The organism is Pseudomonas sp. 21LCFQ02 (assembly GCF_024129895.2).
Classification (GTDB): Bacteria; Pseudomonadota; Gammaproteobacteria; order Pseudomonadales; family Pseudomonadaceae; genus Aquipseudomonas.
Map to the genome: position 1 here is coordinate 6,115,669 of NZ_CM178749.1, position 57,671 is coordinate 6,173,339.

At 60.7% G+C, this 57,671-nt stretch carries 50 protein-coding genes and 1 pseudogene (2 of these 51 only partly in view); 24 read left to right on the forward strand and 27 right to left on the reverse strand.

Translation table 11 applies throughout. The annotated features are described in order from the left end of the window. The 4 genes from purM to NJC40_RS27735 all read left to right on the forward strand — a co-directional run. Positions 1-768: the 3' portion of a phosphoribosylformylglycinamidine cyclo-ligase gene (gene purM, locus NJC40_RS27720; protein WP_045482131.1), read on the forward strand. The gene continues 291 nt to the left of window position 1, outside the view; 768 of the gene's 1,059 nt are visible here — the last part of the coding sequence; the start codon falls outside the window, past its left edge; it ends in the stop codon at positions 766-768. Beyond that, entirely contained in the window at positions 768-1,430 is a 663-nt protein-coding gene (gene purN / locus NJC40_RS27725; RefSeq protein WP_045482134.1) for a phosphoribosylglycinamide formyltransferase, read from the forward strand. Before purM ends, purN begins: the two co-directional genes overlap by 1 nt. Before the next feature lie 8 nt (positions 1,431-1,438). Next, entirely contained in the window at positions 1,439-2,152 is a 714-nt protein-coding gene (locus NJC40_RS27730; protein ID WP_045482137.1) for a DUF3108 domain-containing protein, read from the forward strand. 238 nt (positions 2,153-2,390) lie between these two features. Then, the gene (locus NJC40_RS27735) at positions 2,391-2,585 is read left to right on the forward strand and encodes a hypothetical protein (RefSeq protein WP_253140780.1); all 195 of its coding nucleotides are present in this window, start codon (positions 2,391-2,393) and stop codon (positions 2,583-2,585) included. Between the two features lie 250 nt (positions 2,586-2,835). On the opposite strand, the gene NJC40_RS27740 is transcribed toward NJC40_RS27735, so the two are convergent. The 5 genes from NJC40_RS27740 to cysM all read right to left on the reverse strand — a co-directional run bounded on the left by NJC40_RS27740 (position 2,836) and on the right by cysM (position 8,982). Continuing rightward, positions 2,836-3,375 carry a DUF2058 domain-containing protein gene (locus NJC40_RS27740; RefSeq protein WP_253115058.1) on the reverse strand — a complete coding sequence of 180 codons (540 nt, stop codon included), beginning with the start codon at positions 3,373-3,375 and terminating at the stop codon, positions 2,836-2,838. A gap of 21 nt (positions 3,376-3,396) precedes the next feature. Continuing rightward, positions 3,397-4,230 carry a nucleoside triphosphate pyrophosphohydrolase gene (gene mazG, locus NJC40_RS27745; protein ID WP_045482141.1) on the reverse strand — a complete coding sequence of 278 codons (834 nt, stop codon included), beginning with the start codon at positions 4,228-4,230 and terminating at the stop codon, positions 3,397-3,399. An 85-nt stretch (positions 4,231-4,315) separates the two neighbouring features. Next, on the reverse strand, positions 4,316-6,559 hold the full coding sequence (gene relA / locus NJC40_RS27750; RefSeq protein WP_045482143.1) for a GTP diphosphokinase: 2,244 nt from the start codon (positions 6,557-6,559) through the stop codon (positions 4,316-4,318). Between the two features lie 165 nt (positions 6,560-6,724). Further along, positions 6,725-8,080, reverse strand: coding sequence for a 23S rRNA (uracil(1939)-C(5))-methyltransferase RlmD (gene rlmD, locus NJC40_RS27755; protein WP_045482146.1), 1,356 nt, complete (start codon positions 8,078-8,080; stop codon positions 6,725-6,727). Next, positions 8,080-8,982: a cysteine synthase CysM gene (gene cysM / locus NJC40_RS27760; protein ID WP_045482149.1), complete on the reverse strand. Its 903-nt coding sequence runs from the start codon at positions 8,980-8,982 to the stop codon at positions 8,080-8,082. The genes rlmD and cysM overlap by 1 nt, the downstream gene beginning before the upstream one ends. A 380-nt stretch (positions 8,983-9,362) precedes the next feature. Here cysM and NJC40_RS27765 point away from each other — a divergent pair, with 380 nt between their 5' ends. From NJC40_RS27765 to NJC40_RS27775, 3 genes are read left to right on the forward strand one after another with little or no spacing between them, the layout of a single operon-like run. Further along, the gene (locus NJC40_RS27765; protein ID WP_045482152.1) at positions 9,363-12,116 is read left to right on the forward strand and encodes a response regulator; all 2,754 of its coding nucleotides are present in this window, start codon (positions 9,363-9,365) and stop codon (positions 12,114-12,116) included. Between the two features lie 46 nt (positions 12,117-12,162). Continuing rightward, positions 12,163-12,600 carry a hypothetical protein gene (locus tag NJC40_RS27770; protein WP_045482155.1) on the forward strand — a complete coding sequence of 146 codons (438 nt, stop codon included), beginning with the start codon at positions 12,163-12,165 and terminating at the stop codon, positions 12,598-12,600. After that, complete coding sequence (locus NJC40_RS27775) at positions 12,597-12,998, forward strand: META domain-containing protein (RefSeq protein ID WP_045493696.1); 402 nt, start codon at positions 12,597-12,599, stop codon at positions 12,996-12,998. The genes NJC40_RS27770 and NJC40_RS27775 overlap by 4 nt, the downstream gene beginning before the upstream one ends. A 13-nt stretch (positions 12,999-13,011) precedes the next feature. On the opposite strand, the gene NJC40_RS27780 is transcribed toward NJC40_RS27775, so the two are convergent. Beyond that, positions 13,012-13,479, reverse strand: a complete 468-nt coding sequence (locus NJC40_RS27780) for a TlpA family protein disulfide reductase (protein WP_253140688.1) — start codon at positions 13,477-13,479, stop codon at positions 13,012-13,014. Positions 13,480-13,608: 129 nt separating this feature from the next. Between NJC40_RS27780 and arsC the strand changes: the two genes are divergently transcribed. Genes arsC through NJC40_RS27795 form a run of 3 tightly spaced genes read left to right on the forward strand, consistent with a single transcriptional unit; the run spans position 13,609 to position 15,267 of the window. Next, positions 13,609-13,962 (forward strand): arsenate reductase (glutaredoxin), encoded by a 354-nt coding sequence (gene arsC, locus NJC40_RS27785; protein ID WP_045482160.1) that lies wholly within the window; start codon positions 13,609-13,611, stop codon positions 13,960-13,962. After that, complete coding sequence (gene wrbA / locus NJC40_RS27790) at positions 13,959-14,558, forward strand: NAD(P)H:quinone oxidoreductase (RefSeq protein WP_253140687.1); 600 nt, start codon at positions 13,959-13,961, stop codon at positions 14,556-14,558. The genes arsC and wrbA overlap by 4 nt, the downstream gene beginning before the upstream one ends. A gap of 37 nt (positions 14,559-14,595) precedes the next feature. Further along, the gene (locus NJC40_RS27795; RefSeq protein WP_253140686.1) at positions 14,596-15,267 is read left to right on the forward strand and encodes a DNA-3-methyladenine glycosylase I; all 672 of its coding nucleotides are present in this window, start codon (positions 14,596-14,598) and stop codon (positions 15,265-15,267) included. 6 nt (positions 15,268-15,273) lie between these two features. On the opposite strand, the gene ttcA is transcribed toward NJC40_RS27795, so the two are convergent. Continuing rightward, positions 15,274-16,098 carry a tRNA 2-thiocytidine(32) synthetase TtcA gene (ttcA, locus tag NJC40_RS27800; RefSeq protein WP_045482168.1) on the reverse strand — a complete coding sequence of 275 codons (825 nt, stop codon included), beginning with the start codon at positions 16,096-16,098 and terminating at the stop codon, positions 15,274-15,276. Positions 16,099-16,367: 269 nt separating this feature from the next. Here ttcA and NJC40_RS27805 point away from each other — a divergent pair, with 269 nt between their 5' ends. Both NJC40_RS27805 and NJC40_RS27810 read left to right on the forward strand, forming a co-directional pair. Next, entirely contained in the window at positions 16,368-16,967 is a 600-nt protein-coding gene (locus NJC40_RS27805; protein WP_253140685.1) for a Yip1 family protein, read from the forward strand. 96 nt (positions 16,968-17,063) lie between these two features. Next, a complete protein-coding gene (locus tag NJC40_RS27810) occupies positions 17,064-17,558 on the forward strand; it encodes a SprT family zinc-dependent metalloprotease (RefSeq protein WP_253140684.1) in 495 nt (164 codons plus the stop codon). 58 nt (positions 17,559-17,616) lie between these two features. On the opposite strand, the gene NJC40_RS27815 is transcribed toward NJC40_RS27810, so the two are convergent. The 3 genes from NJC40_RS27815 to NJC40_RS27825 form a co-directional block, all read right to left on the reverse strand. Then, positions 17,617-18,963, reverse strand: a complete 1,347-nt coding sequence (locus tag NJC40_RS27815; protein ID WP_045482177.1) for a dicarboxylate/amino acid:cation symporter — start codon at positions 18,961-18,963, stop codon at positions 17,617-17,619. A gap of 415 nt (positions 18,964-19,378) precedes the next feature. Continuing rightward, positions 19,379-20,725, reverse strand: coding sequence for an ATP-binding protein (locus tag NJC40_RS27820; RefSeq protein WP_253140683.1), 1,347 nt, complete (start codon positions 20,723-20,725; stop codon positions 19,379-19,381). Further along, positions 20,722-21,399: a response regulator gene (locus NJC40_RS27825; RefSeq protein ID WP_045482183.1), complete on the reverse strand. Its 678-nt coding sequence runs from the start codon at positions 21,397-21,399 to the stop codon at positions 20,722-20,724. The genes NJC40_RS27820 and NJC40_RS27825 overlap by 4 nt, the downstream gene beginning before the upstream one ends. A gap of 227 nt (positions 21,400-21,626) precedes the next feature. Between NJC40_RS27825 and NJC40_RS27830 the strand changes: the two genes are divergently transcribed. Continuing rightward, positions 21,627-22,415 (forward strand): dienelactone hydrolase family protein, encoded by a 789-nt coding sequence (locus NJC40_RS27830; protein WP_253140682.1) that lies wholly within the window; start codon positions 21,627-21,629, stop codon positions 22,413-22,415. A 96-nt stretch (positions 22,416-22,511) separates the two neighbouring features. After that, positions 22,512-23,237, forward strand: a complete 726-nt coding sequence (locus NJC40_RS27835; RefSeq protein ID WP_253140681.1) for a 4'-phosphopantetheinyl transferase family protein — start codon at positions 22,512-22,514, stop codon at positions 23,235-23,237. An 11-nt stretch (positions 23,238-23,248) separates the two neighbouring features. Here the strand turns inward: NJC40_RS27835 and fhuF are convergent, their stop codons facing one another. The 3 genes from fhuF to NJC40_RS27850 are packed head-to-tail and all read right to left on the reverse strand — an operon-like array spanning position 23,249 to position 26,282. Then, the gene (fhuF, locus tag NJC40_RS27840; RefSeq protein ID WP_492180593.1) at positions 23,249-23,989 is read right to left on the reverse strand and encodes a siderophore-iron reductase FhuF; all 741 of its coding nucleotides are present in this window, start codon (positions 23,987-23,989) and stop codon (positions 23,249-23,251) included. Continuing rightward, positions 23,935-25,557 (reverse strand): ATP-binding protein, encoded by a 1,623-nt coding sequence (locus NJC40_RS27845; RefSeq protein ID WP_045482196.1) that lies wholly within the window; start codon positions 25,555-25,557, stop codon positions 23,935-23,937. The genes fhuF and NJC40_RS27845 overlap by 55 nt, the downstream gene beginning before the upstream one ends. Continuing rightward, on the reverse strand, positions 25,554-26,282 hold the full coding sequence (locus NJC40_RS27850; protein ID WP_253140679.1) for a response regulator: 729 nt from the start codon (positions 26,280-26,282) through the stop codon (positions 25,554-25,556). The genes NJC40_RS27845 and NJC40_RS27850 overlap by 4 nt, the downstream gene beginning before the upstream one ends. A 648-nt stretch (positions 26,283-26,930) precedes the next feature. Between NJC40_RS27850 and NJC40_RS27855 the strand changes: the two genes are divergently transcribed. The 3 genes and pseudogenes from NJC40_RS27855 to NJC40_RS27865 form a co-directional block, all read left to right on the forward strand. Next, positions 26,931-29,846, forward strand: a complete 2,916-nt coding sequence (locus NJC40_RS27855; RefSeq protein ID WP_253140678.1) for a ribonucleoside-diphosphate reductase subunit alpha — start codon at positions 26,931-26,933, stop codon at positions 29,844-29,846. Between the two features lie 187 nt (positions 29,847-30,033). Continuing rightward, positions 30,034-30,204 (forward strand): YhfG family protein, encoded by a 171-nt coding sequence (locus tag NJC40_RS27860; RefSeq protein WP_253115134.1) that lies wholly within the window; start codon positions 30,034-30,036, stop codon positions 30,202-30,204. Continuing rightward, positions 30,204-30,560: pseudogene (locus NJC40_RS27865) on the forward strand (Fic/DOC family protein); the annotation flags it as partial. The gene NJC40_RS27860 and the pseudogene NJC40_RS27865, both read left to right, overlap by 1 nt. A gap of 78 nt (positions 30,561-30,638) precedes the next feature. Here NJC40_RS27865 and NJC40_RS27870 read toward each other — a convergent pair. After that, positions 30,639-31,700: an RNA-guided endonuclease InsQ/TnpB family protein gene (locus tag NJC40_RS27870; RefSeq protein ID WP_492180432.1), complete on the reverse strand. Its 1,062-nt coding sequence runs from the start codon at positions 31,698-31,700 to the stop codon at positions 30,639-30,641. A gap of 49 nt (positions 31,701-31,749) precedes the next feature. On the opposite strand from NJC40_RS27870, the gene NJC40_RS27875 reads away from it, so the two are divergent. Beyond that, on the forward strand, positions 31,750-31,992 hold the full coding sequence (locus tag NJC40_RS27875) for a hypothetical protein (protein ID WP_363321701.1): 243 nt from the start codon (positions 31,750-31,752) through the stop codon (positions 31,990-31,992). A gap of 629 nt (positions 31,993-32,621) precedes the next feature. Further along, positions 32,622-33,875: a ribonucleotide-diphosphate reductase subunit beta gene (locus NJC40_RS27880; protein WP_045482210.1), complete on the forward strand. Its 1,254-nt coding sequence runs from the start codon at positions 32,622-32,624 to the stop codon at positions 33,873-33,875. Positions 33,876-34,163: 288 nt separating this feature from the next. Here NJC40_RS27880 and NJC40_RS27885 read toward each other — a convergent pair whose 3' ends face one another. The 10 genes from NJC40_RS27885 to NJC40_RS27930 form a co-directional block, all read right to left on the reverse strand. Continuing rightward, the gene (locus NJC40_RS27885) at positions 34,164-35,285 is read right to left on the reverse strand and encodes a Gfo/Idh/MocA family protein (RefSeq protein WP_253142955.1); all 1,122 of its coding nucleotides are present in this window, start codon (positions 35,283-35,285) and stop codon (positions 34,164-34,166) included. 64 nt (positions 35,286-35,349) lie between these two features. Continuing rightward, on the reverse strand, positions 35,350-36,375 hold the full coding sequence (locus tag NJC40_RS27890; protein ID WP_253142956.1) for an ABC transporter permease: 1,026 nt from the start codon (positions 36,373-36,375) through the stop codon (positions 35,350-35,352). 70 nt (positions 36,376-36,445) lie between these two features. Next, positions 36,446-38,002 (reverse strand): sugar ABC transporter ATP-binding protein, encoded by a 1,557-nt coding sequence (locus NJC40_RS27895; protein WP_253142957.1) that lies wholly within the window; start codon positions 38,000-38,002, stop codon positions 36,446-36,448. 375 nt (positions 38,003-38,377) lie between these two features. After that, positions 38,378-39,607, reverse strand: a complete 1,230-nt coding sequence (locus NJC40_RS27900) for a maltoporin (protein ID WP_253142958.1) — start codon at positions 39,605-39,607, stop codon at positions 38,378-38,380. Positions 39,608-39,813: 206 nt separating this feature from the next. Beyond that, a complete protein-coding gene (locus NJC40_RS27905; RefSeq protein ID WP_253142959.1) occupies positions 39,814-40,743 on the reverse strand; it encodes a sugar ABC transporter substrate-binding protein in 930 nt (309 codons plus the stop codon). Between the two features lie 347 nt (positions 40,744-41,090). Further along, the gene (gene iolG, locus NJC40_RS27910) at positions 41,091-42,101 is read right to left on the reverse strand and encodes a bifunctional inositol 2-dehydrogenase/D-chiro-inositol 1-dehydrogenase (RefSeq protein WP_253142960.1); all 1,011 of its coding nucleotides are present in this window, start codon (positions 42,099-42,101) and stop codon (positions 41,091-41,093) included. Between the two features lie 218 nt (positions 42,102-42,319). Beyond that, positions 42,320-44,257, reverse strand: coding sequence for a 3D-(3,5/4)-trihydroxycyclohexane-1,2-dione acylhydrolase (decyclizing) (gene iolD / locus NJC40_RS27915; RefSeq protein WP_253142961.1), 1,938 nt, complete (start codon positions 44,255-44,257; stop codon positions 42,320-42,322). Positions 44,258-44,563: 306 nt separating this feature from the next. After that, positions 44,564-45,373, reverse strand: a complete 810-nt coding sequence (gene iolB, locus NJC40_RS27920; protein WP_253142962.1) for a 5-deoxy-glucuronate isomerase — start codon at positions 45,371-45,373, stop codon at positions 44,564-44,566. A gap of 11 nt (positions 45,374-45,384) precedes the next feature. After that, positions 45,385-46,281, reverse strand: a complete 897-nt coding sequence (gene iolE, locus NJC40_RS27925; protein ID WP_045482258.1) for a myo-inosose-2 dehydratase — start codon at positions 46,279-46,281, stop codon at positions 45,385-45,387. A gap of 50 nt (positions 46,282-46,331) precedes the next feature. Continuing rightward, a complete protein-coding gene (locus tag NJC40_RS27930) occupies positions 46,332-48,269 on the reverse strand; it encodes a bifunctional 5-dehydro-2-deoxygluconokinase/5-dehydro-2-deoxyphosphogluconate aldolase (protein ID WP_253142963.1) in 1,938 nt (645 codons plus the stop codon). Positions 48,270-48,506: 237 nt separating this feature from the next. Between NJC40_RS27930 and NJC40_RS27935 the strand changes: the two genes are divergently transcribed. Next, on the forward strand, positions 48,507-49,415 hold the full coding sequence (locus tag NJC40_RS27935; protein WP_253115039.1) for a MurR/RpiR family transcriptional regulator: 909 nt from the start codon (positions 48,507-48,509) through the stop codon (positions 49,413-49,415). 12 nt (positions 49,416-49,427) lie between these two features. Here NJC40_RS27935 and NJC40_RS27940 read toward each other — a convergent pair whose 3' ends face one another. Further along, a complete protein-coding gene (locus NJC40_RS27940; protein WP_045482266.1) occupies positions 49,428-50,558 on the reverse strand; it encodes a cysteine desulfurase family protein in 1,131 nt (376 codons plus the stop codon). Between the two features lie 196 nt (positions 50,559-50,754). Here NJC40_RS27940 and NJC40_RS27945 point away from each other — a divergent pair, with 196 nt between their 5' ends. Together NJC40_RS27945 and NJC40_RS27950 are read left to right on the forward strand one after the other, a co-directional pair. Next, on the forward strand, positions 50,755-51,204 hold the full coding sequence (locus NJC40_RS27945; protein ID WP_045482269.1) for an Lrp/AsnC family transcriptional regulator: 450 nt from the start codon (positions 50,755-50,757) through the stop codon (positions 51,202-51,204). Between the two features lie 263 nt (positions 51,205-51,467). Beyond that, a complete protein-coding gene (locus tag NJC40_RS27950; RefSeq protein ID WP_253143073.1) occupies positions 51,468-52,415 on the forward strand; it encodes an IS110 family RNA-guided transposase in 948 nt (315 codons plus the stop codon). Positions 52,416-52,487: 72 nt separating this feature from the next. On the opposite strand, the gene NJC40_RS27955 is transcribed toward NJC40_RS27950, so the two are convergent. Beyond that, positions 52,488-53,300, reverse strand: coding sequence for a helix-turn-helix domain-containing protein (locus tag NJC40_RS27955; protein WP_253115036.1), 813 nt, complete (start codon positions 53,298-53,300; stop codon positions 52,488-52,490). 168 nt (positions 53,301-53,468) lie between these two features. Here NJC40_RS27955 and NJC40_RS27960 point away from each other — a divergent pair, with 168 nt between their 5' ends. Both NJC40_RS27960 and NJC40_RS27965 read left to right on the forward strand, forming a co-directional pair. Next, positions 53,469-54,917 (forward strand): alanine/glycine:cation symporter family protein, encoded by a 1,449-nt coding sequence (locus NJC40_RS27960; protein WP_253142952.1) that lies wholly within the window; start codon positions 53,469-53,471, stop codon positions 54,915-54,917. A gap of 182 nt (positions 54,918-55,099) precedes the next feature. Further along, the gene (locus NJC40_RS27965; RefSeq protein ID WP_253115034.1) at positions 55,100-56,086 is read left to right on the forward strand and encodes an asparaginase; all 987 of its coding nucleotides are present in this window, start codon (positions 55,100-55,102) and stop codon (positions 56,084-56,086) included. A gap of 179 nt (positions 56,087-56,265) precedes the next feature. Here the strand turns inward: NJC40_RS27965 and NJC40_RS27970 are convergent, their stop codons facing one another. After that, a protein-coding gene (locus tag NJC40_RS27970; protein WP_253142951.1) for an aldehyde dehydrogenase family protein crosses the window boundary here: on the reverse strand, positions 56,266-57,671 show its 3' portion. Its footprint extends 19 nt past the window's final position; only the last 1,406 of its 1,425 coding nucleotides appear in the window; the start codon falls outside the window, past its right edge; the stop codon is at positions 56,266-56,268.

The following is a 57,671-nucleotide window of genomic DNA, read 5'->3' on the forward strand; positions in this document are numbered from 1 at the left end:
TGCGGTGCCGAGCCGCTGTTTTTCCTCGACTACTACGCCACCGGCAAACTGAACGTTGACGTCGCGGCGACCGTGGTCACCGGCATCGGCGCCGGTTGCGAACTGGCAGGCTGCTCGCTGGTCGGTGGCGAAACCGCTGAAATGCCTGGCATGTACGAAGGCGAAGACTACGACCTGGCCGGCTTCTGCGTCGGTGTGGTCGAAAAAGCCGAGATCATCGACGGCTCCAAAGTGGTGACCGGTGACGCACTGATCGCCCTGCCGTCTTCCGGCCCGCACTCCAACGGCTACTCGCTGATCCGCAAGATCATCGAAGTCAGCGGTGCCGACATCGAAACCACCCAGTTGGGCGGCAAGCCGCTGACCGAACTGCTGATGGCGCCAACGCGCATCTACGTCAAACCGCTGCTCAAGCTGATCAAGGACACCGGTGCGGTCAAGGCCATGGCCCACATCACCGGCGGTGGTCTGCTCGACAACATCCCGCGGGTCCTGCCAAAAGGCGCCCAGGCGATCATCGACGTCGCCAGCTGGCAACGCCCGGCCGTCTTCGACTGGCTGCAAGAGCAGGGCAACGTTGACGAGCACGAAATGCACCGCGTCCTGAACTGCGGCGTGGGCATGGTCATCTGTGTTGCGCAAGATCAGGTCGAGAAGACCTTGAGCGTGCTGCGTGATGCCGGTGAACAGCCATGGGTGATCGGTCAGATCGCGGCGGCTGCCGAAGGTGCTGCCCAGGTCGAGCTGAACAACCTCAAGGCGCATTGATGCCAGCATCGACACAAGCTCCCTGCAATGTCGTGGTGTTGCTGTCGGGTACCGGCAGCAACCTGCAGGCGATGATCGACAGTTTCAGCGCCCCGGACAGCCCGGCGCGCATCCGCGCCGTGATTTCCAACCGCGCCGATGCATTCGGCCTGCAACGTGCCAAAGACGCGGGCATTGACGCCTGTGTCCTGGACCACAAGCAGTTCGACGGACGCGAGGCGTTCGACGCGGCGCTGGTCGAGCTGATTGACGGCTTCAATCCTGACCTGGTGGTGCTGGCCGGCTTCATGCGCATTCTCAGCGCAGGTTTCGTCAATCACTACCACGGCCGCCTGCTGAACATTCATCCTTCGCTGCTGCCGCGCTACAAGGGTTTGCATACCCATCAGCGGGCGCTGGATGCCGGTGATCGCGAGCATGGTTGCAGCGTGCACTTCGTCACCGAGGAACTCGATGGCGGACCACTGGTCGTACAGTCAGTGATTTCGGTAGAGTCGCACGATTCATCCACGACTCTGGCGCAACGCGTTCATATCCAGGAACACCGGATTTACCCGCTGGCCATTCGCTGGTTCGCTGAGCGGCGTCTGCATCTTGACCAACAAGGCGCCAGCCTCGATGGTCAACTGCTCCCGGCCAGCGGCCACCTGATTCGAAACTAGGAGACATCATGCGTCGCGCACTGCTCTTCGCTTTCGCCCTGCTCGCCCTGCCTGCCACCCAGGCGGCCGATCTGCAGCCATTCTCCGCCAGCTACACGGCCGACTGGAAACAGTTGCCCATGAGCGGCACAGCCGAACGCAGTCTGGAAGCCGGCCAGAACGGCACCTGGAACCTCAACTTCAAGGCGTCGATGGTCATTGCCAGCCTGACCGAGTCCAGCACGCTGAAGGTCGACAAGGATGTGTTGATGCCACAGACCTACACGTTCGAGCGTAGCGGTCTGGGCAAGTCCAAGAAGGTTGACCTGGCTTTCGACTGGTCGAGCAAGTTCGTCACCGGCAGCGACCGTGGCGACGCTATCAAGCTACCGATCAATCGTGGTGTGCTGGACAAGTCCACGTACCAGTTGGCCCTGCAACATGACGTGGCGGCCGGCAAGAAGAGCATGAGCTATCAGGTGGTCGATGGTGACGAGCTCGACACCTACGACTTCCGCGTGCTGGGTTCGGAGACCGTATCGACCAAGGCTGGCCAGATCGATGCGATCAAGGTCGAGCGGGTACGCGACCCGACGCAGAGCAAGCGCATCACGGTGCTGTGGTTCGCCAAGGACTGGGATTATCTGCTGGTACGCTTGCAGCAGGTCGAGACCGATGGCAAGGAGTACAACATCATGCTTCAGGACGGCACGGTGAACGGCAAGTCGGTTAAAGGCCGCTAAGACGTACGTTACAAAGAGCCTCTGGTACGCAGGTATCAGGGGCTTTTTTGTGGGCGGCCACTTTACCTCTTGAAACATGAAGAAACATTCATACTGGCGCGAGGGCTTGTATTTCAAGGGCTTCGGCTATTTCGCGGGTTTCATGGTCGGTAAAGGGTATTTACTTAGCAGGCTAACAAAAACTATAAAAAAGACCTGCGACATCTCGCCGCAGTTATCAGATCCGGGAGATCACACCATGACCGTAACAGTGACTGAACGCGACGAAGCCCACCTCTCTCATGAGGCGATTGGCCACGGAATTCATATCTGGGATGTGCGCCAGCAGGATCAGCTGGTGGGGATGTTCCACGATGAGGCTGATGCGCAGCGTTACAAGCAGGAACTTGAGGCGCTGGAAGAGCAGGCACAGCACAATTGCGCCGTCGTGTAGCAGACACAGACCTTTGTAGGAGCAGCTTTAGCTGCGAAGCTTTGAGCTTTCGCGGCTAAAGCCGCTCTCTCATCAAACAAGACCACAACCCGTTGATTTGCAAGGAATACACCGTAGGAGCGGCCGGGCGGCGATCCGCTTAAGCCGCGAAGGCTTCCCGGCTGAAGCCAGTCCTACGAGGTTCCGTGTTTGCTGCGCGACAGCGCGGTGCCGTGGCGACGGGCGATCTCCTACCGGGGCGTGGCGGTACTTACCACATCAAATCATCAGGGATCTGGTACGCGGCGTACGGATCATCGGCATCCGGCTCTTCGGTCGGGGCGTTGAGCAGTACGATGCGGCGTGGGTCGCGCTCCTGGATTTTCAGGGCTGCTTCACGGGGGATGATTTCGTAACCGCCGCCGTGATGGACAATACCCAGCGAGCCGCTGCTGAGTTTGTTGCGCACCAGGGTGTTGACCGAGATGCGCTTGACCTTTTTGTCGTCGACGAAGTTGTAGTAGTCCTCGGTGGTGAGCTTGGGCAAGCGGGACACTTCGATCAGTTGCTTGATCTGCGCCGTACGGGCCTTGGCCTCGGCTTTTTCCTGTTGCTGACGATTCAGTTCCTGGTCGCGCCTGGCTTTTTCGGCCTGGGCCTCCTGGGCGGCGCGCTTTTGTGAGTCGTCAGCTTCGATCTGGCCCTTATGAACCAGACGCTGTTCTTTCTGCTTGGCTTTGCTGACCTGCTTGGCCTGTTTTTCGTTGACCAGGCCGGCCTTGAGCAATTGGTCGCGTAGGGAGAGGCTCATTGTTTACTCGCTTTATCCGGTTCAACCGCAATGGGTTGTGTTCTTTTCCTGACGTTTGGCTTCGCCCCACAAGGCATCGAGTTCTTCCAGGCTGCAGCCCTCAAGGGCGCGCCCCTGATCGTGCAAGACCGCTTCGATGAAGCGAAAACGCCTGTCAAACTTGCCATTGGCCGAGCGTAGCGCAGTTTCCGGGTCGACTTTAAGATGCCGGGCCAGATTGACCACCGAAAACAGCAGGTCCCCGATTTCATCGGCCACTTCTGCGGCATCACCATCGGCCATGGCTTCCAGCACTTCGTCGAGCTCTTCACGCACTTTATCGACCACCGGCAAGGCGGCCGGCCAGTCGAAGCCCACCTGGGCCGCACGCTTTTGCAACTTGCTGGCTCTGGACAGCGCCGGCAAGGCTTGCGGCACGTCGTCGAGCAACGACAACTGCTCGGGCGCGGCAGCCTGCTCGGCACGCTCCTGAGCCTTGATTTCGTCCCAGCGCCGATTGACTTCGCTTTCACTCAGACGCGGCGTCTCCAGCGGCGCATACAGCTCGCCGGTGGGAAATACATGCGGGTGACGGCGCAGCAGTTTACGGGTGATGCCATCGACCACCGCAGCAAACTCGAAGCGCTGCTCTTCTTTGGCCAGTTGAGCGTAGAACACCACCTGGAACAGCAAGTCACCCAATTCGCCTTGCATCTGCCTGTAGTCACCCCGCTCGATGGCGTCGGCGACCTCATAGGCCTCCTCCAGCGTGTGCGGCACGATACTGGCGTAAGTCTGCTTCAGATCCCAGGGGCAACCGTACTGCGGATCACGCAGCCGGGCCATGAGATTGAGCAGATCGTCGAGCGTGTACATAGAAGGCTCCCAAGGTCGCCCGTAGGAGCGGCTTCAGCCGCGAAGATGCGCTTTCGCGGCTGAAGCCGCTCCTACGGGCTGTCCATCACGACGTCTTGTTACGCCGGGTCTCGATGATGTTCGGCAACTGGGAAATACGCCCCAGCAACCGGCCCAGTGCATCGAGCCCCGGAATTTCGATGGTCAGCGACATCGTTGCAGTGTTGTCTTCCTTGTTCGAGCGGGTGTTGACCGCCAGCACGTTGATGCGCTCGTTGAGCAGCACCTGGGTGACGTCACGCAACAGCCCGGAACGGTCGTAGGCACGAATCAGGATGTCCACCGGGTAGGTGAGCACCGGCGCCGGCCCCCAACTGACCTGGATGATCCGCTCCGGCTCCTTGCCGCCCAGTTGCAACACCGAGGCGCAATCCTGCCGGTGAATGGTCACGCCACGCCCCTGAGTGATATAGCCGACAATCGCATCGCCCGGCACTGGCTGGCAGCAACCGGCAATCTGGGTCAACAGGTTACCGACGCCCTGGATCTGGATATCGCCACGCTTGCCCGGCTTGTAACCGGTCGCCTTGCGCGGAATCAGCTCGACCTCGTCGACCCGCTCCGGCTCGACTTGCTGCTGCGCCAGGTTGACCAGCTGGGTCAGACGCAGGTCACCGGCACCCAGTGCCGCGAACATGTCTTCGCCGGTCTTGTAATTGGCCTTGTCGGCCAGCTTCTCGAAATCGACCTGCTGCAACGCCATGCGCGCCAGTTCGCGCTCCAGCAAGGTGCGGCCAGCGGCGACGTTCTGGTCGCGAGCCTGCAGCTTGAACCAGTGGACGATCTTGGCCCGTGCCCGTGAGGTGGTGATGTAACCGAGGTTGGCATTGAGCCAGTCTCGGCTGGGGATGCCATTCTTGCTGGTGATGATCTCGACCTGCTCACCGGTCTGCAGGCTGTAGTTGAGCGGTACGATCCGCCCGTTGATCTTCGCACCGCGGCAGTTGTGGCCAATCTCGGTGTGCACCCGATAAGCGAAATCCAGCGGTGTCGCGCCCTTGGGCAGGTCGATGGCATGACCGTCCGGGGTGAACACATAGACCCGGTCCGGCTCGATATCGACCCGCAGCTGTTCGGCCAGCCCACCGATGTCACCCAGTTCTTCGTGCCACTCCAGCACCTGACGCAGCCAGGAGATCTTCTCTTCGTAGTGGTTGGAGCTGGATTTGACGTCGGTGCCCTTGTAGCGCCAGTGGGCACACACGCCCAGCTCGGCCTCTTCGTGCATGGCGTGGGTGCGGATCTGCACTTCCAGGACCTTGCCTTCCGGGCCGATCACGGCAGTGTGCAGCGAGCGGTAGCCGTTCTCCTTGGGGTTGGCGATATAGTCGTCAAACTCCTTGGGAATATGCCGCCACAGAGTGTGGACGATACCCAGCGCGGTGTAGCAGTCGCGCATTTCCGGAACCAGCACCCGCACGGCGCGCACGTCGTAGATCTGGCTGAACGCCAGGCCTTTGCGCTGCATCTTGCGCCAGATCGAGTAGATGTGTTTCGCCCGGCCGCTGATATCGGCCTTGACCCCGGTGGCCTGCAGCTCGTTGTCGAGCTGGGTCATCACATCGCTGATGAAGCGCTCACGGTCCAGCCGCCGCTCATGCAGCAGCTTGGCGATCTGTTTGTACTGATCAGGCTCCAGATAGCGGAACGAGAGATCTTCGAGCTCCCACTTGATATGCCCGATACCCAGCCGATGGGCCAACGGGGCATAGATGTCGAAGACTTCCCGGGCAACGCGGTTGCGCTTTTCTTCGTCGGCATTTTTTACCGCACGAATCGCGCAGGTACGCTCGGCCAGCTTGATCAGCGCCACGCGCACGTCATCGACCATTGCCACCAGCATGCGGCGCAGGTTCTCGACCTGCGTCTGGCTGCCCAGCACCAGCGACTGGCGCGGGCTGAAGCTGGCACTGATCGCAGCCATGCGCTGAACGCCTTCGATCAGTTTGGCCACGGTGGCGCCGAAGCGTTCTTCGACCTGCGCGAGGGGAATCAGCCCCTCGCGTACGCCACGATAAATGACCGCCGCAATCAGCGAGTCCTGATCGAGCTTGAGGTCGGCGAGGATCTCGGCAATTTCAAGACCGGTCTGAAAACTGGAGGTGCCGTCGGCCCAGTCGTCTTTATGGGTGGGGTTGTTCTGCTCTTCTGCCAGCCTTGCGAATTCGCAGGCTTCTTTCATGGCCTGGCGATCCAGAATCAGATCGACACTGACAATATGGTCGAGCCATGCGTCGAGATTGATACTGCCGTCGGTGTTGACCGGCTGGTGTGCTCTCACCTGTACCATGCTGCTTACCTTCCCTACGGCGCGATGAATGGCGCCGAAAGTCGCCGGCCTTTTAAAGCGAATGCCACTTGCCGGGCCAGCAAGCAACAGCATTCACGGGCCAGTCTGAATTAAACGAGATTCCCTGTGGCACCGGTTCGATCCAATGAACCGGCGTCCACTCACTCATTCTTTCATTTCAAATAACGCCATCGCTTCGACATGCGCCGTTTGAGGAAACATGTCGAGAATTCCGGCTCGTTTCAAGCGGTAACCCTGTTTGATCAATTCTTGCGCGTCACGGGCCAGGGTGGCGGGGTTGCAGGACACATACAGCAACCGCCGGGCCCCCGACTTGCCGATCTGGCGCACCACTTCAAAGGCACCGTCGCGTGGTGGGTCCAAGAGTACCGCAGAAAATCCTTTTACAGACCAGCTTGCCTGCGTCAAAGGCTGAGAAAGATCAGCCTGGAAAAATTTCACGTTCTGCAGCCCGTTGTCGCGGGCATTGAGTGCGGCGCGATCGACCATCACCTGGACACCTTCGACCGCCACCACCTCGCGGGCTTGTGCAGCCAGCGGCAAGGCGAAATTGCCCAGGCCACAGAACAGGTCCATGACCCGCTCGCCCGGCTCGGGCGCCAGCCATTGCAGGGCCTGGTCGATCATCGCGGTGTTGACCGCCGCGTTGACCTGAATGAAATCTCCAGGCCGCCAGGCCAGTTGCATATCCCAGGGTTCGAGGCGATAGCCCAGGGTCTGCTGCGGGTCGAGCGGATACGGCTCGCCATCGCCGTGCAGCCAGAGCTGCACGCCCTGTTGATCACAGAATTCACCCAGTATGGCCAGATCGGTAGCAGCCAGCGGCGCGACATGCCGGACCAGCAGTGCCAGGGCCGTACCACTGAACAGCTCGACATGCCCCAATGCCTGGGGCTTGGCTAGCCGCCCCAGCAACTCAGGCAGGCTGGCCATCAGCGGCTGGAGTTCTTCGACCAGCACCGGGCAATGGCGCACATTGACGATGTCCTGGCTCGCCGCAGCGCGGAAGCCGACCTCCAGCTGGCGCGCCTTGTTGTCCCAGCGCACCGCGACCCGGGCCCGGCGCCGGTAGGCCAGCTCGCTGCCGACCAGCGGCGGCGCCCACTGCTCCGGCGCAACCTGGGCCACCCGCTGCAGTTGCTCTGCGAGCATTTCCTGCTTGAATGCCAATTGCTGATCGTGGGGCATGTGCTGCACGCTGCAGCCGCCACAGCGACCGAAATACTCGCAAGCGGCAGCACGTCGTGTCTCGCTGGCCCGCACCACCCGCTCGGTACGGGCCTCGACCACCTTACCGCGGGCGTTGAGGACCCGCGTGTCGACTTCTTCACCGGCCAGACTGCCGGCCACAAACCAGGTCTTGCCGTCAGCGAAAGCAATGCCACGACCGTCGCTGGACAGTCGCTCAATGACCAGGCGCTGCTTCTTGCCGACCGGAATCTGCGCGCTTTTAACGCCACCGGCGGGCTGGAAACGCAGCCCTCGTTGCTGTTTGGCCATCAGTTGGGTGCGTCGTAAACGCCGGTCGACAGGTAACGGTCGCCACGGTCACAGATAATGGCGACGATCACGGCGTTTTCCAGCTCGCGGGACAGGCGCAACATCCCGGCCACTGCACCACCGGACGACACGCCGCAGAAGATGCCTTCTTCACGGGCCAGGCGACGCATGACGTCTTCGGCCTCAGCCTGCCCCATGTCGATGATCTGATCGACCCGGGAAGCCTGATAGATGCTGGGCAGGTACTCTTCGGGCCAGCGACGGATCCCCGGAATGGCTGCGCCTTCCATCGGCTGCAGGCCGACGATCTGCACGTTGGGGTTCTGCTCCTTGAGGTAGCGCGAGTTACCCATGATGGTGCCGGTGGTGCCCATCGAGCTGACAAAGTGGGTGATGGTGCCGCCGGTCTGCCGCCAGATTTCCGGGCCGGTGCCGGTGTAGTGCGCCTCGGGGTTGTCACCGTTGGCGAACTGGTCCAGCACCTTGCCACGACCTTCGGCCTGCATGCGCTCGGCCAGGTCGCGGGCACCTTCCATGCCCTCTTCCTTGCTGACCAGAATCAGCTCGGCGCCATAGGCCGTCATCGCGACCTTGCGCTCGGCACTGGAGTTGTCGGGCATGATCAGGATCATGCGGTACCCCTTGATGGCCGCCGCCATGGCCAGAGCAATGCCGGTGTTGCCGGAGGTGGCTTCGATCAGGGTATCGCCGGGCTGGATCTGCCCGCGCAACTCGGCGCGGGTGATCATCGACAGCGCCGGACGGTCTTTGACCGAACCTGCGGGGTTGTTACCTTCAAGTTTCAACAGGAGGGTATTGCTGGTGTCACCGCCGAGGCGCTGCAGGCGCACCAGCGGTGTGTTGCCGACGCAATCGGCAATGGTTTGATACTGCAGGGTCATGGCGTATTCGCAATCCAGTCTGCGGGGGCGCCTATCATACCGGCAAACGCCCAAAGCCCATATCACGCAAAGTGAGGCATTTATCACCAAAAAGAATAAGAGACTTGCCGGCACCCCTTGCCTGGCGGGCTGCGCTGCTGGCGTGCGGCTGCCCAGCCCGTTGCGCTCGCGCCGAGCCTGTCAATAATGCCAAGGCCGCTCCACAATGACCAACGGGCGGCTGATTGCCCCTGCCACCGGGGATGGTGACGCCGTGCGCCGCCGCAGGCAGTTAAGGATGTAATATGTCTGGCAGCCAATGGCTACACTGGTGTGTCACTGTTCAGGGGTGACAAATAAAGGACCTTCCGGGACACCTTCCGGGTTGCAGGAGAGCGTGTGTGCTGACCAAGCTGGGTATCAAGAGCCGGGTTCTGCTGTTGACCATTTTGCCCACCAGCCTGATGGCTGTGGTGCTGGGCGGCTATTTCACATGGATGCAGTTGTACGAGCTGCAAAGCCAGCTACTGGTGCGCGGCGAAATGATCACCCGCCAACTGGTACCGCTGGCCGCTACCGCGCTGGGGCATAAAGACAAAGCCATTCTCAGCCGCATCGCCACCCAGTCGCTGGAAGAAGACGACGTGCGCTCGGTGACGTTCCTGGATGCCGATCGTAATGCACTGGCGCATGCCGGCCCGAGCATGATCAATCCCGCGCCCACCGGTCAGGGCACCCAATTGCTCAATCGCACCGGCAGCGATGCCACCCGCTATTTATTGCCGGTGTTCGGCAACCAGCGGCATCTGACCAGCGCTGTCATCCCTGAAGAGGCCGACCGTCTGCTGGGCTGGGTCGAACTGGAGATTTCCCATAACGGCACGCTGTTGCGCGGCTATCGCAGCCTGTTCGCCAGCCTGCTGCTGATCCTCCTCGGGCTGGGCGTCACCGCCGCACTGGCGCTGCGCATGAGCCGCAGCATCAATCAGCCGCTGGGGCGCATCAAGCATGCGGTCAGCCTGCTCAAGGAAGGTCATCTGGAAACCCGCCTGCCGCCACTGGGCAGCCATGAGCTCGACGAACTGGCGTCGGGCATCAACCGCATGGCCTCGACGCTGCAAAATGCCCGCGAAGAACTGCAGCAGAGCATCGATCAGGCGACCGAAGACGTGCGCCTGAACCTCGAAACCATCGAGATTCAAAACATCGAACTGGACCTGGCGCGCAAAGAGGCGCTGGAGGCAAGCCGTATCAAGTCGGAGTTTCTGGCCAACATGAGCCATGAAATCCGTACGCCGCTCAATGGCATCGTCGGTTTTACACATCTATTGCAGAAAAGCGAACTGACGCCACGTCAGATCGACTACCTCAACACCATCGAAAAGTCCGCCGACAGCCTGTTGAGCATCATCAACGAGATTCTCGACTTCTCCAAGATCGAGGCCGGCAAGCTGGTCCTCGACACCATCGCCTTCAACCTGCGCGACCTGTTGCAAGACACCTTGACCATTCTCGCTCCGGCGGCGCATGCCAAGCAGCTGGAACTGGTCAGCCTGGTGTACCGCGACACGCCGGCGGCCCTGATCGGCGACCCGCTGCGACTCAAACAGATTCTCACCAACCTGGTGAGCAACGCGATCAAGTTCACCCGCGAAGGCACCATTGTTGCCCGCGCCATGGTCGAGGAAGAGACCGAAGACAGCGCGCAACTGCGCATCAGCGTCCAGGACACCGGAGTCGGGCTGTCCAGCCAGGACCTGCGCGCGCTGTTCCAGGCCTTCAGCCAGGCCGACAATTCGCTGTCGCGCCAGCCAGGCGGCACCGGTCTGGGGCTGGTGATTTCAAAACGCCTGATCGAGCAGATGGGCGGCGAGATCGGGGTAGACAGCACCCCTGGCGTCGGCTCGGAGTTCTGGATCAGCCTGAAACTGCCCAAGGCCCGCGACGACTCCGAAGACCCGATGCCGCAACCGCTGCAAGGCGTGCGGGTGGCGGTTCTGGAACACCATGAGCTGGCGCGTCAGGCACTGGAGCATCAGCTAGAGGATTGCGGCCTGGAGCCACTGCTGTTCAAGAACCTGGAAAGCCTGATCAACGGTGTGACGGTCGCCCATGAAACGCCAGCGCGCATTGAACTGGCAGTGATCGGCGTGACCAGCTACGAGATGCCTCCGGAACGTCTGCGCCAGTCAATCTGGGAGCTGGAAAACCTCGACTGCAAGGTGCTGGTGCTGTGCCCGACCACCGAGCAGCTGCTGTTCCAGCAGTCAGTCCCGGATGTATATACCCAGTTGCAGGCCAAGCCTGCCTGTGACCGCAAGCTGCGTCGCGGGCTGTCAGAGTTGATTGCCCCGCGCGCAATCCGTACTGAAAACAGTATTCAGTTGCCCAGCCGGGCACCCCGCATCCTCTGTGTGGACGATAACCCTGCCAACCTGTTACTGGTACAGACCCTGCTGGAAGACATGGGCGCCAAGGTGGTGGCGGTGGACAGTGGCTACGCCGCCGTCCAGGCCGTGCAGGAACAGAGCTTCGACCTGGTGCTGATGGACGTGCAGATGCCCGGCATGGATGGTCGCCAGGCCACCGAGACAATTCGTGACTGGGAAGAAGAGCGGCAGAACAGCCCGATGCCGATTGTGGCCCTCACCGCCCACGCCATGGCCAACGAGAAACGCTCGTTGCTGCAAAGCGGTATGGACGACTACCTGACCAAGCCGATCAGCGAGCGGCAACTGGCTCAAGTGGTGCTCAAGTGGACCGGTCTGGCGCTGCGTACGCCGGTGCCGGAGTCGCCACTGGACGCCGAGCAGAGTCATGTCGGACCGCTGGTTCTGGACCCGGAAGAAGGCCTGCGCCTGGCGGCCGGCAAAGCTGACCTGGCCGCCGACATGCTGGCCATGTTGCTGGCCTCGCTGGACGCCGATCGCGAAGCGATTCGCACGGCCCGCAGCGCTGCCGATATCCAGGCGATGATCGAGCGCATCCACAGGCTGCATGGTGCGACCCGTTACTGCGGTGTGCCGCAGCTACGCGCCGCCTGCCAGCGGGCAGAGACCCTGCTCAAGCAAAATGCCCCGCAGGCCAGCGACGCCCTGGACGACCTTGACAAAGCCATTGCCCGCCTGGCGACCGAAGCGCGAGTCACCGCGTGAGCGCACGCGCTTAGCCTGATACCATAGCGGGCATTTTGGAGGACTCATGGCCGAACACGATTTTCGCTACAGCATGCTCAACCCGCAACACACCCTCACCGAGTGCCGCACTCTGGCACCCGGCCGCTACCAGGTCACCGGTAACGGTGGCTCGATTCAAGGCGACGACCAACTGCTGGTCACCCTTAAAGGCAGCAAGAGCCTGTACATGCGCCTGACAGTGGAAAAGGTCCGCCACCTGATCAACCCGCCCGGCCAGTGGGTCGCGGTAGCCAACGGCCCAGTGTTCGACGAACTGGCGATCCATGAGTGGGCGGTGCATTGCGACAGCTGCAACAGCGAGCTGAAGTTCGAGTTTTCGGTGGAAAGCAAACTGGGCACCAAGGCTCAGAAACCGGCGGCCGTTGCGCGCATCGCCGAACTGGGCTGGAAGACTGACGGCGACAAGCACACCTGCCGTAAATGCCAGGCCCAGCCGGCATGAAACGCCGAGGGTTAGCAAGCCTGATCGGTGCCTTGCTGCTGACCGGCTGTGCCAGTGAGCCAGTGCTGATTCAGCAGGAGCAGAGTTACGTGCTGGAGTGGATCGGCGAGCGCCCGCTGGTTGATCGCAGCCGCATGACCATGACCCTGGGCGCTGACGGTCGGGCGTATGGCAACGCCGGTTGCAACCACTGGTTCGCCGCCTACACGCTGCAAGGCCAACTGATCAGCTTCGAGCGGATCGGCAAGACCCGCAAACTGTGCGTCGAAGCGCTGATGGAGCAGGAACAGCGCTTTCTCGAAACCTTGCCCAAAGTGCAGCGCTGGGATATCTCGCCGATCAACCAGTTGCGGTTGTGGCCGGCAGAGGGCAAACCGCTGCGGTTCTGGCAAGAATAACCGCGCAGCAGCGTCAGCCCTCGCCGCGCAGCGCCTTGAGTTTGGCGGTCAGGCCGGCGGCGGTCTGTTCGCCCAGCAACTGCTCACGCAGTTTGCCTTTGTCATCGATGATGTAGGTCACCGGCAGGGCTTCGGCAGGCGGGAATTCATAGCGCTCGGCCGGGTCCTGAGCCAGTACGGTGAACTTGATGCCCAATGCATCGGAAGCCTTTTTCAGCTCATCGCCTTGCAGGTTGTCGAAGTTGACCCCCAATACGGTGACCTTCTGGTCCTTGAGCTGTTCGGCCAGGTGGTTCAGTTCCGGGATCTCGACCCGGCACGGCCCGCACCATTCAGCCCAGTAATTGATCACCAGCCAGTGCTTGTCGATGCGCTCACTGGTCACTTTCTGACCATTCTGGTCAGTGCCCAGGTCCATACCACAACCACTGAGCAAGATACTGCCGAGCAGTGCCAACGTTGCCACTAATCGCCTTGCCATCGAAACTTTCCTTCTTTCGTCAAACCAAACTCATATGACACTTGATGCGTGCAATCGGCACTGTATATGTCGATCCAGCACACCGCGCAGTTAGAATACGCGCCACACTCTACAAGATGCGACCCGCAAATGACTGATCTGAAGCTTTATCACAACCCGCGTTGCTCAAAATCCCGCGCGGCGCTGGAGCTGCTGCAAGCCCGCGGCCTGACTCCTGAAGTAGTCCTTTATTTGCAAACCCCGCCCGATGCAGCGCAGTTGCGCGACCTGCTCGGCAAGCTGGGAATCGCCCCGCGCCAGCTGCTGCGCAGCGGTGAAGACGAATACAAGGAGCTGAACCTGGCCGACCCGGCGTTGAGCGATGAGCAGTTGATTGGCGCCATGGCCAGCCACCCGAAATTGATCGAACGACCGATTCTGGTCGCCGGTGATCGTGCGGCAATTGGTCGCCCCACCGAAAAGCTGCTGGAGTTGCTGCCGTGAGTGCACCTTACATTCTGGTGTTGTTCTACAGCCGTAATGGTTCGACCAGCGAGATGGCCCGGCAAATTGCCCGCGGTATCGAGATGGGCGGCCTGGAAGCACGGCTGCGCACCGTACCGGCGGTGTCGGCCGACTGCGAAGCCAGCGCCCCGGATATCCCGGAAAGCGGCGCGCCTTATGCCACTCTGGACGATCTCAAACAGTGCGCAGGCCTGGCCCTCGGCAGCCCGACGCGCTTCGGCAACATGGCTGCGCCGCTCAAGTACTTTCTCGACGGCACCAGCAATCTGTGGCTGACCGGTGCGCTGGTCGGCAAACCCGCCAGTGTGTTTACCTCCACCGCCAGCCTGCACGGCGGCCAGGAAACCACTTTGATGTCGATGCTGCTGCCGCTGCTGCACCACGGCATGCTGATCACCGGCCTGCCCTACAGCGAGTCGGCGCTGCTGGAAACCGCCGGTGGCGGCACACCGTACGGCGCCAGCCATCACGCCGGCCCCGACGGCAAACGTCCGCTGGACAAACACGAGATCGAACTGTGCCGCGCCCTGGGCCAACGCCTGGCGCGGACCGCGTCGTTGCTGAGCGCGGCGTAGAAGGCCAAACCCGCAAATCTATAAGCCTGGAGTTCGAATGCAAGACTACAAATGGCTCCATGAGTATTGCCTGAACCGCTTTGGCTCGGCCAAGGCGCTTGAGGCGCAATTGCCGCAGCCCAGAACGCCAGAGCAATTAAAGGCCATCGGCGATGACCGCTACCTGTCGACCCTGGCCCTGCGGGTGTTTCGCGCCGGGCTCAAGCACAGCCTGGTCGATGCCAAGTGGCCGGCCTTTGAGCAGGTGTTTTTCGGTTTTGACCCGGAAAAGGTGGTGCTGATGGGCGCCGACCATCTGGAGCGGCTGATGCAGGACACCCGCATCATTCGCCACCTCGGCAAGCTCAAAAGCGTGCCACGCAATGCCCAATTGGTGCTGGATATCGCTCAGGAGCACGGCAGCTTCGGCAACTTCATCGCCCAATGGCCGGTGGAGGACATTACCGGGCTGTGGCAGTACCTGAGCAAGCATGGCAGCCAGATGGGCGGTTTGTCGGCGCCGCGCTTTCTGCGCATGATCGGCAAGGACACCTTCGTGCCGAGCAACGATGTGGTCGCTGCCCTCAATGCGCAGGACATTGTCGACAAGGTGCCGTCCAGCAAACGCGACATGACCATTGTCCAGGCCGCATTCAACCAGTGGCAGGCCGAGAGTGGCCGGCCACTGTGTCAGTTGTCAGCGATGCTGGCCTATACCGTCAACCACTGAGTCGGCTCAGAGATTGACCACATTGACGAAGCGCGACGCCGCGCTTTCGTCCATGCGCAGGCTGCTGAAGTCGAACAGGTTGCGGTCGGCCAGTTGCGAAGGCTGAACGTTCTGCAGGGCACGGAAGATGTTCTCGACCCGGCCCGGGGTCTTGCGCTCCCAATCCTGAAGCATGTCCTTGACCACCTGGCGTTGCAGGTTTTCCTGAGAACCACACAGGTTGCACGGGATGATCGGGAAGCCCTTGAAGTTCGAATAGGCCTGGATGTCCTTCTCATGGCAGTAAGCCAGAGGGCGGATCACCACATTACGGCCGTCGTCGGAGCGCAGCTTGGGCGGCATGGCCTTGAGCGAGGCGTTGAAGAACATGTTGAGGAAGAACGTCTCGACGATGTCGTCGCGGTGATGCCCCAAGGCCATCTTGGTCGCGCCGATTTCATCGGCAAAGGTGTACAGCGTGCCGCGACGCAGGCGCGAGCACAGCGAGCAGGTGGTTTTGCCCTCCGGCACCAGTTCCTTGACCACCGAGTAGGTGTCTTTCTCGACAATGTGATACTCGATGCCCAGGGTTTCCAGATAAGCCGGCAACACATGCTCGGGAAAGCCGGGCTGCTTCTGGTCCATGTTCACCGCGACGATATCGAACTTGATCGGCGCCACCTTCTGCAGGTGCATCAGCACGTCGAGCATGGTGTAGCTGTCCTTGCCGCCGGACAGACAGACCATGACCTTGTCGCCGTCCTCGATCATGTTGTAATCGCTGACAGCCTCGCCGGCCAGCCGACGCAGGCGTTTCTGCAGTTTGTTCTGATTGACTGAAAGAGTGCCCATGATGCTGGTGGTTTCCGCTGGCAAGGTTTCTACAAAGGGGCCTGAACAAGGAAAATGTCGCGCAAGACCGCCGAAAGGGCCGACATTTTACGCACATCGTCAGCATCATTGAACCTCCATGCATGGCATTAACGACGTGTTGCAGATCACCAATCGCTCTAAGCAGCAGCGCACCGGCTGTGCGGCACTTCTATACTTTTAATGTGAGGCCTGAATCAGGTGGTTGGCGGCGCCATGCCACTGCAGGCGCTAACTGCGAGGAGGACACCGTGATCAATCATGTCTGGGGTCTGTTCACCCATCCGGAGCGTGAGTGGCAACAAATCCGCACAGAAGACGAAAGCATTCGTCATATCTATCTCACTCACACCCTGCTATTGGCGGTGATCCCACCGTTATGCGCCTATATCGGCACCACGCAGGTCGGCTGGACGATCGGCGAGCGTGCGCCGGTCATGCTCACTCAGGCCAGTGCCTTGGGCATGGCAATGATGTCTTACCTGACCCTGTTGGCCGGCGTGGCGATCATGGGCGGTTTCATCCACTGGATGGCTCGCACCTATGATGCCGACCCGAGCCTGGCGCGCTGTATCGCGTTTGCCACCTACACCGCGACACCGCTGTTCATTGGCGGCGTGGCAGCGCTTTATCCGCACCTGTGGCTGGGGCTCATAGTGGGCACTGCAGCGATCAGCTACACGGTGTATCTGCTGTACAGCGGCCTGCCAACGTTCATGGACGTCTCGGCCGAAGAGGGCTTCATGTTTTCAAGCTCCATCCTGTCGGTAGGCCTGGTGGTGCTGGTGGCGATCATGGCCTTTACCGTGGTGCTCTGGGGGCTGGGCGCCGGGCCGCAATATACGACCTGACAGGCAGTGTAACCCTCCCGACGAGTAGCCAGTGTCGGGATTTTCAGTCGGCGCCCGCCTTGCGGCATACTGGGCGCCACTGGAGAGTCGTCACGCATGCCCGAGCTACTGAAGTCCCACGTAGAAGCCTGTTATCAAAAAGCCGAAGCCTTTTTCAAACGTCCGTTCAAGCGCCCCTCGGTGAGTTTCAAGCTGCGCGGGCAGAAGGCGGGGGTTGCCCATCTGCAGGAAAACCTGCTGCGCTTCAACCCTAAGCTATATCAGGAAAACCGCGAAGACTTCCTGCGCCAGACCGTCCCTCATGAAGTGGCTCACCTGATCGCTCATCAGTTGTTTGGCAGCAAGATCCAGCCCCATGGGGAGGAATGGCAACTGATCATGCGCGGCGTGTATGAGCTACCGCCCAACCGCTGCCATACCTATGCCGTGGAGCGGCGGCAGGTGACCCGTTACATCTACCGCTGCCCATGCCCGCAGAGCGATTTTGCATTCACAGCACAGCGCCATCGCATGGTGGTCCAGGGCCGCCGCTACCTGTGTCGCCGTTGTCGTCAGACCCTGGTGTTCAGCGGCGAGACCCGCATTGAATAGAACCGGCAGCAACGAAAAAGCCCATCCGAAGATGGGCTTTTTCAGATCCGATCGATGATCAGACGGTTGGCTTGGTGGTGCTCACCGGAGCCGGGCCTTCAGCGACACCCAGGTCATCTTCATGACGGGTTTCGATGATTGCCGAACCGCCCGAGGCCAGCTCGGATTGCAGTTTGTCGTTGTCCAGCTCGCCGACCCACTTGGCAACAACCAGAGTGGCAACCGCGTTACCCACCAGGTTGGTCAGGGCGCGGGCTTCGGACATGAAGCGGTCGATACCCAGGATCAGCGCCAGACCGGCAACCGGCAGGTGGCCTACGGCCGACAGGGTTGCAGCCAACACGATGAAGCCACTACCGGTCACACCAGCAGCACCTTTGGAGGACAGCAGCAGCACCAGCAGCAGGGTGATCTGGTGGGTGATGTCCATTTCGGTGTTGGTCGCCTGAGCGATGAACACAGCAGCCATGGTCAGGTAGATCGAGGTGCCGTCCAGGTTGAACGAGTAGCCAGTCGGGATAACCAGACCCACGACCGACTTCTGTGCACCCAGGCGCTCCATCTTGATCAGCATACGTGGCAGGGCCGATTCCGACGAGGAAGTACCCAGTACGATCAGCAGCTCTTCACGGATGTAGCGAATCACCCTGGAGATGGTGAAACCGTGGGCACGGCAGATACCGCCCAGGACCAGCATCACGAACAGGAAGCAGGTGATGTAGAAGCACAGCATCAACTGACCGAGCTGAACCAGGGTGCCGACACCGTATTTACCGATGGTGAAGGCCATGGCACCGAACGCACCGATAGGCGCCAGCTTCATGATCATGTTGATGATGTTGAACATCACGTGTGCGAAGCGATCGATGAAGTCCAGTACCGGACGACCGTAAGCACCCAGGCGATGCAGGGCGAAACCGAAGATCACCGAGAACATCAGCACTTGCAGGATGTCGCCGTTGGCGAAGGCGCCGACGATGGTGTTCGGAATCACGTTGAGGATGAAACCAACGATGCTCTGGTCCTTACTCGCCGTTACATAGGCGGCGATCTTGGAAGCGTCCAGAGTGGTCGGGTCGATGTTCATGCCAACGCCCGGTTTGACCACGTTGACGACGACCAGGCCGATGATCAGGGCCAGGGTCGAAACGATTTCGAAATACAGCAGCGCGTAACCGCCAGTCTTGCCGATCGACTTCATGTTCTGCATGCCGGCGATGCCGCTCACTACAGTACAGAAGATGATGGGCGCGATGACCATCTTGATCAGTTTGATGAAGCCATCACCCAGCGGCTTCAAGGCTTCGCCGGTCTGCGGGTAGAAGTGACCGATCAGGATACCGATCACGATGGCCACGATGACCTGGAAGTACAGGGTTTTGTAGATAGGCTGACGAGTCGTCATTGCAGTTATCCTCAAGGGCTTCACGGCACTATCCGGTGCGCGTGTTGCCTATAAAGCGCTAACCCTCCTGCACTGGAGGGATTTGTTGTGTCGAGCTGCGCGTAGCAGGCCTCTGCCGGTTGTATAGCAATGGCCGTGCCACGTTCGGTTATTTACCGCAGAACCCGCGCCAGACAAGGCGCTCAGCATTGACACTAGATGCTCTTGAGAAAAATGGGTGGCGGATTTCCGCCTGTTTTAGAGGTTGACGGCTTAACAGTGGCGGGTATCCGCCTGCGCCCTGAGCAGCACGCTTTAGCGCTGCACGCCCGTCAGCGCCCTGCTGGCCGACAAGCGCAATCTGCCTGTGGCGCGGCCTGCCTGAGCGGCCAGTGCCGGTGGGCCTGCCATGCCAGCGTTGGCGGAAATACGCCAGTCACTCGGCGGTGAAGTGAATGCGAAACAGCGCACCGCCCAACGGCGACTCATCCAGGGTCAATTGTGCGCTGTAGCTTTCGATGATGTCCTTGACCACCGCAAGACCAATGCCCTGCCCGGGGTTCTGCCGGTCCAGGCGCTCGCCGCGCTGCAGAATGCGCGCGCGCTGGCTGGCTGGCACACCGGGGCCGTCATCTTCAACACACAGTTCGTCGCCAGACTCCAGCGCCATGAAACTGATACGCACCTCGCCCAGGCACAGCCGGTAGGCGTTCTCCAGCAGGTTGCCGAGCAACTCCATCAGGGCAGCCTCTTCCATGGGCACCTGGCAGTGCTCCGGCAAGTCCAGGGTGACATTGACCGTTTTGTCGCGGTAAACCTTCTGCAAGGTGTTGCACAGGCTCTCGACCACCGGCCGCAGTGCGACGTAATGCCGGACCAGGCCGCTCTTGCGCAGGCTGGCACGCTGCAACTGGTAGCCGATCTGCTGGCTCATGCGCTCGATCTGGGTTTGCAGCACCCGCGCCTGCTCAAGGTCTTGCGGGCGCTTGGCAATGGTTTCGCTGACGCCCTGCAAGACGGTCAACGGTGTTTTGAGGCTATGGGCCAGATCACCCAGCGAGTCGCGATAACGAATCCGCTGTTCACGCTCACTGCGTAACAGGCGGTTGAGCGAGCCGGTCAGGCGCAGCAGTTCGCTGGGGTGGTTCTCGCTGAGGCTTTCCCGCTCGCCGGCTTCCACCTGGTCAAGCTCGCGGCTGACGCCTTTGAGCGCCTTCAGGCCCCAGGTCAGGCCTAGCCACAGCAGGCCAAGCAGTACGATCAGGGCGCCACCGAAGCCCAGATAAAGCTTTTTGCGCAATTGGCCAACGGTTTCCTGGTAGCCGTGCAACGGCTGCACGGCGACGATGCTGAACGCCGCATTACGCCCGCCCAACAGACGGATTTCCACGTCGTAGACGAAAAACTCGTTGCCGTTGTCGGTCTTGATCCGGTTGAACTTGCTGCCCAGGCCGTCATATTCAGGGCGGTAATCGAGCTCTTCGCCTTCACTGGCCAGCGAACGCCAGACCAGTTGGCCCTGACGGTTGAAGATATAGCCGTGCAGACGGCTGCCCGGCAGGTTGAACTGCTCGCCCGGCAATAAAGAAGGCATCATCAAACCGCCGCTCTCGACCCGCGCCGCGGAAATCATGGTGGTCACATCGGCAGCCAGGCGCTGCTCGATGGCGCCACGCAGCGCCAGGCTAAAGGCGCTTTGCAATGCCGGCAGCATCAACAACATGAAAATGACCGCGAGGGTCGCTGCCCCCAGCATCAAGCGCAGGCGCAGCGAACGGATCATGTGCAGCGCTCAGTGAACAGATAGCCCATGCCGCGCACGGTTTCGATGGGTTTGAACGCTGCAGCGGTGTCGAGCTTGCGGCGCAGGCGGCCGACCAGCACTTCGATCACGTTCGGATCGCGCTCATCATCGTCAGGGTACAGCTGCTCCATCAAACGCTCTTTGGGCACCACCTGCTGGTGATGGAGCATCAGGTATTCCAGGATACGGTATTCGTAGGCCGTCAGCGCCAGCGGCTGCTCTTGCAGGGTGGCCTGCTTGCGGTTGAGGTCAAGCAGCAAGGGGCCGGCGGTGATGGTCGACTGGATAAAACCGCTGGAGCGGCGCAACAGCGCATTGAGCCGCGCCTCCAGCTCTTCGAACTGGAAGGGTTTGACCACGTAATCATCGGCGCCGGCAGCCAGGCCTTCGACCTTGTCCTGCCAGTTGCCACGCGCGGTGAGGATCAGGATCGGAAAGGCCTTGCCCAGGGTGCGCAACTGACGAATCAGATCCAGCCCGCCCAGGCCTGGCAGGCCCAGATCGATAATTGCCAGGTCATGATTGAATTGCCCGACCTGATACAGCGCCTCCTCGGCATTGGCCACCGCTTCCACCACGTGTCCGGCCTCGCTCAGGCGCGTATACAAGTGATGGCGCAACAGCGCCTCGTCCTCGACCACCAACAACTTCATGCAGCTCTCCCGGATGCGGCTGCACCCTCAGGACAAAAAACGGCGATCGTCATGATCACCCGGTAACCGCCGGTTCCATGGCAGGCATCATAACGACCTTGCTGCGACTACGGTAATAGGCCAGCGCTGAACCCCGACTGAACACCTGCGGCACACCCATGACACACCTGAACGGGCAAATCGGCTAGGCTGTGCGCTCCCCCACTCTTGCAGAAAAGGAATTGCCCATGCGTGTCTGGATTGCGTTGACCTTGATGGGCCTGGCCGGGCTGGCGCAGGCGGCGGTAAAGACCGAGCAGATCAATTACCGGAGTGCTGACGGTACGCAACTGGTCGGCTACTACGCTTACGATGACGCGATCACTGGCCAGCGCCCAGGCGTTCTGGTGGTCCACGAATGGTGGGGGCTGAACGACTATGCCAAGCGCCGCGCCCGCGACCTGGCGCAACTGGGCTACAGCGCGCTGGCCATCGACATGTATGGCGATGGCAAGAACACCGAACACCCCAAGGACGCCCTGGCATTCATGCAGGCCGCGCTCAAAGACAGCGACGCCTCCAGCAAGCGCTTCGACGCCGGCCTTGAGCAACTCAAGAAACAGCCGCAGACCAACCCGGCCAAAATTGCCGCCATTGGCTACTGCTTCGGCGGCAAGGTGGTGCTGGACGCCGCCCGCCGTGGTGAACCGCTGGCGGGCGTGGTGAGCTTCCACGGCGCCCTGGCCACCCAGAGCCCGGCCAAGCCAGGCATCAAAGTTCCCATGCTGGTGGAACATGGCGCCAGCGACAGCATGGTCACCGCCGAACAGGTCGCGGCCTTCAAACAGGAAATGGACGCGGCCAAGGCCGACTACAAGTTCGTCAGCATCGAAGGCGCCAAACACGGCTTCACCAATCCTGACGCGGACCGCCTGAGCCACGGTGAGCATGGCGGGCCGGACATTGGCTATAACAAAGCCGCCGACCAAAGCTCGTGGGCCGACATGCAGACGTTCTTCAAGAAGATTTTTGGCTGACAGCCCCAACACCGTAGGAGCGGCTTTAGCCGCGAATGGAATATGGCCATTCGCGGCTAAAGCCGCTCCTACGCCCGTAACCGACGACACAAGACCATGACTGCACATCTGCCCCTCCCCGCCTGCTGCCCTGATCTCACGCTGCACTGGCCTCTGCCGGAAACGCTATCAGGGGTGGTATTAATTAGCGGATCATTCGACCCGCAGCAACTCGCCCCCAGCGACTGGTCACTGTGCAATATCGAGCCACCGGCCAGCATCCAGCGTTCGGTGGCCAAGCGTCAGGCTGAATTTCTCGCCGGGCGCCTGTGTGCCCGTCAGGCCTTGCAGCAGCTTGACCGGCGTCTCTATGTGCCCGCCATCGGCGAGGATCGCGCACCGGTCTGGCCTGCCGATGTCTGTGGTTCGATCACCCACAGCACCGGCTGGGCAGCGGCCATCGTTGCATCGCGCACGCACTGGCGCAGCCTGGGCCTGGATGCAGAAAGCCTGCTCAGCCATGAGCGCGCCAGCCGCCTGGCCGGAGAAATCCTTACCGCAGACGAACTGGCCCGTCTGCAACAGTTGCCAGAGGAGCAACTGGCGCTGTGCGTGACCCTGACCTTTTCGATCAAGGAGGCGTTGTTCAAGGCGCTGTATCCGCTGGTTGGCAAACGCTTCTACTTCGAAGATGCGCAGGTACTGGACTGGTCGATTGACGGCCGGGTGCGTCTCGGTCTGCTGTGCGACCTGTCGGAACAATGGCAGCACGATGCAGTGCTGCAGGGGCAATTTTGCCTGCATGACGACCATCTGCTGAGTCTGGTGGCCGTGGCGGCGTGAAGGACGAAGGTTTACGGCGGCTTTGAGCCCGTCGGCAACGGGCAATACTCACAGCGCCCGACCCACTCGACCCGATGACTCAGGCAACAGCTGCGGCGCTGGCGGCGGGGGGTATAAACAATGGTCTGGTACAACGGGTTGCGACGCCCGTCAGCCTTCAGCCGCTGGCTCAGTAGCGGCCAGCCTTTTTCCGCGAGCGGCGCGTCAAGACGAATCAGGCAGTGTTCCAGAGCTTCCCCGGCGCTGCTCCACAACACCGTCCGCGGCACACCGCCATAAGCGCTCAGGGCATTGACCAACGGGGTCAGCAAGTCATCCAGCAGGTCGGCAAAGCACTGCAAAGGATCACCACCCGGCGCTGCCAACACAGCACCTGCGGCAAGAAACTTCACCCCGGTCGGGATACCCCGCTCATCAAGTGCCACCGCCACCTGCTCAAGCCCCAACGGCCAATGCCAGTCCTGGGTTATCGAGGCCACCAGCAGCGGCGGGATCACCAGCATGAAGCCGTACTTGGCCCACTGCGAGACCAGCACATCTCGCTGCTGCGGCATCAAGTGCGCGCCATAGAGATTCAACAGCAGAGCCTCCAGACGCTGCGGCTGCAGCAGTTCAGCCAGCGTCAACAGCGGACGCTGGTCATCCTCGGCCACGATATGTTGCATGAACGGCTGTAGCTGAGCGGCAACGTGCAGCATCACGGCTCGACCTTTTCTGCGGTCTGCACGCGCGGCCAGGCCAGGCTGAAACAGGCACCGCCCAACCGCTCGCTACGGCCGATCAAGGCCCGCCCCTGATGCCAATTGATAATGCGCCGCACGATGGACAACCCCAGGCCATGACCGCCTGAGGTGCGGGTGCGGCTGTCGTCCAGACGCATGAAGGGGGTAAAGATCCGCTCCCAGGCACTTTCCGGCACACCCGGGCCATCATCCTCGACGTCAAGCCGGCAGCGGCCATCCTCGACCCGGAAACTGATGCTGACCCGCGACTCGGCATGGCGCATGGCATTGCTCACCAGGTTCTGCACGGCACGGCGCAGATAACGCGGTTCGGCCTCGACCCAGGCATTGCTGTCCTCGGGGTCGATCCGACAGACACCACGGGCGACCCGCACCTGGGCGCGCAGCGGCGCCAGCTCGGCAATCACCTGATCGATCAGGCTTTCAAGATCGACCCGCTGGAAATCCAGGGTCGGCGCGCCCTGCTCCAGACGCGCGTAGGTCAGCATCTCGTCGACCAGCTTGTCGAGGTCCTGAATGTCGTTGTCCATGCCGATCATGTATTTGTGTCGCGCTTCGGGGCTTTCGGCATCCTGGACCATCTCCAGGCCAAAGCGCAGGCGCGCCACCGGTGTGCGTAATTCGTGCGAGACGGCACGCACCAGTTCCCGCTGGATGGTCAGGGAGCGCTGCAAATGCTCGGCCATGCTGTTGAACGCCGTGGCCAGCCTGCCGACCGAGTCGTTGCCGCTGCTGGGCACGCGGGTCTGCAAACTGCCTTGGGCGATCAGCGTGGCGGCAGCCTCCAGCGCCTGCACCCGGCGCTCCAGGCGGCGCACCAGCCAATAAACCACCAGGCCGATAAAGCACAAACCCAACAGTGCAATGCCCACCAGCACGTCGGTCGGGTATGGCCGCATCTGGTACAGCGGCCCCAGCTCCAGCACCCATTGGGTGTCAACGATGCCAGACAGCACCCGGATCGAATCACCGCCCTTGCCCAGCGCCATCACCGTATCGCCTTCATAGATGCGCCGGCGCTGATCGTCGTCCAGGTCAGCCAGGTCCAGAGGCAACAGTTGCAAATCGAAACCGAAGCCCTTGTCGGCTTTCAAGGCCTGCAAACGCGCTGGCTGCTCTGCGGCCGGCGCGCGCACCAGTTCATCGCTCAGCAAATACAGGGTGGCTCGCGCCAACTGCTCGGTGATCTGCTGCACCTCGCCAGTCAGCAATAAAGGCTCATTGACACTGAGTTGGCGATAGACCTTGGCCGCGTGCGGCCCGGTCTGTTCGACCACCACCTGGCCTCGCAGCAAACGGCTGCGCGCGCTGCTGTCCAGTTGTGCCTGGTCAGGCGTCTGCAGGCTCAGCGGAATACCTAACAGACGCTCCCAGATCGCCAGGGCCCGCTGGCGCTGGAGATCGTTCATGGTCGCCAGATTGTCGCCCATCAGAGCGAAGGTGCCATGGGCCATGCGTTCACGGTATTGCTCGCCGCGCTGCTGGTTAAGCACATGCAGCGACAACGTGCCAAGCAGCGCCACCAGAATCAGCACCCCCAGCATGCCGCCATAGATACGCAGGAAAATGGCGTTCATGCGGGGTTCAGCAGGGTCAGTTGACGGGCCGCTTCGGCCACGAACAGATATCCCTTGTTGCGCACCGTCTTGATCAGCCGCGGGTGTTCAGGATCGTCGCCGATCCGCGGGCGGATACGGGAAATGCGTACATCGATAGAGCGGTCCTGGCCGTCGTAGCCGACCCCGCGCAGGGCGGTGAAAATCTCTTCCCGAGACAAAATGCGCCCGGCATTGCTGACCAACAGCCACAACAGGTCGAACTCGGCGGCAGTCAACTCGATGAGCTGGCCATGCAGCAATGCCTCGCGCAACCCGCTGTCGACCTGCAACGGGCCGAAACTCACCCGCTGCTGGGCACTTGGCGGGGTCGGCTCGCTGCGACGTAACAGCGCATGGACCCGCGCCAGCAGCACCCGCGGGTGCACCGGTTTGCAGACAAAGTCATCGGCCCCGGTGTCCAGCCCTTGTACCTGGTCACTGTCATCGGTCCGTGCGGTGAGCATCAGAATCGGCCCGGCATAGTACGGGCGGACCCTGGCGCAAATGCTCAGGCCGTCTTCGCCGGGCAGCATCAGATCGAGAATCAGCAGGTCCGGCTGCATCTCGATGATCCGCGCTACAGCCCGCGCGCCATCGCCCTCAAGGCTGACCTCAAGGCCATTGGCTTGCAGGTAATCACGGGTCAGTTCGGCCAGCCGCTGGTCGTCTTCGACGATCAGCACCCGCCAGGATTCATCAGCCATGCGCAACCTCCCTCAGCACTGCCGCGAGTGTAGCAATGCCGCAGGCTTTGCCCCAGCGTCAGTTGCCCGGTGGCGGCGGTAGCAGACGAGGTGCCGGAGGACTTGCCGAGTTGTTTTTTTGTGATAGGGTTCGCGCCCACAAAATTGCACCCACCGCCAGTGCAGCCAGAAAAAAAACAGCGACCAACGGTTCAACGTACAGAGGCTGCGGGCTGGACCGCGTTATACACCCCGCAATGCACAAACTGTGCACAAGTTTATCCACAGGCAGTGCGTTGAACTGAGGCTAGAAACGCATTATCTTGTATCTCCTTTCCTGGACAGACCCTAGATGTAGGGTTTGGACCAAAAAACCGTGAACACAATTCGAGGCAGGTTTTCAAGCCCTTTAACTTGAATTTGTGGAGTTGAACTAAACGCAGGATCCGTAGCCAAACCGCTCGCGCGAATGGCCCGATGTAATCGGCACGCTGCACTGCACGTCCTGCAACATCGAATATGCACTATCCAGAGATTTCCAGGCAGCGTGCCAACCCGCTGCCTTTTTGATTTAAAGCCGGGGAACGCGCACAGCCTTCCTCAAACCGGCCAAAAGCCGGCCACGGTGGGCAGCAATGCCCGAACATACTTAAAAATGTGGAGCCCCCCATGCAGACAGACACAACTCGCGAGAACCAGCCGACCGCTGCGCCGCAACCCGCCCAGGCCCAACAGGACCTGAGCGCCACTGCCCCCGGTCAATTGCGTGTCATCAAGCGTAACGGTACTGTCGTTCCTTACACCGACGACAAGATCACCGTGGCCATCACCAAGGCGTTTCTTGCAGTTGAAGGCGGCACCGCCGCCGCGTCGTCGCGCATCCACGACACCGTGGCGCGCCTGACCGAACAGGTCACCACCACCTTCAAGCGTCGCATGCCATCGGGCGGCACTATCCACATCGAAGAAATCCAGGATCAGGTCGAACTGGCGCTGATGCGTGCCGGCGAGCAGAAAGTTGCCCGTGACTACGTGATCTACCGTGATTCGCGCGCCAAGGAACGTGCCGGCCGCGCCGCTGCCGACACCGCCGTCAAGCCGCACCCAAGCATCCGCATCACCCGTGCCGATGGCAGTCTTGAGCCGCTGGACATGGCGCGCCTGCACACCATCGTCAGCGAAGCCTGTGAAGGGCTGGCCGAAGTCGACGCCAACCTGATCCAGAACGACACCCTGAAAAACCTGTACGACGGCGTGGCCATCAAGGACGTCAACACCGCCCTGGTAATGACCGCCCGGACCCTGGTCGAGCGCGAGCCGAACTACTCGTACGTGACCGCCCGCCTGCTGCTCGACACCCTGCGCGCCGAAGCCCTGAGCTTCCTGGACGTGGCCGAGAGCGCCACCCACCACGAAATGGCCGACCTGTACGCCAAGGCCCTGCCGGCCTATGTTGCCGCCGGTATCAAGTTCGAGCTGCTCGACCCGGCACTGGCCGGCTTCGACCTGGAAAAACTCGGCAAGGCGATCAACCACGAGCGTGACCAGCAGTTCACCTACCTGGGCCTGCAGACCCTGTACGACCGCTACTTCATCCACAAGGACGGTATCCGTTTCGAACTGCCGCAGGTGTTCTTCATGCGCGTGGCCATGGGCCTGGCCATCGAAGAGAAGCAGCGTGAAGACCGCGCCATCGAGTTCTACAACCTGCTGTCGTCGTTCGACTACATGTCGTCGACCCCGACCCTGTTCAACGCCGGCACCCTGCGTCCGCAGCTGTCGAGCTGCTACCTGACCACCGTGCCGGATGACCTGTCGGGCATCTACCACGCGATCCACGACAACGCCATGCTGTCCAAGTTTGCCGGTGGTCTGGGCAACGACTGGACACCGGTACGCGCACTGGGCTCCTACATCAAGGGCACCAACGGCAAGTCACAAGGCGTCGTGCCGTTCCTGAAAGTGGTCAACGACACCGCCGTGGCGGTCAACCAGGGCGGCAAGCGCAAAGGCGCTGTCTGTGCCTACCTGGAAACCTGGCACATGGACATCGAAGAGTTCATCGAGCTGCGCAAGAACACCGGTGATGACCGTCGTCGTACCCACGACATGAACACCGCCAACTGGATCCCTGACCTGTTCATGAAGCGCGTCTTCGACGACGGCAAGTGGACCCTGTTCTCGCCATCGGAAGTGCCGGACCTGCACGACCTGACCGGCAAAGCCTTCGAAGAGCGCTACGAGTACTACGAAGCCCTGACCGAATACCCTGGCAAGATCAAGCTGTTCAAGACCATCCAGGCCAAAGACCTGTGGCGCAAAATGCTCTCGATGCTGTTCGAGACCGGCCACCCGTGGCTGACCTTCAAGGACCCGTGCAACCTGCGCAGCCCGCAGCAGCACGTGGGCGTGGTCCACAGCTCGAACCTGTGCACCGAGATCACCCTGAACACCAACAAGGACGAGATCGCGGTCTGCAACCTGGGCTCGATCAACCTGCCGAACCACATCGTTAACGGCAAGCTCGACACCGCCAAGCTCAAGCGCACCGTAGACGTTGCCGTGCGCATGCTCGACAACGTGATCGACATCAACTACTACTCCGTGCCGCAGGCGCGTAACTCCAACCTGCGCCACCGCCCGGTCGGCCTGGGCATCATGGGCTTCCAGGACGCGCTGTACCTGCAGCACATTGCTTACGGTTCCGATGCTGCCGTGCAGTTCGCCGACACCTCGATGGAAGCGGTCAGCTACTTCGCCATCCAGGCTTCCTGCGACCTGGCCGACGAGCGCGGCGCCTACGAGACCTTCAACGGCTCGCTGTGGAGCAAGGGCATCCTGCCACTGGACTCGCAGCAGATCCTGATCGAAGCCCGTGGCCAGAAGTACATCGATGTCGATCTGAAAGAAACCCTCGACTGGGCGCCAGTTCGCGAGCGCGTCAAGAAAGGTATCCGTAACTCGAACATCATGGCCATCGCGCCGACCGCGACCATCGCCAACATCACCGGCGTGTCGCAGTCCATCGAGCCGACCTATCAGAACCTGTACGTGAAATCGAACCTGTCGGGCGAATTCACCGTGATCAACCCGTACCTGGTCCGCGACCTGAAAGCCCGCGACCTGTGGGACTCGGTGATGATCAACGACCTTAAGTACTACGACGGTTCCGTGCAACAGATCGAGCGTATCCCGCAAGAGCTCAAAGACCTGTACGCCACCGCGTTCGAAGTCGAAACCAAGTGGATCGTCGACGCCGCCAGCCGTCGCCAGAAGTGGATCGACCAGGCTCAGTCGCTGAACCTGTACATCGCCGGCGCTTCGGGCAAGAAGCTGGACGTGACCTACCGCATGGCCTGGTACCGTGGTCTGAAAACCACTTACTACCTCCGTGCCCTGGCTGCGACCAGCACCGAGAAGTCGACCATCACCACCGGCAAGCTCAACGCGGTATCGAGCGGTGGCCACGGCCCGGACGACTCGGCCATCGCCGCCCCGCGCCCGAGCGAAGCGGCCCCGGCCGGCCCGGCACCCGTGCCGAAGGCCTGCGCCATCGACGAGCCTGATTGCGAGGCTTGTCAATAAGCACCGATAGAGTGCAGCCGATACATTGTGTTGGCTGCCTCCTCAGGTGCTGAAAAAAGCCGGTACGCTCAACGGATAATCGTTGGTCGTATCGGCTTTTTCATACACGCAGGAACGGCGTTTGTCCGACGCTCAATACACTTTTTTTCGCTACACTGAGGCCTTTGAAGTGTCCGAGAACGCCCTCATGCCTGCTCCCTCACTACAAGCCAAAAAGGCTTACTACGCCAAGATGCGTCGCTCCAACTATGCTGCCAGCCTCCGGCTTGAAGGCTTCGATAGCAAGCCTGCCGACTTGCACAGTGCACGACCAACTCGTGAAGAATTGCTGAAAATCTATCGTGCTGATCCGGCGTGATGCGGAATAAATATGGCACAGGGCAAGACCCTTACTGCTACCCAGGTACCAGCCTGCTGCGTAACCGACTTGGTTTGAAGGATGAGCAGATACTGGAACATGCAGAGCTTGAATTGTCTGAACTGGCTGCCGACAGCATAGAGTTCGGGCAACCGCCTTACGATCTTCAGTACTTGAGCAATATCCATCGCCAGCTGTTTTCAGATATTTATGACTGGGCTGGGCAGCTACGCACCATCGATATTTCCAATGGAAATACGCTTTTCTGCACGGTCTCACGCATAGAACCAGAAGCTGAACGGCTTTTCAAAAGCCTGGCCAATGCCAACTGGTTTCAAGGTCTGGACCGAGCAAGCCTGATCATTGCCGGTGCCGAGATGTTCGGCGACCTTAATATGATTCATCCCTTCCGTGATGTTGACATCCTCCCCGTCCTAAAGGGCGGGGATTCCCACAACTGGACGCTCATGCCCGAGCGCGAGAATGTTCTTGGCGGCGTTGACGTCGCGGTCGTGGGTGGCACCACACCCACAACAAGTCCATTCCCTTATTCCAAGCCCTGCGATACCTCTCGGCCTCGAGTCCGGCAATTGCTTGCAGCTCGAACAGGTTTGGGTGGTGTTTCTCTCGCTAACAACCTTGAAAACCGTGCCTGCGTGATCGCATTTGTATTCCAGCATGGTTTTCAATTGACCCCAGCCGGCGTCCAGCACCGACTTGGCCATCCTGGTTTTCGCGAGTTTCAGTGAGTTCACATCGCCCACCACAATGACGCCACAACGCGCTACCAGCGCGTTGCTGAACTTATGCAGGGCATCCTTGCGGCGGTTCGCAATCCTGGCGTGAATCGCCCGCACACGAGCCTTCTTGCCGGCACGCTGGGCCGTGCCCAGGGCGCTCTCCAGATCCCGGTAGAACCTACCGCTTTCAAGGCGATCACCGTCGCTGCAGGTGGCCGTGGTTTTCAGTCCGAGGTCGATACCCACCGCGTCCTGGCCTGGCGATAACTGCCGGTCGACCTCGACCACGACGTTGAAATACCAACGTCCACGGCTGTCCTCGTTGAAGCTGCCGGATCTGAATTTAAAGCCCGCCAGGCCGTAGCTGTCCCAGACCTTGAAGTGCTGTCTGTTGAAGACGACCTGGCCGTTTTTCCAGACAGCAGCGCCGGCCTTGAGGGGCACCCAGCCCAGGCTGCGCCGAGCGCCGCCCGAGCAACGCCAGCGTAGCTGGCGCTTTTTGAACTGCTTGCGCCGTGTGACATATTCGTCGGCAACAGCCTGCACCGATTGGCTGTGCAGTCCCAGGTCTTTGCCGGCCCCGTTGGTGTACTTGTGAATGTCGAACGCCGACAGAAAACGACCACGCTCACGAATCGAGCGACTACTCAACTCGTTTACGTAGTTCCACACAAAATTCACAGCACGAGAAGCCTCACGCAACTGCGCTGCATGCTTGTCTCGCACTCGAACCTTGAGGGTTCTGGTCGCTTTCATTTCAGTCATGAAACACAGAGTAGGGGCGGTTTTATGGATGTTAACCCCTATGACCGCTTCGCGGTGGCGCTTTCATCCCCCACCTGAAGGAAGGGGCTTTTCGCGCCAGCTTGGTAACGGCAGAGCGCAACGCATCCTGTTCGAACATCTCATCATCAATGCAGGTTTCCAGATCGACTGGTGGGGCGTCGGTATTGATCAATGGACACAAGCCAACATCAATTCCGTCGTGTGCGATTACCGTGCAATGCAAGCCGTATTTGAACAATGCGTAGGTGACGCAATCGAATAGAGCCGCTGGTCACCCGTCCATTCAGCTCTCAAGTAATCCTGACCTCATGCAACCCCTGACACCCGTCAGCTTTCTTCACCGTTACCAATGCCAAAATCACCTCAGCCGAGAATAATTATCGACGGCCAATGAAACTATATCTTGTGCCAATACTCAAAAAGAAACACAATATAGACGTTTTCAGTGTGACCCGAGCGCGTTTTCCCGGCAGGAAAAAAGCCCTCGGCAGCGATACGCAAAGCAGTGATTTCACAAACTGATTTTCTCAACGGGTGAAGCAGTGCACAGCAATATTCTGTATACTTCGCGCCCTTGATCCAGGGTACTCACATGACCAATTGCACACGCAATGTCGGCTCACCTGACTACAACCGAGATTCGTATCGCAGGCTCGCCTGCCACTGCCCACGTCGCGGTGGCCCAAGCAAAAAACGCAGCCTCAAGCACCCGACACCGTAGACGCCTCGACAGATCGAGAAAAATTCCGTTGCCAGCGAACCCTTCGCAACGCTGGCAGCCCATACTTTGAAATTCACCGGTCACACAGGGCACCTCTAGAAACCTGAGCGATGGCAACGCAGGTAGTTTTTAGAGATGCCCGACGCGACCCTCAAGCAGGAGATGTACCCATGCTGAGCTGGGACGAGTTCGATAACGAAGACGGCGAAGTCGCCGCTGCCAAACCCGCTGCCCAGGCTGCCAAAGGCAATGAAGGCGCGCTGGATCGCCTCGACACCGACGGCGGTGCCGCCGCCGTTGAAGCGCGCGCCGTCACCTCCAGCGACTCGGCTGCCGTGGCTCGCGCCAAACAGGCGCTGAACGACCTGGACATCGCCGAAGGTCTGGCTGAACTCGAAGGCTCCTCGGCTCGCGTGGCGGTCGACGAAAAGCGCATGATCAACTGCCGCGCCGACCTCAACCAGCTGGTGCCATTCAAGTACGACTGGGCCTGGCAGAAGTACCTCGACGGCTGCGCCAACCACTGGATGCCGCAAGAGGTCAACATGACCGCCGACATCGCCCTGTGGAAAAACCCTGAAGGCCTGACCGACGACGAGCGCCGCATCGTGCTGCGCAACCTGGGCTTCTTCTCTACCGCCGACTCGCTGGTTGCCAACAACCTGGTGCTGGCCGTGTACCGCCTGATCACCAACCCGGAGTGCCGCCAGTACATTCTGCGCCAGGCCTTCGAAGAGGCGATCCACACCCACGCCTACCAGTACTGCATCGAGTCGCTGGGCATGGATGAAGGCGAGATCTTCAACATGTACCACGAGATCCCGTCGGTCGCGAAAAAAGCCGCCTGGGGCCTGAAGTACACCCGTTCGATCTCCGACCCGGAATTCAAGACCGGCACCCCGGAAACCGACAAAGAACTGCTGCGCAACCTGATCGCCTACTACTGCGTTCTGGAAGGCATCTTCTTCTACTGCGGTTTCACCCAGATCCTGTCCATGGGCCGCCGCAACAAGATGACCGGCGTCGCCGAGCAGTTCCAGTACATCCTGCGCGACGAATCCATGCACCTGAACTTCGGCATCGACGTGATCAACCAGATCAAGATCGAAAACCCGCACCTGTGGGATGCCGAGATGAAAGAAGAAGCCACGCAGATGATCCTGCAAGGCACCCAGCTGGAAATCGAATACGCCCGTGACACCATGCCACGCGGCGTACTGGGCATGAACGCGGCGATGATGGAGGACTACCTCAAGTTCATCGCCAACCGTCGCCTGACCCAGATCGGCCTGAAAGAAGAATACCCAGGCACCACCAACCCGTTCCCGTGGATGAGCGAGATCATGGACCTCAAGAAGGAGAAGAACTTCTTCGAGACCCGCGTGATCGAGTACCAGACCGGCGGCGCGTTGAGCTGGGATTGATTGCCGCATGACGGTTCAGCACGCACCGGGTTTCTCGGTGCGTGCCGAGATACAGCGTTAGCCCCAACACTGTTCAGATAAGCACTGCGGACCCGGTGGGAGCGAGCTTGCTCGCGAAGAGGCCAGTAAAAACACTACATCTGCTGCGAATGTGCCGCCCTCTTCGCGACCAAGGTCGCTCCTACAAAGGCATGCAGTGCTTATCTGAACAGTATTGGAGTTAGCCCCCATCCCCCTCAGCAAGCAGCCGTCGCAACGATTGCAATCCAGGCTTGCACTCCTACCGCATCAACCCACCGCCCCCACCTTCACCCAACGCTGCTCTTGGGCTGAACGCCGCGCCGCTTCTGCCAGTCGCTCGACCTCCCACGCTTCCTGAAAGTCCACCCCTGCGCTGCCCGGCTGACCGGCCAGAGCTTGCAGCAAGCCATGTACTTCCAAGGTCTTGAGTTCGTTATAGCCAAGCTGATGCCCTGGGGCCGGGCAGAACGCTGCATAGCCAGGCAATTGCGGTCCGGCCAGCAAGGTACGAAAGCCGCTGGTTTCGACCCGTGAGCCGGGCTGGTAGAGACGCAGTTCGTTGAGCCGCTCCTGGTCATAGACCAGCGTGCCCCGTGTACCGGTGACTTCGAAGCACAGCCGGTTCTTGCGCCCATGGCGCAGCCAACTGGTCGTCAGCGTGCCGCGTGCGCCATTGGCGAAGCGCATCAGGATATGCGCCTGGTCATCGACTTCGACCTGACGCGGCCCGTTGGTTGAAGGCCGCTGGGCATGCACGGTGTGCAGGTCGGCGCAAAGGCTGTCGACCTCACCGAGCAGAAAGCGCGACAGTGACAGGATATGACTGCCAAGGTCGGCCAGCGCTCCACCGGCCTGACGGGTTTCGCAGCGCCAGCCGAATGGAGCCTGTGGGTCGGCCATGAAGTCTTCGCTGAATTCGCCGCTGTAGCCGACGATTTCGCCCAGCTCACCACTGGCAATCAGTTCACGGGCCAGGCCGAGCATCGGGTTTTGCAGGTAGTTGTAACCGACACGGGTGACCACACCGGCAGCGCGGGCGGCATCGCGCATCTGGGTGGCCTCTGCCAGGGTCGCGGCCAGCGGTTTTTCGCAGTACACCGCCTTGCCTGCGGCCAGCGCCGCCATGGCCATTGGATGATGCAGCAGGTTAGGCGTGGTGATCGCCACCAGATCGACATTCGGATCATTGATCAACGCCTCCCAGCCCATCGCCAGCTGGAAGCCCCAGGCCCGCGCGCAGTCGGCGGCCCGTGCCGGGTCAGCGTCGGCCAGCGCCACACAATCGACCTGCAGGGGCAGGTCGAACACCGAACCTGCATGTTGAAACGCCAGGGCGTGGGCGCGCCCCATGAATCCGGTGCCGATCAGGCCAAGACCGAGTCTTTGCATGAGAGACCTCTAAGACAGAAGAAAAGACCCGGCAGGCCAGCCGCCGGGCAAGGAAGATGCTTGTTCAGCGCTTGGCTTTGCGTTTGTTGCGGTACTGATCGACGATCACGGCAACGACGATGATCACGCCCTTGATGATGTCCTGAATGTAAGCGTCCACGCCGAGGAAGGTGAAGCCGCTGGCCATCACGCCAAGGATCAACGCGCCGATTACCGTACCGGTGATACGGCCCACGCCGCCCGCCAAACTGGTCCCGCCGATCACCGCAGCGGCGATCGCGTCCAGCTCGTAGGACATGCCCATGCCGGCCTGGCCGGTCGCGGCACGTGCCGAAGCCACCACCCCGGCCAGCCCCGCCAGCAGACCGGCGATGCTGTAAACGATGACCAGATGGCGTTTGACGTTGATCCCGGAAATCCGGGCGGCCTGCATGTTGCCGCCAATCGCGTAGGTATACTTGCCGTATTTGGTATAGCGCAGGGCGACATGGAAAATCACTGCCACCACCAGGAAGATAATCACCGGCATCGCGCCATTGCCGATCGCGGTATAGCTGTCTGAAAGCATGCTGACCGGCTGACCTTCGGTGTAGTAACGCGCCAGGCCACGGGCCGAGACCATCATGCCGAGGGTGACAATAAAGGGCGGGATGCCGGTAATGGCGATCAGGCTGCCGTTCACCGCACCGGCGAGCAGCCCGACGAACAGGCCGGCCATGACCGGCACCCAGACCGGCATGTCGGTCAGTGAAGGAAACACCGCCCGGCCAAAATCAGAGGTTTGCGCCAGACTGGCAGCGACCATCGCCGATAACGCCAGCACCGAGCCGGAAGACAGGTCGATACCGGTGGTGATGATCACCTGGGTAACGCCAATGGCCAGCAGGCCGATCACCGAGACTTGCAGGATCATCAGCACCAGGCGCTGGGAGTTCATCAAAAAGCTCTGGTCGCGAATCACCCAGCCGAACGCTTCAAAGGCCAGGCCAATACCGAACAGTACAAGCAAAATACCCAATTCGGTGGGCATGCGCCGCCGGCGGCGTGGTGCGGGTGTTTCCAGGGTCTTCTTGTCGGAGACGGCAGTCATGGGAAGGTCCTCTTGTTCTTGGAATAGGCCGACGGATGAGCGGGCGGCGCTGCGGCGCCGCTCCACAGAATCAATGGATCATGGGGTTGCCCGATGCCAGGTGCATCACCCGCTCCTGGGTCGCGTCCTCGCGATCGAGGAAACCGGTGACCTGCCCTTCATGCATGACCATGACCCGATCGCTCATGCCGAGCACTTCGGGCAGTTCGGAAGAAATCATGATCACCGCCAGACCTTCGTCGGCCAGGGCGGCGATCAGGCGGTAGATCTCGGCCTTGGCCCCTACATCGATGCCACGGGTTGGCTCGTCAAGAATCAGAATCCGCGGGTGGGTCATCAACCAGCGCGCCAGCAGTGCCTTTTGCTGGTTGCCGCCAGACAGGTTGGCGATGCATTGGTCCAGTGAGGGGGTTTTGACGCGCAACTGCGTCCGCATCTCTTCACACAGTTCGTGCAGCCGCTGCTGCTGCACGAAACCGCTGCTGGTATGGCTGGAGAGCACCGCCACCTCCATATTTTCCTGCACGCTCAGGCAGGCAAAGATGCCGGTGTCCTTGCGATCTTCGGTGAGCAACGCCAGGCCCTTGCGAATCGCCAGGCAGGGGTCACTCATATTCACCGCCTCACCGTCGATGATGATCTCGCCGGAGGTGGCCGGGGTCACGCCGAACAGGGTCTCGGCAACGTTGGTACGCCCGGAGCCCATCAGCCCGGCGATACCCAGAATCTCGCCGGCATGCAGGTCGAACGAGACGTTCTCGAATACCCCTTGCAGGCTCAGGTCGCGCACCGACAGCAGTAACTTGTCGGTGGGTGCGCTGCGCTCGGGAAACAGCTGAGTCAGCGGCCGGCCGACCATCATCGAAATCAGGCTGTCGCCATCCATGCTCTCGGCACTTTGCAGACCGATGTAAGCGCCATCGCGAAACACTGCCACTTCATCGGCAATGGCAAAGACTTCATCCATTTTGTGGGTGATGTAGATAATGCCCTTACCCTGGCTCTTGAGGTCGCTGATGATCGAAAACAGATGGGCGACCTCCTTCTCGGTGATCGCCGAGGTCGGCTCATCCATGATCAGTACGTCGCTGTCGTAAGACACCGCCTTGGCGATCTCGACCATCTGCCGACCGGCGATGCTCAGGCTGCCGACCAGCTCTTCAGGGTCCAGGTCCATGCGCAGGCGGTCGAGTAACTCTTGTGTGTTTCGATGCATGACCCCGTGATCAACCATATGCAGCGCATTGAGGGGCTCGCGACCCAGCCAGATGTTCTCGGCGATGGTCATGTACGGCATCAGGTTAAGCTCCTGATGGATCATCGCGATGCCTGCCTGCAAGGCCTGCAAGGGGCTGTCGAAGCTGATCGGCTCACCGCGCAGGCGCAATTGGCCGGCATCCGGCTGATAAATGCCGGCGATGATCTTCATCAGCGTCGACTTGCCCGCGCCGTTTTCGCCCATCAACGCCAGCACACTGCCGGGCCGTACCCGCAGTTGCACATCGGACAGGGCAACCACGCCGGGAAAACCTTTGGTCAGGTGGCTGATTTCAAGCAGGAACTCACCGTTCAAAGAGGCCGAGCGGTCGGCGGCGAGTGTGGCTGGCGAAGGGGCAGCACTGAGCATGTTCACGATCTCCTTACGTGGCCCAGGGCGACTGGCGCCCAAGGGCGTCGGATCATTTTTGTTTGGATGGTGCGTCGTTGGCTGGGGTAACCAGCCGATGAGCAGGATCACGCAGCCGGCTTACAGTAGCCAGGAGCCGGCCACAGGGAGCAAAGAGCCTTTGCAAGGAGCAAGAAATGTGCATGACGACACCTGTTTATTTTTGTTGGTCGCTACGGTACCGAGACGTACCGGGCATTTATTCGTCTACCTTGAAGACGACTTTATTGGAAAATATTTTCCAGTCAACATGTTTTTGGAATTTTGTTTACTTACTTATTCCAGACACAAAAAAGCACCTGCCGTGAGGCCAGGTGCTTTTTTTAGCCGCGGTGTTTACCAGCTGTGGTCGATGTGCAGGCCGATGTTAGAGCCATGCAGGTCGGAACCGAAGGCGCCGGTACTGGACAGTGCCGAGTCGGGATCGTAGCGATCTGCCGCTTGCTGAGCCGCCCGGTTCCAGGTCGCATAGGTATAGAACAGCCGCACCTCGGTGGGCGATTTGAATTGCGGCCCTTTGGGTGACCAGGTCGGCGCCAGGGTAATCTTGCTCAGTTGCCGCGTCCCGCCCGGTGCCTGCACCCGATCATGGCCGAGCTCGGTGGAGAACTTGAACTGCTCGCTGATGCCGTACACCAGACGCCCACCGAGCGAGGTCCAGCGCAGGTCGTCACCGTTGGGTCGCCGGTCTTTCTGGTACACGGCCGCGACCTGGCCGCCCCAGCGCGGGGTAATCTGCCAGTCGAAGAAATCGAGTATCCGGTAAGACACGTCCGCGCTGCTGAGGTTATTGTCGCCGGTGCTGCCCAAACCGGTGCCCGGCCCCTGGCCGCGCTGCAACGCGATGGTGTTCACCCCGTTCCAGCCCATGAAATTCTGCTGCTTGTGCTGCAAGGTCAGTGCCCAGCCGCTGTTGGCATTGGGCCGATTGGAAGGTTTGTCCAGATAGCTCACCCCGACTTCCAGACTGCCATTGGGGTTGGTGTCAAAGCCGGCGACGTTGAAGTCATAGCGGTTGACGTAGTCTTTCTGGTTGAAATTGTCCTTGCGCGAAAACGCCAGGCTGTATTTCAAGCCACCGAGCTCGACATTCTCGATGCCGCCCCCGGTGGCACTCTGGTTCCAGTAATAGAAATCAGAAATGGAGATGTCATTACGTTTGTAGTAACGCCGCCCCGCCCACAAGGAACCGCCGTTGAGCGCTGCCACGTTCTTCCAGTAGCCGTAGGCCTGCGGCAACCGGATTTCACCACGCTCACCGTTGAACGTCGGCGTGCGGTCGTACTGGTTGTACAGGCTGCCCATGCCAAACGCGCCAACTCTGGAGCCATCATCGAGCGTCACGAACTCCTGCTCCAATGACAGCTCGGCATACTGCTCGCACTCGTTGCCGAGGCGATATTTCGATTGTGCCCCCTGCAGCTTGAAACAGCGCTGGGACCCGGAACCGGAAGACTCGCCCAGGCCGCCACGCAGATAGCCGGTGAACTCCAGTGCATGGGCTGGCAGTTGCACGGCCACCAGCGCGCTGAACACCAGCCCCGTCTTGATCGTTGTACTGCTCATTGCATCACTCCGTCTGTTGTTGTTTTTCGAAGCGTCTGGATCAATTACTGCTGCCGGGCCGTTTTGTACGCGCACGCGAACGCCTCGCCAGCGCGATACCGGCAAGTGTCGGGGGCATTCAGGGGAGATGGCGCGAGCGAACAGCTATCGCCCGCGCCCGGCATAGCAGACCTGGCAACCCGGAGCCGTTGCTCCGGGCAGTACCGCTACTGCTTGGTCAGCGCCTGGAATTCGGCGAGGTTGTCCTGAGTGATCAGGCGAAACGGGATCAGGATGTTCTGCTCGACCGGCTGTTTGTTGATCATCTTCACGGCGGCATCCAGCGAGCCCTCGGCCTGGCCCTTGGCATCCTGGAACACCGATACCGTCAGCAGGCCACGCTTGATCGAAGCCAAGCCATCAGGCGTACCGTCGACACCGGCGACCAGCACATCCTTTTGCCCGGCCTGGCGCAGGGCCATGGCGGCGCCGATGCCCATCTCGTCATTATTCGACAGCACAGCATTAATCTGCTTGCCAGCCAGCAACCAGTTGCTGGTCAGGTCCATGCCTTTGTCACGCAGCCACATGCCGGTCTGCTCTTCAACGATCTTCATGTCGGGGTATTTGGCCAGCACCTCCTTGATCCCGGCGGTGCGGCCCTGGGTGGAGTTGTTGGCCAGCTCACCGAGCAGAATCGCGACCTGCCCCTTGCCGCCAAGCTTGTCGGCGATGTACTCGGCCTGCAGGCGCCCGGCCTGCTTGTCGTCCGAGGTGACGCTCACGACACGCTCGGGCAGCTTGGGATCGTCCGGTTTGCGATTGATGTAGACCAGCGGAATACCGGCCTTGCTGGCCGCTTCGTTGATACCTCGGGTCGCCGCGGTGTCCACCGGGTTGACGATAATCGCGTCGACCCCTTGGCTGGTGAAGCTCTGGACCTGGTTCAACTGTTTGACCACATCACTGCGGGCATCTTCGAACTGCAGCTTTACCCCATCGGTCTTGGCCTTGGCGCTCAGGTATTCGCGCAGATAGGTGAGGTAGTTGTCATCGAAGGACGACATGCTGACCCCGATTCTGATGTCCGCCAGCGCGGCAGTGCTGGTCATCAACAGTGAAAGAGCGACAGCGGCAAAACGTGGCTTGATGCGCATGGATTGACTCCGATCGTTATTGTTATAGCGGAATATGAACTGAGGAATCGCTCAGCGCCGTTGCGGCGGCACACACGGAACGTAGGGGTGATGCATCATCACCAGGGCACGCTCAACGCATGAGGCAAGCAAAGCCCCTGCGAGCGGGACCATGGCGCGGAGCCTGTGGCGCAGGGGTGGTAAGGAGATATTCATGGGCCGGTACCTGTCTTGTTGTTTTTGGAAGGTCCGCTTGCCAGCGATCACCGGCAAGCAGGCGTTACGGCTACTGAAAACCAATCTATTGGAATTTTAATTCCACATCAACACATTATAGAAATTAAATTTCTACAGTCTCCCGGCCTCAATCAGCCATAGAACGCCGGACGCTGCGGCAGCTTGATCGGCTCGATCAAGCCACTGCGCTGGGCGGCGATGCAGGCATCGGCAGTGACCGCTGCGGTATAACCATCCCAGGCACTGGGGCCTTGAACGCTGCCGCCAGCGACACTATTGATGAACGCCTGCAACTCGACGTCGTAGGCCTCGATGAAGCGCTCTTTCCAGTCCATGAGGATGTCGGTCGACAGCCTGGCGCCACTGCGCGTCTGCACCGAAGACGGCTCGGGCAAGCGAGCGATGCCCTTCTCGCCGACCACTTCGCACTGAATGTCATAGCCGTACTGACAGTTGACGAACACCTCGACGTCGATACGCACGCCCTTGGCGGTTTCCAGCAACACAATCTGCGGGTCCTTGAGGTGGGCAAGCGCCTGGGAGCTCTTGCGCGGATAAATGACCTGGGCTGACACATACTGGTCATCAAGCAGCCAGGCCAGGGCATTGATCTCATGGATCAGCGTGTCGACGATGGCCATTTCCGTGGTGTAGGTATCCGCTACGGTCGGGTTGCGATGGGCACAATGCAGCATCAGCGGCTCGCCGATACGGCCCTGATCGATGACCGCCTTGAGTGCCCGATAGCCCTGGTCGTAGGGGCGCATGAAGCCAACCTGAACCAGACGTTTGCCGTGGTTCATCTCGGCCTCGACGATGTTCTTGCAGCCTTGGGCGGTGACCGCCAGCGGCTTCTCGCAGAACACCGGCTTGCCGGCACGAATCGCCGAAAGCACGAACTCTTCATGGCTCGGCCCCCAGGAGGTGACGAGGATGGCATCGACGTTGGCCGCGTCGATCAACTCGTGGCCGCTGACGTAGACCTCGGCTTCGATACCCAGGTCCTGTACCACCTTGCGTGCCTGCTCAGGGTTGATGTCGTTGACCGCGACGATCTGCGCGCCAGACAGCGCGAAGTGGCAACGGCGGATATGGTCCTGACCGATCATCCCTGTTCCGATTACACCGATGTTTAGCGTCACGTTTGTGTTCTCCATCTGGAATTTTTATGTTCGAACGTACACTTCAGGGCACCTCTAAAAACGTAGGCGAGGCAGCCAGCACAAGGCGAGAACCGGCGAAAAACGGTCAGAGTCGCGCTCGACTTTACGAGTTGTAAATGAGCATTTTGAGCCGGTTCTCAACGCTGCGATGGCAACGCAGGTAGTTTTTAGAGGTGTCATTCAGTTGCAACCGATGATCAATACTGCCGGGCCTTGGCGATGTTCTCTTTAAGGGTGCGCGAGGCGGCCTGGACCCGCTCGCTGGTCGACACCTCGGCAGCACCGACCCGCCACCAGGACAGGTAGCCGTGGATCATGGTCTTGGGCAGCACCTTGATGTCGATTAGGGTCGAGACCGTCTGCTGGCGAGCGTCCTGCAGGGCAGCCTGCAATTGATCAACAGTGCTGACCCGGTAGGTCTTGCAGCCATAGGCCGCCGCACTCATGGCGAAATCCACCGGGACCAGGCCACCATCGAGCCTGCCGGTCTCGGGGTTGCGGTAACGGAACTCGGTGCCGAAGCTGCCCATGCCGTGTCCCATCTGCAGGTTGTTGATACACCCGAAGGCCATGTTGTCGAGCAGCACCACGTTGATCTTGCGCCGCTCCTGGATCGAGGTGGCCAGCTCCGAATGCAGCATCAGGTAGGAACCGTCACCGACCAGCGCATAAACCTCCTTGTGCGGCTCGGCGAGCTTCACGCCCAGCGCGGCATTGACCTCATAGCCCATGCATGAATAGCCGTATTCCATGTGGTAGGTGTTTTCGCCCAGGGTCCGCCAGGCCCGCTGCAGGTCGCCCGGCAGGCTGCCGGCGGCACCGACGATGATGTCGCTGGCCTCGAGGCTGGCATTCAGAACGCCGAGTACCCGGCTTTGGGTCAGGCACGAGCCGGTCAGTTCGATGAACTCTTCGAGCACCGCAGGCGGCATGCTATCGGCCACTTCCGGGACAAAATTCTGCGCGTCATATTCGACGCCGTAGACCCGCTCGATCTCCGCCCGATAGGCCTCGCGCGCCTCGGCGACGGCATTGCCCCAACTGGCGCTGTAGCCACTGCTGGCCAATCGCGTGGTCAGTTCGCCCAGCGCCTCACGGGCATCAGCGAGCACCGCGAGTGCGTCCAGCTTGCCCGCGTCGAAGCGGCCGATATTGAGGTTGAGAAACTGCACCTCGGGGTTCTGGTACAGCCACTTCGATGAGGTGGTGAAATCGGTGTAACGGGTGCCGACGCCAATGATCAGGTCGGCCTCTTTGGCCAGCGTGTTCGCCGCCAGGCAGCCGGTCTCGCCGATGCCACCGACGTTCAGCTCATGGGCAGAAACGATCGCGCTTTTGCCCGCCTGGGTTTCGGCAAAGGGAATCCCGAACTTCTCGGCGAAGCGCTGCAGTGCCTGCCCGGCCCCGGAATACTTGACCCCGCCACCGCAGATCAGCAGCGGCTTGCGCTTGCCTTTGAGCAGGGCCACGGCCTCTTCCAGCACCGCTTCGCTCGGCCGGGGCCGCTCGATACGGTGCACCCTTTTGGCGAAGAAGTACGTCGGGTAATCGTAAGCCTCACCCTGTACGTCCTGCGGCAACGACAAGGTCACCGCACCGGTTTCGGCCGGATCCGTGAGCACCCGCATGGCACTGATTGCGGCGCTCATCAACTGCTCGGGACGGTTGATCCGGTCCCAGTATTTGCTCACCGCCCGGAACGCATCGTTGGTGCTGATCGACAGGTCATGGAACTGCTCGATCTGCTGCAGCACCGGGTCTGGCTGGCGGCTGGCGTAGACATCGCCGGGCAGCAACAGCAATGGAATGCGATTGGCCGTGGCGGTGGCCGCAGCGGTCAACATATTCGCCGCCCCCGGCCCCACCGACGAGGTGCACGCATAGATCTTGCGCCGCAGGTTTTGCTTGGCGAAGCCGATCGCCGCATGCGCCATGCCCTGCTCGTTGCGGCCCTGATGGACCACCAGCGAACCGGCGTCCTGCTCCAGCGCCTGGCCCAGGCCAAGCACGTTGCCATGGCCAAAGATGGTGAAAATGCCTTCGACGAATTTGCTTTCAACACCGTCGACACTGACGTACTGGTTATCGAGAAACTTGACCAGCGCCTGGGCCATGGTCAGTCGGATCGTGCTCATGTACTCACCTTTTTTATCGTCTTCAGAGCGGGATTCACGCCGCCTTGCCATGGGTCACGCACTCGCGCAAATGGCTGATGCTCGCCTGTAACGCCGACTGCACATCGTCCAGGCCGTGCGAGCTTGCAACGAAGCGTTAGAACGACAAGTAGCCACTGCTCACCCTCGGTTCGATCTGTGCGGCATTGAACGGTACTGGCTGTAGCCGCGACGCTTCGCCGCTAAAGCGGCTCCTGCCAGGATCAGTCAAGGCCCGCTCGGTCCTGTGGGAGGCAGCTCTGCTGGCAACTTCACCGGTGCGATTGCCTACAGGTCAAGCAGCCACTCGTGCTGCGGATCGTTATGAAACTTCCAGACCCGCTTGGGCCCGGCCATGACATTCAGGTAATAGGAGGTGTAGCCATAAGGCACGCAGACCGGGTGGTAGCCCTTGGGCACCAGCACCACGTCGCTGTCTTCCACGGCCAGCGCCTGATCAATCGAGCGGTCGTCGGTGTAGACCCGCTGAAAGACAAATCCCTGAGCCGGGTCGAGGCGGTGGTAATAGCTTTCCTCAAGGAAACTCTGGGCCGGCAGGTCATCGGTGTCGTGTTTGTGCGGCGGGTAACTGGAAGAGTGCCCGGACGGGGTGATCACCTCCACCACCAACAGCGAATGGGCCTCGGCGGTGTCCGGCAGGATGTCGCACACATAGCGGGTGTTGGCGCCCTTGCCACGCACCGAACGCTTCATGTCCGCCGGCTCGATCAGCCGTGGCGCGCGGGTTTCTTCGGGGTTGCCCGGCGCGCGGCATAGGGCAACCTCGGCGCGACCATGGGCCTGGATGCTGATCGAAGTGTGCGGCGGCAGGTAGAGGGCATAAGGCGATTTGTCCTCGAACACGCTCTGCCGCTCGCCGATGTGCTCCCAGCTCTGATGGCCATGACGGGCATGCTCGCAGGCGGCGGTGACCTTGCCCAGCAACAGCACCACGCACAGCTCGCGATCATCGCCGGTGATGTTCAGAGACTCGCCGTCAGCCAGTTGATGGGCACTGAAATCGACATACTCCAGTGCATCGACGGGGACCTCGACGAGGGTCGGTGTCTGTTTGTTGGCTTTGACCAGCAGGTTCATCACAGTCCTCCTCAGGCGTAGAGACGCGCCACCAGATCGCGCAGGGTTTGATAGCCCTTCTGGGCGTATTCGTAGGCCGGCGCCACGGCCGGGTCCTGCTCGGCCTCGACCACCAGCCAGCCGTGGTAATCAGCCTTGACCAGCTCGCCCAGCAGCGCGGCGAAGTCGATGTCGCCATCACCCGGTACGGTGAAGGTGCCATTGATGATGCAATCGGGAAAACTCCACTGGTTATTGCGCGCCAACTGCACAACGTCCTTGCGCACATCCTTGAAATGCACGTGACAGACACGGCCAATGTGTTTCTTGAGCACGCTCAGCGGATCACCGCCGCCCATGTAGCAATGCCCCGAGTCGAACAACAGCCCCACTTGCGGGTCGGTCAGCGACATCAGCCGGTCGATGTCCTCAGGCGCTTCGACATAGGCGCCCATGTGGTGGTGGTACGCCAGACGCACGCCACGTGACAGGGTGAATTCGGCGAGCCGGGAAATCTTGTCAGCGTAGGTTTGCCAGGCGGCATCGCTATGAAATTTCGGCCGCTCGATCAACGGCACGCGCTGGCCCTGGATGGAACCGGCGACTTCGCCATAGACCATCACCTTGGCGCCGTTCTCGGCCAGCAGTCGCAGGTGCGGCTCGATGGCCGCGATTTCGCTTTCGACGTCACGATGGGCCAGGCCGCTGGAGTACCAGCCGGACACCAGTTCCAGGTCGTATTGGCCCAGCACATCGCGCAGGGCATCGGGCTCGCTGGGAAACTTGCCACCGAGTTCGAAGCCCTGAAAACCGATTTCCTTGCCTTCACGCAAGATGGTGTCCAGCGGGGTATCGCCGCCCAGCGAAGGCAGGTCGTCGTTGGCCCAGGAGATCGGGTTGATGCCGATCTTCACTTTGGTTTGAGTCATGTCCACACCTGTTTATTGTTGAGTTATCGACGGTGCAATGCAGGCACATCTCAGGCGCGTGCGTCGCGCCAGGAGCGGATCAGAAATTCGAAGGTCTCACGCACCCTGGACACCACCTCGGCGTCATCGATCTCACCGGCCAGCCAGGCCCGGGCAGGCTGCTGGAAGATCGTCCGGCCCACCGCAAATCCGCGGCAGACCTGGCTGTTCGCCGCCTGGCGAAAGCCTTCGGCGAGCGCTTCAACCGGTGCATTGAGCCCGAGCAATACGACGCCACGGCAATACGGATCACGGGCGGTGATCAGCTCGTCGAGCTGACGCCATACCGATCCGGGCTGCGTTTCGATCTTCCACCAGTCCGGGTAGATGCCGATGTTGTACAGCCGCTTGATCGCCCGATACAACACGTCGGGGCGGGTCGAAGCATGGTTCTTCGCCGGGATCACTTCCAGCAGCAGTTCGTGGCCGCTGATCTGCGCGGCGTCATAAAGCCCCTTGAGCTGGGCTTCCTGCTCCAGCCGCAGCAGCGGCTCATCGTCCGGGTGAAATTGCACCAGGCACTTGATGATCTGCTCACCTGGCCACTTGACCAGGTTGCTGCCAATCGAGCGGCCATGCTCAAACGCCAGCGGCCGCGAGTTCTGCAGCTCGACCGGACGGGCCAGCCACCAGCCGCGACCGGTGGCGGCATTGAGCGCATCCTGGCCGAAACGTTCATCGGCCAACAGACCGACATCTGCCACCACACCCTGGGCGGCCAGGCTGCGTTCGACCTGCTCTATGGCCTGCACGAACAACTGCTTGAGCTGTGGTATCCGGGCCGGATCGGCGCCGGCCTGCTGGGCACTTTCGACCAACTGGAAACGGTGGTCGAAGGCAAAGATAAACAGCGGATTCCAGCTGCGACGCGGCACGCTGACCCGGTGCAGGCGGTTGAGCACAGGGTCCAGATCAGGGCGGACAATCGGCACCGGGCTGTTGAAGAGATAGTCCAGTTCGGCAAGGCTCGGCATCGCCGGTGCACAGGCATGGCGCGAGACCACCAGGGCGCCGCAAGCGTTGGCCAGCTGGCAGCAGCGCGCATCGTCGTCGCCGCTGAGCCAGCCGCGCAGGAAGCCAGACATAAAGGCATCGCCGGCACCCAGCACATTGAGCACTTCGACGCGCACGCCCCGGTGAATCTCGCCATCCTCAAGGCACGCCGGAATCGCCCCGTGGATCACCGTACAGCCTTGCGCACCGAGCTTGACCACCAGGGTTGCGGCAGTAATTTCACGTACCCGACGCAGTGCGTCGAGCAGGTCTTCGCTGCCCCCGGCGATCTGGAATTCTTCTTCAGTACCCACGATCAAATCGAAGCGCGGCAGGATCTTCTGCACATGGGCGCTGACCTCGGCGCTGGCGATAAAGCGTGTTTCGCCGTCGGCCTTACCGGTCAGGCCCCAGAGCACCGGCCGGTAGTCGATATCGAGGACGCGTTTGACGTTGTGTTTCTCGGCGTAGTCCAGCGCCTTGCTGCTGGCCTTGAACACGCCTGGGGTCGAGAAATGGGTGCCGGTGATCAGCAACGATTTACTGCTGGCTATAAAGGCTTCGTCGACATCTTCCTCGACCAGTGCCATATCGGCGCAGTTCTCGCGGTAGAACACCAGCGGAAAGGTCTCACGATCTTTGATGCCCAGCAGCACCATGGCGGTCAGCCGCTGGGAATCGACCTTGATACCACGGGTATCACAGCCCTCGCTGCGCAGTGACTCGGTCAGGAAGCGGCCCATATGGTCATCACCCACGCGGGTCAGCATCGCTGACTTCAATCCCAGACGCGCCGTACCGAACGCTATGTTGGCAGAGGATCCGCCCAGGTACTTGGCAAAGCTACTGACATCTTCAAGGCGCGCACCGACTTGCTGCGCGTAGAGATCCACACCCAATCGACCCAGACAGATCACATCCAGCTGGCGGCCTGATGAAAAGGAAATGTCACCCATCGATGGCTCCTGTTTATTGTTATTCAGCCATGGAACGCGGCCCATCAACGGGGCTGGCTCCAGTTGCGTTCAGGCTAGAACGCCGCCAATAAATAATCAATAAATTTTCCACAAAACACAATATGGAATTTTATTTCCACTCAGCATCCGCTACCCTGCCAGTCAACGTGCAGCTTTCGACGCCAGCCAATGAATGCTGTAACGTGCCGTTTCAAAACAAGATGATTGAGGTCCCGTATGCCAATCGCTTCGTCCGAATCGCCCACCAGCGGCCAGACGCCGGAAGCCCCTTCCACCGTCGAGCAGTTGCTGCAGCTGATTACCGAGGACTACGAAGCGTTGCCGCGCCAACTCAAGCGCGTGGCCGGTTATATCAGCCAGCAGAGCGACCGGGTGATGGTCGATCGCATCAGCGATATCGCCCAGCAATGCGAAGTCCACCCTTCGGCCATCGTGCGGTTTTCTCAGCGCTTCGGTTTCAAGGGCTTCAGCGAGATGCAGGCGCTGTTTCGCGAAGCCTATACGCACAAGACCACGCCGGTGCAGAACTACCAGCAGCGCATCCGCAGCATGATCGCCAACAAGAGCCAGCGCGCAGCCAGCGCCGATCTGGCGCGCGAGTGCATCAACGCGACCCGCTCAGGCCTGGACCGGCTGAGTGAGGATCTGGACGACAAGGCCTTCGAGAAAGCCGTAGACCTGCTGGTCAATGCTGACAATATCTATGTGGTGGGTGTGCGCCGCTCTTTCGCCGTGGCCGACTATCTGGTGTACAACCTGCAGCACACCAACAAACGCATCCATCTAGTCAGCGGTATCGGCGGCGGCTACCGCGAGCAAATGCGCAGCATCCGCGCCGGCGACCTGCTGGTCGCCATCAGCTTCAGCCCCTACGGCAAGGAAAGCCAGCAGTGCGTGCGCATCGCCCAGCACAACCAGGCCGACACGCTGATCATCACCGACAGCACCCTGTCACCGCTGGCCAAACGGGCCAGCTCGTTGCTGCTGGTCAGTGAAGGCAGCGCCTTCGCCTTTCGCTCACTCAGCGCCACCCTGTGCCTGTGCCAGGCGCTGTTCCTGGCCGTGGGTTATCGCCTGGAGTTGAAGCTGGACGAGATCCAGCTGAATCTGGATGAGGATGACTGAGGGGGGTGTTCGTCAGCCCAAACGCTGAAGCACCACCTCAATGGCCTGATCCACATCCTCATCGGTGGTAAAGCGTCCCAGGCTGATGCGCATCGACTGACCGGCCTGCATGGGGTTGAGGCCCAGCGCCAGCAGCACATGCGAAGGCGCATTGCTGGCCGAGTTGCACGCCGAGGTCGAAGACAGGGCGATCTGGCCGGTAAAGGCCGCAGGGCTGAAGGCAAAGCGCTCGATGCTGACGTTCAGGGTATGCGGAATACGCTGCACCGGGTCACCGTTCAGACGCACCCCTGGCAGGGTCAGCAGCACTTCGCTCAGCCGCGCTGACAGCCGCTCAATACGCTCGAACTCCGAATGCATTTCTTCAGCCGCCAAGGCATAGGCACGGCCCATACCGACGATCTGGTGGGTGGCCAGGGTGCCGGAGCGCAGCCCCTGCTCATGCCCGCCGCCATGAATCTGCGCCTCCAACACACCACGGGCACGCTCGCCGACATATAGAGCACCAATGCCCTTGGGGCCATAGGTCTTGTGCGCCGAAATGGACATCAGGTCCACCGCCAGGCTGGCCAGGTCGATGGCCACCTTGCCGGTCGCCTGCGCCGCATCGACATGCAACAGCGCGCCATGCGCACGCACGATCTGGCCGATGCGCTGAACATCAGTCAGGGTGCCCAGCTCGTTGTTGACCAGCATCAGTGACACCAACAGCGTGTCTTCACGCAACGCATCAGCGACCATCTGCGGGTGAATCAGACCATCGCTGCCGGGCTTGAGCCAGGTCACTTCATGGCCCTGCTGCTCCAACTGCCTGACGCTGTCGATCACCGCCTTGTGCTCGATGCAACTGCTGATCAGATGACGCCGCCCTTCGGGCGCCATCGCGCAGACACCTTTGAGCGCCAGGTTGTTGGATTCGGTCGCGCCGGAAGTCCAGACCATCTGCTCAGGCTTGGCGCCGATCAACGCCGCCACCTGTTGGCGCGCCTGCTCCACGGCCAGGCGCGCCTGCAGACCATGTTGATGAGAACTGGAAGCGGGGTTACCAAAAACCGCGCGCTGGCCCATGTAGGCCAGCATGTCAGTGACGACACGATCATCGATGGGGGTGGTAGCGGCGTAATCGAAATAGAGTTCAGACATGGGCGTTCACGGATAACCGGGTCGGTGAAGGATGGAAAAATGATAGAGCCGAACCCAGGAAAACCGATTGATAAATAAAGAACGGAATTGACCTTTTATAGAAACTTATTCCGGTTAAATACAATAAAAAGAAATAGAATTCCACAACCGGGCTTGATGGGTAAATCCAGGCCAAGCGACACCTGAAGGTGACTGAGTGGATAAATTCGATAAAGCGATTCTGGAACTGCTGCAACAGGACTGCACCATCGCCCTGGCCAACATCGCCGAGCGGGTCGGGCTGAGCAATACCGCCTGCTGGCGACGCATCCAGAAGCTGGAAGAAACCGGCGTGATCCTCAAGCGCGTGGCGCTGCTGAGCCCCAAGCAAGTCGGCGTACCGGTCACGGTATTCGCCTTCGTGCGCACCAGCCGCCACGATCTGGAATGGCTGGAGACCTTCCACCGGCGGGTCAGCGAAATCAGGGAAGTGGTCGAGCTGTACCGCATGGCCGGCGTGACGGATTACCTGCTGCGGCTGGTGGTGCCGGATATCGCGGGGTACGACGTGGTGTACAAACAGCTGATCCAGATACCGGGCATTACCGACATCAGCTCCAGCTTCGCGATGGAGCAGATCAAATCGACGACGTCGTTGCCGTTATAGCGCTCAGGTGGTCAGACTGGCTGGCAGCGCGATGCGCTGCATTCGTCGGCTGAGCCAACTTGTATGGTAGATCTTGAAGGGAGGAGGAGGGACTAAGCCAACTTCTGACTGTTGACGCAGTACAGACCGTGGGAGATTTCGCCCCTCCTCCTTTCACCCAAGCGCCGATAAAGAATGCTTCAGGCTCGCAGCCGACGAAAGAGACAAGCCTGCGCCTCTGGGTGGCCCTTCAAGTCCTAAAACCATATCCCGGAGGATGCCCAATGGCAATGCCAGTTCCTGTCTCACTGCCGATCGTAGGTGTAGATGTCGCCAAAGATGAGCTGGTGATTTACCACGCTGAGTCCGACAAGCTGGAGACCCTGCCTAACAATAAGATAGCCATCAAGAAGTGGTTGAAAGCGTTACCTGGAAAAGTTGCTATTGCTATCGAAGCCACCAATATTTATCACCTGATGTTTGCCGATCTTGCTCATAAGTTCGACTGCGTGATTTATCTGGTTGGCGGTTACGAGCTGAGCCACTACCGAAAGGGCGTCAACATCAGAGCCAAGACTGATGCGCTGGATGCCAGGCTGCTGGCTCGTTACCTCAAGAATGAAAGCGAGGAGCTCCGCCCTTGGAGCCCGCCCGGAGGGCTCTACCGTCGACTTGTCAGCCTATTCCGTCGACGTGCTGCAGTCGTGCAAGCCCGAGTAAGCCTGAAGCAGAGCTGGGCGAATGAGCCTCTGCTCAAGACGGCGATAACTGGGCAACTGAAGGCGATGGAGCGCTTGGAAGTACTTATTGAAAAGACGATTAACGAGCAGATCAAAGAAGCTGGCCTGATCGGGCAATTGAACAGGTGTCTTAAAGTTGAAGGTGTCGGTTTTCTAACAGGCGCACGTCTGTTGACTGCCTTTCAGCGAGGAGACTTCAGAAACTCAGATGCTTTCATTGCATTTTTAGGACTGGATTTGAGAGTGTCCAAGTCAGGTCAGAAAGATGGCCGCCGTAGTTTGTCCAAGCGCGGCGACCCTGAAGCGCGACGTATACTGCATACCGCTGCGATGTCGGCCCGCCGTACCGCTGCCTGGAAAGAGCTTTATGAGAGCTACATAAGCCGAGGTTTTCGTAAGACTCAGGCATTAGTGATGCTCGCTCGCAAGCTTGCACGCGTCATATTCGCCCTGCTGAAGGGGCAGGACGAATACCGACCAAAAGTCAGCTAATGGGCTTCCCTAAAACCATAGAATCTCCCACCGAGACCCAGCCAGACCGCAAGATGGCTTGACTAATCAGCCTCACTCCACCTCAAACAACCCATCCCTCACCGGCGCATGCGCCAGTATCTGGCGGATCTCTGGATCGATGCGTGGGTCATCAGGCGCATACAGCATCACTTGCCGGTAGGCGCTGATGCGGTTGATCTCGGTGCCGAGAAACTCCCAGACCACGCGGGTGCAGGCCGGGGTGCGGCGGTCGCCGCTGGAGACGCCGGTTTTCAGGCCGTTGAGGCGGGTGATGCGGCTTTTGAAGCTGGGGATCAGGATGGTCTGGCTGACTTCGTTGAAGGTCAGAGACTCGTAGTCGATCAAAAACAACCGGTCTTGCAACTGGAAGGCCGCGCCCAGATAGCGGCAGCGCGCCGACTCTTCGACTTGCCCGCCATTGGACAGCACCTGGCGCTCCTGGCGTTCGAACATGAACACCCCGCCCTCTTCGCGCATGTGCACCAGTGACAGCAGGATGGTGCCTGGCACTGACATGCAGTTGGCGTATTCGAAGTAGTAACCGCAGTAGCGGGTCAGGTCGCCGGAGTGATCGCGCAGGGGCTGGAGCAAGGTCTGTAGCGCATCTTGCTGCGCCGGCGCCCCCACATGGTTGCCGCGTGCGCCGATCAGGCGGGCGAACTGCTCGCCCGGCAGGCCAAGCTCATAGGTCTCGACGCCGAAAAAATCACCGATCTTTTTCAGGTTGTAGGCCGTCGGCTGGCTTTCGCCGGACAGGTAGCGGTTGAACTGCGCACGGTTGAGGCCAAGCTTGCGGCAGACCTGCGCAATAGAGCGGTAGTGGCTGCACAACAGGCGCAGGTTTTCACCAAGATGACTGGACATGGATAGACGGCTCAGATGACGCGACTGGCGCCAATATAGCATCAAGTAGCGCCATATCGGATCGACCCGCGAAATTGTTTCGGCAAATGTCTTGCTCAAAAATCAGCCACCGCATAACGCGTCGCCTTGGCGTGCCAACAATCACAAGAAGAATCGAGGATTCTCATCATGCTCGAAGTACTGAACGACTTCCTGTCCGGGAAGGTGTTGATCGTGCTTATCGTCGGTCTGGGTAGCTACTTCACCCTGCGCTCGCGCTTCGTCCAGTTCCGCCACTTCATCCACATGTTCAGCGTGTTCAAGGAATCGCTGCGCAGCAGCGGCGGGCAGCTCAGCTCGTTTCAAGCATTGATGCTCAGCCTCGCCGGCCGCGTTGGCGCCGGTAACATCGCCGGTGTCGGCATCGCGGTCACCCTCGGTGGCCCAGGCGCCGTGTTCTGGATGTGGGTCACCGCACTGGTCGGCATGTCGAGCAGTTACTTCGAATGTACCCTGGCCCAGGTCTACAAGCGCAGCGACGGTGACGGCCTGTACCGTGGCGGCCCGGCCTACTACATTCAGCACGGCCTGAAGCTGCGCTGGATGGCCATGACCTTTGCGGTCCTGCTGCTGGTCACCTACGGCCTGGCGTTCAACGGCCTGCAGTCGTACACCGTGACCCACTCGCTGCAAAACGCCTTCGACATCCCGGTCCAGTACAGCGGTATCGCCCTGGCCGTGCTGCTGGCGCTGGTATTCCTCGGCGGCATCAAGCGTATTGCTGCGGTCTCTGACCTGTTGGTGCCAGTCAAAACCCTGATCTACATCGCGGTGACCATCTACGTCATCGCCATCCAGATCGAACACGTACCGGCCATGCTGATGACCATCGTCAAGAGCGCCTTCGGTCTGGACCCGGTGTTCGGCGGCCTGATCGGCAGCGCCATCGTAATGGGTGTCAAGCGCGGCGTGTTCGCCAACGAAGCCGGTCTGGGCAGCGCCCCGAACGTGGCGGCCGTAGCCTCGGTCAAGCACCCGGCTGCACAGGGTGTGGTTCAAGCGTTCAGCGTGTTCCTCGACACCTTCGTGATCTGCACCTGCACCGCGCTGCTGATTCTGCTGTCGGGCATCTACGACGTGGGCTATAGCGGCGACGGCATCGTCCTGGCGCAAAACTCGCTGGCCGCGGTGGTAGGTGAGTGGGGTCGCACGTTCATCAGCGTCGCGCTGAGCCTGTTCGTGTTCACCTGCATCCTCTACAACTACTACCTCGGTGAAAACGCCCTGCAGTTCATGTTCGGCCGCAGTAAGGTCGCCCTGCTGACCTACCGTGGCATGGTACTGGCGCTGATCTGCTGGGGTTCGATGCAGAACCTGGGCACCGTGTTCGCCTTCGCCGACATCACCATGACCTGCCTGGCATTCGTCAACCTGACCGCCCTGGCCATGCTGATCAAAATCGGCCTGCGGGTGATGAAAGACTACGACGAGCAGCGCAAGGCCGGTATCGAGCAACCCGTGTTCGACGGTTCGAAGTTCACCGACCTGGACCTGGACCGCGCTTCGTGGCCTGCGGTCAAGGCCGCCGACAGCGTGCAAGCTACTGCCACCGCTGAAGGCTTGCAGACTCAACGCTGAGTCTCGCTGAGCGAACGGCACATTCGCTGCCGTTCGCTGGCCCCCTTCTTGCTGCCGCTTCTGCTCCGCCTGAGCAAAGCGGCACGCTAATTTTCAGGAAACCGGATTTGCCGCCTGCCTCACAAGGCAATCGGCGCTATCCTGCCCGTTTCCAAATCCCTAACTCTAATAAGGAAATCGTTATGCCCGCCGTGCAAAACCTTCTCGTGCTCTATACCGGTGGCACGATTGGCATGCAGATGAGCGCCGACGGCCTGGCCCCGGCTTCCGGTTTTGAAGCACGCCTGCGTGCCCAGCAGGCTGAGCAACCGCAACAAGTGCCCGCGTGGACCTTCCGCGAGCTGCTACCGCTGATCGACAGCGCCAACATGAGTCAGAGCAACTGGCTGGCGATGGTCGCGGCGATCCAGCAGGGCGTAGAACAAGGGTGCGACGGCGTGCTGGTGCTGCATGGCACCGATACCCTGGCCTACAGCGCAGCGGCGCTGAGTTTCCTGCTGCTGGGCCTGCCAGTGCCAGTGGTACTGACCGGCTCGATGCTGCCGGCCGGCGCTGACAACAGCGATGCCTGGCCCAACCTGTTCGGTGCCCTGCAAGCCCTGCACGACGGTGTGCCAGCGGGCGTGCACTTGTATTTCAATGGTGCGCTGATGCACGGCGCCCGGGTCAGCAAGCTGCGCAGCGATGCCTTCGATGCCTTCCAGGTGATGCCGCGTCTGCGTCAGGGCGAGCACCTGGCCGAGTTGCCAGCGAGCATCGACTACCGCCAGCCGCGCGAAGCGGTCAATCTGCTCAGCCTGCCACTGGTTCCCGGCCTGCGCGCCGAACACCTGCGCGCCCTGCTGGGCAGCGGCGTACAGGGCCTGCTGCTGGAATGCTACGGCAGCGGCACCGGGCCTTCGGACAACGCCGAACTGCTCGAGGTACTGCGTCAGGCGCATGCCCAAGGCGTGGTGCTGGCCGCTATCAGCCAGTGTCCGCAAGGGCACGTCGACTTTGGCGTGTACGCGGCGGGCAGCCTGCTGGCATCGGCCGGTCTGGTGTCAGCCGGCGGCATGACCCGTGAAGCGGCGCTGGGCAAACTGTTTGCGCTGATTGGCGCGGGGTTGGCGCAGAAAGAGGTTGAGCAGTTGTTTGTGCTGGACTTGTGTGGCGAGCGTAGCGAGTGAGGGGTCATTGATTTACATCGATGCCCCGGTGGGAGCAGCCGGCCGGCGCTCCGGTTGCTCGTGAAGAGGCCAGTAAAGTCACAGCATCTACTGCGAATGTGCGGCAGTCTTCGCGACCAAGGTCGCTCCCACAAAGGCATGCTGCGCGACAGCGCGGCGCCGAGGCGGCGGGCGATCTCCTACAGGCAACGGGTCACGTGCTTGACCGACTGATACGCTGCCAGCCCCCACGGCCCCAGCTCGCGGCCAATGCCGCTGGCTTTGGTGCCGCCCCAGGAGGTTTCGACAAACACCGCCTGGACCGAGTTGATCCACACATGCCCCACTTCCAGCGCATCGGCGACCCGCTCGGCACGTTCGAGGTCTGCGCTGGCCACCGTGGCAACCAGGCCGAAGCGGCTGTCATTGGCCAGGGCTATGGCCTGTTGTTCGGTGCTGAAACGCCGGGTGCACAACACCGGGCCGAAGATTTCTTCCTGCCACAGGCGGCTGCTGTCTGGCACGTCGACATACAGCGTCGGGCTGACGAACCAGCCGGCGCGCTGCGGCACTGAACCACCGGCCAGGCACTGCAACCCCTCGTTACGGGCAATCGCCAGATACTCAGTAACCTTTTGCCATTGCGCCTCGCTGGTCAGCGGGCCCATGTCGATGTCTTCGGTCAGCGGGTTACCCACACGCAACGCAGCAAAGGCCGCCTGCAAGCGCGGAATCAACGCTTCGGCAATGCCGTCCTGAATCAACAAGCGCGAGGTGGCCGAACACATTTGCCCGGCGTTCCAGCAGATCCCTGCAACGATCCAGTCGACGGCCTGGTCCGGGTCGCAATCATCGAACACGATAAACGCCGACTTGCCACCCAGTTCCAGGGTCACCGGCCGGCAATAAGCCGCAGCGCTGCGCATCACCTGGCTGCCGACGCCGTTGCTGCCGGTGAACGACAGCTTGTTGAGGCCGCGGTGCTCGCTGAGCGCCGCGCCGGTGGCGGCCTTGCCGGTAACGATGTTCAAAACGCCGACGGGCAAGCCAAGTTGCTCGGCGATCTGGCCGTAGGTCTGCTCGATCAACGGGGTGATTTCCGACGGTTTGAGCACCACGGTGCAGCCCGCCGCCAAGGCCGGGGCGAGCTTCCAGGCGCTGGTGACCAGCGGGAAATTCCACGGCACGATCAGGCCCACCACACCCACCGGCTCCAGGCGGGTGCGCGCAGTGAAGCCCGGTGCCGCCAACTCGACCTGGCGGTCGGCGGGCTGGGTTTCGATCAGGTTGGCGTAGTAGTTGAAGGTCGCCACGGCATCGTCGAGATCCACCTCGGCCTCATGCCGGGGTTTGCCGTTGTTGCGCATTTGCAGGGTGATCAAGGCTTCACGGCGCTGAGTCAGTTGCCCGGCAAACTGGCGCAGGATGGCGACACGCTCGGCAACCGGCGTGGCTTTCCAGCCCGGCAAGGCCAAACGGGCAGCCGCGACCGCCTGATCGACCTGGGCGGCGCTGGCCGAGATCAGTTCAGCGATGGGCTGACCGAGCGCCGGGTCGTGTACCACAAGGACGTCATCGCCCTCGCCGGTCAGCCACTGGCCGTTGA

Coding starts and splice junctions, on each gene's coding strand:
- NJC40_RS27730 (WP_045482137.1), top strand. CDS start 1,439: ATGCGTCGCGCACTGCTCTTCGCTTTCGCCCTGCTCGCCCTGCCTGCC.
- NJC40_RS27930 (WP_253142963.1), bottom strand. CDS start 48,269: ATGGGTGACATTTCCTTTTCATCAGGCCGCCAGCTGGATGTGATCTGT.
- rlmD (WP_045482146.1), bottom strand. CDS start 8,080: ATGGCCAAACAGCAACGAGGGCTGCGTTTCCAGCCCGCCGGTGGCGTT.
- NJC40_RS27940 (WP_045482266.1), bottom strand. CDS start 50,558: ATGTCTGAACTCTATTTCGATTACGCCGCTACCACCCCCATCGATGAT.
- NJC40_RS27770 (WP_045482155.1), top strand. CDS start 12,163: ATGGCCGAACACGATTTTCGCTACAGCATGCTCAACCCGCAACACACC.
- iolD (WP_253142961.1), bottom strand. CDS start 44,257: ATGAGCACGATCCGACTGACCATGGCCCAGGCGCTGGTCAAGTTTCTC.
- NJC40_RS27895 (WP_253142957.1), bottom strand. CDS start 38,002: ATGCTCAGTGCTGCCCCTTCGCCAGCCACACTCGCCGCCGACCGCTCG.
- purN (WP_045482134.1), top strand. CDS start 768: ATGCCAGCATCGACACAAGCTCCCTGCAATGTCGTGGTGTTGCTGTCG.
- NJC40_RS27935 (WP_253115039.1), top strand. CDS start 48,507: ATGCCAATCGCTTCGTCCGAATCGCCCACCAGCGGCCAGACGCCGGAA.
- cysM (WP_045482149.1), bottom strand. CDS start 8,982: ATGACCCTGCAGTATCAAACCATTGCCGATTGCGTCGGCAACACACCG.
- NJC40_RS27960 (WP_253142952.1), top strand. CDS start 53,469: ATGCTCGAAGTACTGAACGACTTCCTGTCCGGGAAGGTGTTGATCGTG.
- NJC40_RS27825 (WP_045482183.1), bottom strand. CDS start 21,399: ATGAAGTTGTTGGTGGTCGAGGACGAGGCGCTGTTGCGCCATCACTTG.
- iolB (WP_253142962.1), bottom strand. CDS start 45,373: ATGAACCTGCTGGTCAAAGCCAACAAACAGACACCGACCCTCGTCGAG.
- NJC40_RS27815 (WP_045482177.1), bottom strand. CDS start 18,963: ATGACGACTCGTCAGCCTATCTACAAAACCCTGTACTTCCAGGTCATC.
- NJC40_RS27795 (WP_253140686.1), top strand. CDS start 14,596: ATGCAAGACTACAAATGGCTCCATGAGTATTGCCTGAACCGCTTTGGC.
- ttcA (WP_045482168.1), bottom strand. CDS start 16,098: ATGGGCACTCTTTCAGTCAATCAGAACAAACTGCAGAAACGCCTGCGT.
- NJC40_RS27855 (WP_253140678.1), top strand. CDS start 26,931: ATGCAGACAGACACAACTCGCGAGAACCAGCCGACCGCTGCGCCGCAA.
- NJC40_RS27890 (WP_253142956.1), bottom strand. CDS start 36,375: ATGACTGCCGTCTCCGACAAGAAGACCCTGGAAACACCCGCACCACGC.
- arsC (WP_045482160.1), top strand. CDS start 13,609: ATGACTGATCTGAAGCTTTATCACAACCCGCGTTGCTCAAAATCCCGC.
- NJC40_RS27900 (WP_253142958.1), bottom strand. CDS start 39,607: ATGAGCAGTACAACGATCAAGACGGGGCTGGTGTTCAGCGCGCTGGTG.
- NJC40_RS27965 (WP_253115034.1), top strand. CDS start 55,100: ATGCCCGCCGTGCAAAACCTTCTCGTGCTCTATACCGGTGGCACGATT.
- NJC40_RS27835 (WP_253140681.1), top strand. CDS start 22,512: ATGACTGCACATCTGCCCCTCCCCGCCTGCTGCCCTGATCTCACGCTG.
- NJC40_RS27950 (WP_253143073.1), top strand. CDS start 51,468: ATGGCAATGCCAGTTCCTGTCTCACTGCCGATCGTAGGTGTAGATGTC.
- NJC40_RS27820 (WP_253140683.1), bottom strand. CDS start 20,725: ATGATCCGTTCGCTGCGCCTGCGCTTGATGCTGGGGGCAGCGACCCTC.
- relA (WP_045482143.1), bottom strand. CDS start 6,559: ATGGTACAGGTGAGAGCACACCAGCCGGTCAACACCGACGGCAGTATC.
- NJC40_RS27880 (WP_045482210.1), top strand. CDS start 32,622: ATGCTGAGCTGGGACGAGTTCGATAACGAAGACGGCGAAGTCGCCGCT.
- NJC40_RS27775 (WP_045493696.1), top strand. CDS start 12,597: ATGAAACGCCGAGGGTTAGCAAGCCTGATCGGTGCCTTGCTGCTGACC.
- NJC40_RS27735 (WP_253140780.1), top strand. CDS start 2,391: ATGACCGTAACAGTGACTGAACGCGACGAAGCCCACCTCTCTCATGAG.
- NJC40_RS27740 (WP_253115058.1), bottom strand. CDS start 3,375: ATGAGCCTCTCCCTACGCGACCAATTGCTCAAGGCCGGCCTGGTCAAC.
- NJC40_RS27955 (WP_253115036.1), bottom strand. CDS start 53,300: ATGTCCAGTCATCTTGGTGAAAACCTGCGCCTGTTGTGCAGCCACTAC.
- NJC40_RS27780 (WP_253140688.1), bottom strand. CDS start 13,479: ATGGCAAGGCGATTAGTGGCAACGTTGGCACTGCTCGGCAGTATCTTG.
- NJC40_RS27870 (WP_492180432.1), bottom strand. CDS start 31,700: ATGAAAGCGACCAGAACCCTCAAGGTTCGAGTGCGAGACAAGCATGCA.
- NJC40_RS27830 (WP_253140682.1), top strand. CDS start 21,627: ATGCGTGTCTGGATTGCGTTGACCTTGATGGGCCTGGCCGGGCTGGCG.
- NJC40_RS27810 (WP_253140684.1), top strand. CDS start 17,064: ATGCCCGAGCTACTGAAGTCCCACGTAGAAGCCTGTTATCAAAAAGCC.
- NJC40_RS27845 (WP_045482196.1), bottom strand. CDS start 25,557: ATGAACGCCATTTTCCTGCGTATCTATGGCGGCATGCTGGGGGTGCTG.
- iolE (WP_045482258.1), bottom strand. CDS start 46,281: ATGACTCAAACCAAAGTGAAGATCGGCATCAACCCGATCTCCTGGGCC.
- NJC40_RS27905 (WP_253142959.1), bottom strand. CDS start 40,743: ATGCGCATCAAGCCACGTTTTGCCGCTGTCGCTCTTTCACTGTTGATG.
- NJC40_RS27850 (WP_253140679.1), bottom strand. CDS start 26,282: ATGGCTGATGAATCCTGGCGGGTGCTGATCGTCGAAGACGACCAGCGG.
- NJC40_RS27885 (WP_253142955.1), bottom strand. CDS start 35,285: ATGCAAAGACTCGGTCTTGGCCTGATCGGCACCGGATTCATGGGGCGC.
- NJC40_RS27875 (WP_363321701.1), top strand. CDS start 31,750: ATGACCGCTTCGCGGTGGCGCTTTCATCCCCCACCTGAAGGAAGGGGC.
- mazG (WP_045482141.1), bottom strand. CDS start 4,230: ATGTACACGCTCGACGATCTGCTCAATCTCATGGCCCGGCTGCGTGAT.
- NJC40_RS27860 (WP_253115134.1), top strand. CDS start 30,034: ATGCCTGCTCCCTCACTACAAGCCAAAAAGGCTTACTACGCCAAGATG.